The 57,671-nt window shown below is 36.0% G+C and carries 47 protein-coding genes (2 of these 47 only partly in view); 14 read left to right on the top strand and 33 right to left on the bottom strand.

What is annotated here, in order from left to right; all coding sequences use genetic code 11:
• Positions 1-515, bottom strand: the 5' portion of a protein-coding gene (locus BLS98_RS17010) for an MBL fold metallo-hydrolase (protein WP_089737853.1). The gene continues 124 nt to the left of window position 1, outside the view; the window shows 515 of its 639 coding nt (coding positions 1-515); its start codon is at positions 513-515; its stop codon lies off the left edge, out of view.
• A 70-nt stretch (positions 516-585) separates the two neighbouring features.
• Between BLS98_RS17010 and BLS98_RS17005 the strand changes: the two genes are divergently transcribed.
• Positions 586-1,800, top strand: coding sequence for a type IX secretion system plug protein (locus BLS98_RS17005; RefSeq protein WP_089737704.1), 1,215 nt, complete (start codon positions 586-588; stop codon positions 1,798-1,800).
• 324 nt (positions 1,801-2,124) lie between these two features.
• Positions 2,125-4,083: a M4 family metallopeptidase gene (locus BLS98_RS17000; RefSeq protein ID WP_089737703.1), complete on the top strand. Its 1,959-nt coding sequence runs from the start codon at positions 2,125-2,127 to the stop codon at positions 4,081-4,083.
• Between the two features lie 74 nt (positions 4,084-4,157).
• Here the strand turns inward: BLS98_RS17000 and hemH are convergent, their stop codons facing one another.
• The 3 genes from hemH to BLS98_RS16985 are packed head-to-tail and all read right to left on the bottom strand — an operon-like array spanning position 4,158 to position 6,623.
• Complete coding sequence (gene hemH, locus BLS98_RS16995; RefSeq protein ID WP_089737702.1) at positions 4,158-5,192, bottom strand: ferrochelatase; 1,035 nt, start codon at positions 5,190-5,192, stop codon at positions 4,158-4,160.
• A 5-nt stretch (positions 5,193-5,197) separates the two neighbouring features.
• Positions 5,198-5,734: an NADPH-dependent FMN reductase gene (locus BLS98_RS16990; protein ID WP_089737701.1), complete on the bottom strand. Its 537-nt coding sequence runs from the start codon at positions 5,732-5,734 to the stop codon at positions 5,198-5,200.
• 10 nt (positions 5,735-5,744) lie between these two features.
• Positions 5,745-6,623 carry a NifU family protein gene (locus BLS98_RS16985; RefSeq protein WP_089737700.1) on the bottom strand — a complete coding sequence of 293 codons (879 nt, stop codon included), beginning with the start codon at positions 6,621-6,623 and terminating at the stop codon, positions 5,745-5,747.
• 167 nt (positions 6,624-6,790) lie between these two features.
• On the opposite strand from BLS98_RS16985, the gene BLS98_RS16980 reads away from it, so the two are divergent.
• A complete protein-coding gene (locus tag BLS98_RS16980) occupies positions 6,791-7,327 on the top strand; it encodes a gamma carbonic anhydrase family protein (protein ID WP_065395062.1) in 537 nt (178 codons plus the stop codon).
• 205 nt (positions 7,328-7,532) lie between these two features.
• On the opposite strand, the gene BLS98_RS16975 is transcribed toward BLS98_RS16980, so the two are convergent.
• Positions 7,533-7,985, bottom strand: coding sequence for a hypothetical protein (locus BLS98_RS16975; RefSeq protein WP_089737699.1), 453 nt, complete (start codon positions 7,983-7,985; stop codon positions 7,533-7,535).
• A gap of 82 nt (positions 7,986-8,067) precedes the next feature.
• Here BLS98_RS16975 and BLS98_RS16970 point away from each other — a divergent pair, with 82 nt between their 5' ends.
• Entirely contained in the window at positions 8,068-10,194 is a 2,127-nt protein-coding gene (locus BLS98_RS16970) for a helix-turn-helix domain-containing protein (protein ID WP_089737698.1), read from the top strand.
• A gap of 40 nt (positions 10,195-10,234) precedes the next feature.
• Here BLS98_RS16970 and BLS98_RS16965 read toward each other — a convergent pair whose 3' ends face one another.
• Positions 10,235-11,083, bottom strand: coding sequence for a M12 family metallopeptidase (locus BLS98_RS16965; protein WP_089737697.1), 849 nt, complete (start codon positions 11,081-11,083; stop codon positions 10,235-10,237).
• Positions 11,084-11,289: 206 nt separating this feature from the next.
• On the opposite strand from BLS98_RS16965, the gene BLS98_RS16960 reads away from it, so the two are divergent.
• The 5 genes from BLS98_RS16960 (at position 11,290) to BLS98_RS16940 (ending at position 16,152) form a co-directional block, all read left to right on the top strand.
• Positions 11,290-12,249 carry a hypothetical protein gene (locus BLS98_RS16960; protein WP_089737696.1) on the top strand — a complete coding sequence of 320 codons (960 nt, stop codon included), beginning with the start codon at positions 11,290-11,292 and terminating at the stop codon, positions 12,247-12,249.
• 70 nt (positions 12,250-12,319) lie between these two features.
• Positions 12,320-13,075 carry a hypothetical protein gene (locus tag BLS98_RS16955; RefSeq protein ID WP_089737695.1) on the top strand — a complete coding sequence of 252 codons (756 nt, stop codon included), beginning with the start codon at positions 12,320-12,322 and terminating at the stop codon, positions 13,073-13,075.
• A 198-nt stretch (positions 13,076-13,273) separates the two neighbouring features.
• Positions 13,274-14,278 (top strand): LLM class flavin-dependent oxidoreductase, encoded by a 1,005-nt coding sequence (locus tag BLS98_RS16950; protein WP_089737694.1) that lies wholly within the window; start codon positions 13,274-13,276, stop codon positions 14,276-14,278.
• A 69-nt stretch (positions 14,279-14,347) separates the two neighbouring features.
• A complete protein-coding gene (ribB, locus tag BLS98_RS16945) occupies positions 14,348-15,469 on the top strand; it encodes a 3,4-dihydroxy-2-butanone-4-phosphate synthase (protein WP_089737693.1) in 1,122 nt (373 codons plus the stop codon).
• Between the two features lie 101 nt (positions 15,470-15,570).
• Positions 15,571-16,152 carry a Crp/Fnr family transcriptional regulator gene (locus BLS98_RS16940; protein WP_089737692.1) on the top strand — a complete coding sequence of 194 codons (582 nt, stop codon included), beginning with the start codon at positions 15,571-15,573 and terminating at the stop codon, positions 16,150-16,152.
• Between the two features lie 108 nt (positions 16,153-16,260).
• Here the strand turns inward: BLS98_RS16940 and fmt are convergent, their stop codons facing one another.
• The 6 genes from fmt to folK all read right to left on the bottom strand — a co-directional run bounded on the left by fmt (position 16,261) and on the right by folK (position 24,067).
• Complete coding sequence (gene fmt, locus BLS98_RS16935) at positions 16,261-17,205, bottom strand: methionyl-tRNA formyltransferase (RefSeq protein WP_089737691.1); 945 nt, start codon at positions 17,203-17,205, stop codon at positions 16,261-16,263.
• A 142-nt stretch (positions 17,206-17,347) separates the two neighbouring features.
• On the bottom strand, positions 17,348-19,255 hold the full coding sequence (locus BLS98_RS16930; RefSeq protein WP_089737690.1) for a RecQ family ATP-dependent DNA helicase: 1,908 nt from the start codon (positions 19,253-19,255) through the stop codon (positions 17,348-17,350).
• A gap of 78 nt (positions 19,256-19,333) precedes the next feature.
• A complete protein-coding gene (locus BLS98_RS16925) occupies positions 19,334-20,770 on the bottom strand; it encodes an OmpA family protein (RefSeq protein ID WP_089737689.1) in 1,437 nt (478 codons plus the stop codon).
• A gap of 211 nt (positions 20,771-20,981) precedes the next feature.
• A complete protein-coding gene (locus tag BLS98_RS16920) occupies positions 20,982-22,505 on the bottom strand; it encodes an OmpA family protein (RefSeq protein WP_089737688.1) in 1,524 nt (507 codons plus the stop codon).
• Positions 22,506-22,547: 42 nt separating this feature from the next.
• A complete protein-coding gene (locus BLS98_RS16915; RefSeq protein WP_089737687.1) occupies positions 22,548-23,633 on the bottom strand; it encodes a flagellar motor protein MotB in 1,086 nt (361 codons plus the stop codon).
• A gap of 17 nt (positions 23,634-23,650) precedes the next feature.
• Positions 23,651-24,067: a 2-amino-4-hydroxy-6-hydroxymethyldihydropteridine diphosphokinase gene (folK, locus tag BLS98_RS16910; RefSeq protein WP_089737686.1), complete on the bottom strand. Its 417-nt coding sequence runs from the start codon at positions 24,065-24,067 to the stop codon at positions 23,651-23,653.
• Between the two features lie 20 nt (positions 24,068-24,087).
• Here folK and sppA point away from each other — a divergent pair, with 20 nt between their 5' ends.
• The gene (gene sppA, locus BLS98_RS16905) at positions 24,088-25,845 is read left to right on the top strand and encodes a signal peptide peptidase SppA (RefSeq protein WP_089737685.1); all 1,758 of its coding nucleotides are present in this window, start codon (positions 24,088-24,090) and stop codon (positions 25,843-25,845) included.
• Positions 25,846-25,916: 71 nt separating this feature from the next.
• Here sppA and BLS98_RS16900 read toward each other — a convergent pair whose 3' ends face one another.
• From BLS98_RS16900 to rpmB, 6 genes are all read right to left on the bottom strand, one after another.
• Complete coding sequence (locus BLS98_RS16900; RefSeq protein ID WP_089737684.1) at positions 25,917-26,177, bottom strand: GlsB/YeaQ/YmgE family stress response membrane protein; 261 nt, start codon at positions 26,175-26,177, stop codon at positions 25,917-25,919.
• Positions 26,178-26,248: 71 nt separating this feature from the next.
• On the bottom strand, positions 26,249-27,202 hold the full coding sequence (gene ftsY, locus BLS98_RS16895) for a signal recognition particle-docking protein FtsY (RefSeq protein WP_089737683.1): 954 nt from the start codon (positions 27,200-27,202) through the stop codon (positions 26,249-26,251).
• Positions 27,203-27,217: 15 nt separating this feature from the next.
• On the bottom strand, positions 27,218-27,688 hold the full coding sequence (locus BLS98_RS16890) for a RidA family protein (protein WP_089737682.1): 471 nt from the start codon (positions 27,686-27,688) through the stop codon (positions 27,218-27,220).
• 89 nt (positions 27,689-27,777) lie between these two features.
• Positions 27,778-27,927 (bottom strand): DUF4295 family protein, encoded by a 150-nt coding sequence (locus BLS98_RS16885; RefSeq protein ID WP_065395045.1) that lies wholly within the window; start codon positions 27,925-27,927, stop codon positions 27,778-27,780.
• A 19-nt stretch (positions 27,928-27,946) separates the two neighbouring features.
• Complete coding sequence (gene rpmG, locus BLS98_RS16880; protein ID WP_027373683.1) at positions 27,947-28,129, bottom strand: 50S ribosomal protein L33; 183 nt, start codon at positions 28,127-28,129, stop codon at positions 27,947-27,949.
• A gap of 6 nt (positions 28,130-28,135) precedes the next feature.
• A complete protein-coding gene (rpmB, locus tag BLS98_RS16875) occupies positions 28,136-28,378 on the bottom strand; it encodes a 50S ribosomal protein L28 (RefSeq protein ID WP_002976757.1) in 243 nt (80 codons plus the stop codon).
• 240 nt (positions 28,379-28,618) lie between these two features.
• Between rpmB and BLS98_RS16870 the strand changes: the two genes are divergently transcribed.
• On the top strand, positions 28,619-30,331 hold the full coding sequence (locus tag BLS98_RS16870) for a T9SS type A sorting domain-containing protein (protein ID WP_228425369.1): 1,713 nt from the start codon (positions 28,619-28,621) through the stop codon (positions 30,329-30,331).
• 373 nt (positions 30,332-30,704) lie between these two features.
• Here BLS98_RS16870 and lnt read toward each other — a convergent pair whose 3' ends face one another.
• The gene (gene lnt, locus BLS98_RS16865) at positions 30,705-32,339 is read right to left on the bottom strand and encodes an apolipoprotein N-acyltransferase (RefSeq protein WP_089737681.1); all 1,635 of its coding nucleotides are present in this window, start codon (positions 32,337-32,339) and stop codon (positions 30,705-30,707) included.
• A 55-nt stretch (positions 32,340-32,394) separates the two neighbouring features.
• Here lnt and BLS98_RS16860 point away from each other — a divergent pair, with 55 nt between their 5' ends.
• Positions 32,395-32,808: a VanZ family protein gene (locus BLS98_RS16860; RefSeq protein ID WP_089737680.1), complete on the top strand. Its 414-nt coding sequence runs from the start codon at positions 32,395-32,397 to the stop codon at positions 32,806-32,808.
• On the opposite strand, the gene proC is transcribed toward BLS98_RS16860, so the two are convergent.
• The 9 genes from proC to BLS98_RS16815 all read right to left on the bottom strand — a co-directional run bounded on the left by proC (position 32,798) and on the right by BLS98_RS16815 (position 45,555).
• The gene (gene proC / locus BLS98_RS16855) at positions 32,798-33,601 is read right to left on the bottom strand and encodes a pyrroline-5-carboxylate reductase (RefSeq protein ID WP_089737679.1); all 804 of its coding nucleotides are present in this window, start codon (positions 33,599-33,601) and stop codon (positions 32,798-32,800) included. The two genes, BLS98_RS16860 and proC, sit on opposite strands and share 11 nt — an antisense overlap.
• A gap of 124 nt (positions 33,602-33,725) precedes the next feature.
• Complete coding sequence (locus BLS98_RS16850) at positions 33,726-35,675, bottom strand: hypothetical protein (RefSeq protein ID WP_089737678.1); 1,950 nt, start codon at positions 35,673-35,675, stop codon at positions 33,726-33,728.
• Between the two features lie 308 nt (positions 35,676-35,983).
• On the bottom strand, positions 35,984-37,132 hold the full coding sequence (locus BLS98_RS16845; protein ID WP_089737677.1) for a cytochrome-c peroxidase: 1,149 nt from the start codon (positions 37,130-37,132) through the stop codon (positions 35,984-35,986).
• Positions 37,133-37,134: 2 nt separating this feature from the next.
• Positions 37,135-38,667 (bottom strand): DUF6850 family outer membrane beta-barrel protein, encoded by a 1,533-nt coding sequence (locus BLS98_RS16840; RefSeq protein ID WP_089737676.1) that lies wholly within the window; start codon positions 38,665-38,667, stop codon positions 37,135-37,137.
• Positions 38,668-38,688: 21 nt separating this feature from the next.
• Entirely contained in the window at positions 38,689-39,930 is a 1,242-nt protein-coding gene (locus tag BLS98_RS16835; RefSeq protein WP_089737675.1) for a DUF4876 domain-containing protein, read from the bottom strand.
• Positions 39,931-39,949: 19 nt separating this feature from the next.
• Positions 39,950-42,703 carry a TonB-dependent receptor gene (locus BLS98_RS16830; RefSeq protein WP_089737674.1) on the bottom strand — a complete coding sequence of 918 codons (2,754 nt, stop codon included), beginning with the start codon at positions 42,701-42,703 and terminating at the stop codon, positions 39,950-39,952.
• A gap of 139 nt (positions 42,704-42,842) precedes the next feature.
• The gene (gene murB, locus BLS98_RS16825; RefSeq protein ID WP_089737673.1) at positions 42,843-43,856 is read right to left on the bottom strand and encodes a UDP-N-acetylmuramate dehydrogenase; all 1,014 of its coding nucleotides are present in this window, start codon (positions 43,854-43,856) and stop codon (positions 42,843-42,845) included.
• A 3-nt stretch (positions 43,857-43,859) separates the two neighbouring features.
• On the bottom strand, positions 43,860-44,339 hold the full coding sequence (locus BLS98_RS16820; RefSeq protein WP_089737672.1) for a hypothetical protein: 480 nt from the start codon (positions 44,337-44,339) through the stop codon (positions 43,860-43,862).
• 10 nt (positions 44,340-44,349) lie between these two features.
• Positions 44,350-45,555, bottom strand: coding sequence for a pyridoxal phosphate-dependent aminotransferase (locus BLS98_RS16815; RefSeq protein WP_089737671.1), 1,206 nt, complete (start codon positions 45,553-45,555; stop codon positions 44,350-44,352).
• Positions 45,556-45,768: 213 nt separating this feature from the next.
• On the opposite strand from BLS98_RS16815, the gene BLS98_RS16810 reads away from it, so the two are divergent.
• Both BLS98_RS16810 and BLS98_RS16805 read left to right on the top strand, forming a co-directional pair.
• Positions 45,769-47,556: a T9SS type A sorting domain-containing protein gene (locus BLS98_RS16810; protein WP_089737670.1), complete on the top strand. Its 1,788-nt coding sequence runs from the start codon at positions 45,769-45,771 to the stop codon at positions 47,554-47,556.
• Positions 47,557-47,785: 229 nt separating this feature from the next.
• Complete coding sequence (locus BLS98_RS16805) at positions 47,786-48,241, top strand: DUF1801 domain-containing protein (protein WP_089737669.1); 456 nt, start codon at positions 47,786-47,788, stop codon at positions 48,239-48,241.
• Positions 48,242-48,622: 381 nt separating this feature from the next.
• On the opposite strand, the gene BLS98_RS16800 is transcribed toward BLS98_RS16805, so the two are convergent.
• The 5 genes from BLS98_RS16800 to BLS98_RS16780 all read right to left on the bottom strand — a co-directional run.
• Positions 48,623-49,906: a TolC family protein gene (locus BLS98_RS16800; RefSeq protein WP_089737668.1), complete on the bottom strand. Its 1,284-nt coding sequence runs from the start codon at positions 49,904-49,906 to the stop codon at positions 48,623-48,625.
• Positions 49,890-52,991, bottom strand: a complete 3,102-nt coding sequence (locus tag BLS98_RS16795) for an efflux RND transporter permease subunit (protein WP_089737667.1) — start codon at positions 52,989-52,991, stop codon at positions 49,890-49,892. The genes BLS98_RS16800 and BLS98_RS16795 overlap by 17 nt, the downstream gene beginning before the upstream one ends.
• A gap of 71 nt (positions 52,992-53,062) precedes the next feature.
• On the bottom strand, positions 53,063-54,166 hold the full coding sequence (locus BLS98_RS16790) for an efflux RND transporter periplasmic adaptor subunit (RefSeq protein WP_089737666.1): 1,104 nt from the start codon (positions 54,164-54,166) through the stop codon (positions 53,063-53,065).
• A 192-nt stretch (positions 54,167-54,358) separates the two neighbouring features.
• Complete coding sequence (gene mgtA / locus BLS98_RS16785) at positions 54,359-57,031, bottom strand: magnesium-translocating P-type ATPase (protein WP_089737665.1); 2,673 nt, start codon at positions 57,029-57,031, stop codon at positions 54,359-54,361.
• An 11-nt stretch (positions 57,032-57,042) separates the two neighbouring features.
• Positions 57,043-57,671, bottom strand: the 3' portion of a protein-coding gene (locus BLS98_RS16780) for an MgtC/SapB family protein (protein WP_089737664.1). It continues 70 nt past the right edge of the window; only the last 629 of its 699 coding nucleotides appear in the window; its start codon lies off the right edge, out of view — the gene reads right to left on this strand; it ends in the stop codon at positions 57,043-57,045.

Here is a 57,671-nt window from a genome sequence, read left to right as displayed (position 1 = left end):
TCGTAATTTCCTTTGTAAAGATCTGTTCTTCCAATACTGCCTTCAAAAAGCACATCTCCTGAGATCATAAACTTTTGATTTTCGTTGTGGTACACTACACTTCCTGGAGAATGTCCCGGAACGTGATAGATGTTGAATTTCTCTCCATCCAGATCAAGTTCTTCTCCCTCGTTTACGTATACAATATCTACTTTTACAGGATCAACAGGGAATCCGAATCGCATTCCACTTGCTTGAAGCATATCGAGAACTTCCTGATCTTCTTTATGCATATTTACCGGAACTTTGAACGTGTCAAATGCCCATTGAAGCCCCAAAACATGGTCAATATGAGCATGGGTTAAAAGAATTTTCTGGATGTTCAGTTCTTTTTCTTTAATAAAGTTATCAATGGCTCTGGTTTCCTGTTCATTCATATTTCCCGGATCTATTAACCAGGCATTTTTGTTTTCATTATAAAGAATGTAGGTGTTCTCACTTGCAAAGTTGCATACGAATCCTTGAATCTGAAGCATAGTCTGAATATTTTTATTCAAAAATACGATATTATTAAGAAAATGGCTATTTTTCGTTATCTTCGTCATAATGAAAACTTTGCGAATACTCTTACTTTCACTGGGTGGGCTGATGTATGGACAAAATATCCAAAGCATCCAGTTGTTTAACCCTCAGACGAATGATGAAACGCCGGTCATTAAGTTCGGTGAACAATTGGTATTGAGTTTTGACGATCTTACTAATGGCAGTGAGATCTATCGATATACCATCAAACATTATGACAGAAACTGGAATGATGATAATCTCTTCTTTACAGAAATTGCCACAGGCAGTATGAATGGATTATTAGATAAATTTCAGTATTCATTCAATACTTTACAGGCGTATACTCATTATAAACTGACTTTTCCCAATGATAAAATACAACCAAAGATATCAGGAAACTTTGAGTTGATTGTTTATAAGGATTCTGCGGACAAGCCCCTATTCAAAAGACGTTTTTATCTGGTAGAAGATGGTGCTTCCCTTGGTGTTAATGTTTCAAGGATTGCAGATGCCAAGAATCCCAATATCAATCAAAGAGTAGAAATAAAGGCTTTACCAAAAGTGGGAGATCTTTCCTCCAATGTCAACTCCATGAGTTTGAACGTGATGCAGAATAACAATCCGAATATGGTAATTTCTGATCTGAAGCCAAGTACTGTTTTGGGGAACCAATTGCTTTTCCAGCAGATGAACCTTGTTTTCCCTGGAGACAATGAATTTTACTATTTTGATAATAAAAATATGACGATCGCTGCAGATATGGTTCGTGCGGTAGAAGTAAAAGATGATGGCAATCATACGTATTTACATCCGGTTTGGGCATTTCCTTTAAATTATCAGTATCAGCCTGATGTAAATGGGGCATGGTATTACAGAAGAAATGATTTGGGAAGAGAAAGAGATGCTGAAAGAGAAGCTGATTATTCATGGGTGTATTTTTCTCTTGAATCTGATCCGGTAGATAAAGACATTTATATTTTGGGAGGATTCAATAATTTTAAACCCAGTAAAGAAAACCAGATGCAATATGATGCCGCTACAAAGCAATATGTTGCCAAGTTATTCCTGAAACAAGGGTTTTATAACTATGTTCTTGCAACAAAACAAGGTGATGCTCCTTTAAATTTTGGAGAAGTGAATGGTAACTTCTGGCAGACAGAAAACCTTTATCAGGCATTTCTTTACTATGCTCCTTTCGGAAGAAATTATGATGGGTTGATAGGGTATGGAGAATTCAGGACTCCTGTTAGAAAATAAAAACAAACTTTTTAAAAATATTCAAAGGCTGTCTCTCTGGAGATAGCCTTATTTTTTTAATAGATATTTAGAATCAAAAGAATTTTATTCAATAAAATGTTTTGCATAACGAAAATAATAATTCACAAAATATTGATTTTTGTGAATTTAATTCATGTAAAATTTTCAAAATAATAAAATTATTTTTAATTATTTCGTTTTGTTTTAAAATCATTATTATGGTTTGTGTAATGATTTATATTTTCTATTGAATTTTTTACAATATGTATGTCATTTTATTGTGAAAAATTTTTACCTTCGTTTTACACTTAACAAATATTATTTATGAAAACAAAATTTATCCTGACAGTAAGCGTTGCAGCCTGCTCATTCGTTTTTGGACAAAACACACCATCAAAAGTAATTCCTGGTAAAAGTGGATTACATGCAGAATTCCTAAGATTTGATAAAAATGGACCTACTTTTCAAGGGAGTCCGGTTTTACTTGATGAAAGATCTGAAAAACTTTCACCGGGACAAGCCCGCAAATTAGGACTTGAAACCGATAAACTAGGTTTTGAAACCCATAGATTTCAACAGACAGTAAATGATATTCCTGTTGAATATGGAATGATGGCTGTACAGACTAAAAACGGTAAAATTGTAGGTCAGTCCGGAAAATGGGTGCTTAAAGTTCCATCAGGAGTAGAGAAGAAATCTAATATTTCTGAAGAAATTGCTTTACAAAATGCTCTAAATTTTGTGGGAGCAGAACAGTATAAATGGCAAAATAAAGAAGAGGAAGATTTTATTAAAAAAGAAACCAAAGATGATAATGCAAGTTTTGCTCCTAAGGGCGAGATTGTCTATTATTCGGATCCAACTGATGAAACACTTAAAGACCTGAAGTTAGCTTATAAATTTGATATTTATGCAGAGAAACCTCTAAGCAGACAATATGTATTTGTTGATGCCAAAAATGGAAAAGTTTTGGGAATGGATGCTATCATTCACGATGTAAATACCCCTGGAACTGCCACTACAGGTTACAGTGGGAACAGAAATATTGTAACAGATTCTTATAATGGAAGCTACAGGCTTAGAGAGACGGGTAGAAATGGCGGAACTTCTGTAGAAACCTATAATTTGAAAAAAGGAACCAGCTATGCTTCAGCAGTAGATTTTACAGATACAGATAATGTATGGAACAATGTAAATACCAATAAGGATCAGTATGCTACCGATGCCCATTGGGGTGCAGAAATGACAGTGGATTATCTGTTTACAAAATTCGGAAGAAAGAGTATTGATAACAATCATTTTGCTATAAAATCCTATGTTCATTATTCTACCAATTATTTCAATGCGTTTTGGGATGGTTCGAGAATGACTTATGGTGACGGAAGTTCTAGTACAAATGGTGGAAAACCTCTAACAGCTATTGATGTTTGTGGACACGAAATTACACACGGAATGACATCTAAAACAGCTAATCTTGTGTATCAAAGAGAACCGGGAGCATTGAATGAAGGCTTCTCTGATATTTTTGGAAACTCAATTGAGCGCTGGGCAAGACCTACTCAGGCTAGCTGGACGTTAGGAGAAGATTTCAGTTATGTGATCAGAGATATGGCTAATCCTAATGCCTACAGCCAGCCAGATACCTATTTGGGTACTTATTGGAAGACCGCAACTACTTCAGGTTGTGCAAGTCCTAGTCAGGCTAATGATTATTGTGGGGTTCATACCAATTCAGGAGTTTTAAATTTCTGGTATTATTTACTGGTAACAGGTGGATCAGGAACCAATGATAACGGTTTTGCTTATAATGTTTCAGGAATAGGATTAGATAAGGCAGCAGCTATTGCTTACAGAACACTTACTACTTATCTTATTTCTACTTCCACTTATGCAAATGCTAGAACATATTCTTTACAGGCTGCAACAGATTTATATGGTGCAGGAAGTAATGAAGTAACACAGGTTACCAATGCTTGGAATGCAGTAGGTGTTGGAGGAGGAACTTCTCCGGCAGGACTTATTGCAACAGCTGCAACTAATGAGTCCCCGTATGCCATCAGTCCAAATCCAGCAACAGATAGATTTAGTGTTGTATTTAATGGAAAAGCAGGGAAAGGAACTGTAGAGGTAATGAATTTAACCGGAAGAAAAGAACTTTCTGAAAAAGTTAATCTTACCGATGGTGCGAATAGACTGGATATACAGTTACCATCCAATATGCTTCCTGGAGTTTATATCGTAACAGTGAACGGACAAAAAGCCGGAAACCTGATCAAAAAATAAACTACTTTAATATATTTCAAGAGAAAGGCCGCGGAAATTTTCTGCGGCCTTTTTTATATTTTGACTTAATTATTTTATACCAAATAAAAATCATTCAGTTTCTCTTCACAAAGTGTTTTTACCACTTCAATCCATCGGTCTTCATCATTCAGACAAGGAATATAGTGGAAATTTTCACCACCACCATGCATGAATTGCTCTTTTCCTTCCTCTGAAATTTCTTCAAGGGTTTCAAGACAGTCTGAAACGAAAGCCGGACAAACCACTGCAAGGTTTTTAACTCCTTTTTTAGGAATAGTTTCCAGAGTTTCATCCGTATAAGGTTCAATCCATTTGTCTTTTCCTAATCTGGATTGGAAGGATACAATTGTTTTTTCCTTTGGCAGTCCCATTTTAGCAATAACAGCTTCAGTTGTTTTATAACATTGGTGTCTGTAACAATATGCATTATGAGTATCTACCTGGCTGTTGATACAGTTGGCATCATCAATTTTACACGTGTTAGAAGGATCTGTTTTGTACAAATGTCTTTCCGGAACTCCATGATAAGAAAACTGAAGGGCATCAAAATTTTCCGGAAGTTTTTCCTTGATACTTTCTGCAAGACAATTGATATAAATATCCCTGTTGTAGAAAGGTTGAATATAATTGATTTTTACTTTTGGAAATTTCTTCTTTCTTACTTCTTCCGCTTTTTCAATAACGGTTTCTGTAGTACTCATTGCATATTGTGGATACAATGGGAAAAGAACGATTTCGGAAATCCCCTGATCTACCAGTTTCTGAATTCCGGTTTCAATGCTTGGTTCTGCATATCTCATCCCGATTTCCACTGGTACATCTACCAGCTTTTGAAGTTTTTTCTGAATTTTTTCAGTAATGACGATTAATGGTGAACCTTCATCTGTCCAAACCGTTTTATAGGCTTCTGCAGATTTAGCAGGTCTTGTTTTCAGGATAACCCCTTGAACAAGCAGTGCTCGAAAGATCCAACGGTAATCAATTACCCTTTCGTCCATCAAAAATTCATCAAGATATTCCTTTACATCATTTACAGCCGTAGATCTTGGCGATCCAAGGTTGACCAGTAAAATTCCTTTTTTATTCAATTTTTTTATTTTAATGATGAAACAGATTGTTCAAAATCTGTTACCAATTCTAATACTTTAGCAAAGGTATTATTTTCAACTGAGCCATCAGACTCAATCTTTCCCTTTATCGCCTTGATTAAAAGCTGATGTTTATCATCAATGATAGCACCAAGGGTTTTTAAAATCAATAATAATTCTTCATGACCTTTCTCTCCACTGGCAGATCCTGTAATGAATGCAACGGGTTTATTCAGAAAAACATTCGTAGAAACACACCATTCCAACAAATTTTTTAATCTGCTCGGAATACTGAAAATATATTCCGGAGTAGAAATAATAACGCCTGCCGAATCATTAATGTATTCTCTGATCTTTACAATTTCCTCAGGAGTATTATCATCAGTTAATGAAGTGTCAAAATGAGGAAGAACAGAAAGATCATCATACATTTGAAAACGAATATCGGAGTTCTTTTCCAATACCTGTTCCATCAGTTTCTGATTACTGGAATTCTTAGTAGCACTTCCAATAATGATGAGGATCTTTTTTGAAGAGGCCATGAAATATTGATTATCCGTTTACAGCTTCCACTTTTTCTACAAGATCCGGAACAAATTGTTTTAAAATATTTTCAATTCCGTTCTTCAAAGTAGCCGTAGAACTTGGACATCCTGAACAGGCTCCCTGTAAAAGCATTTTAGCTGTTTTGGTAGATTCATCATATTCCATTAGAGAAATTTTTCCACCATCATTTTCTACAGCCGGAGCTACATATTCATTGAGAATGTCAGATATTTTCTGCTCATCGTCTGTATAATCTCTGTTGATGATTTTTTCTACAGGATTCTCATGTTTCTGAGGTTCAATTTTAGAAATTTCACCACCATTCTGAAGATAATCTGCAATAAGAGCACGAACAGTGATCATTACCTCATGCCATTCTACAGAATGATCTTTGGTAACAGCTACAAAGTTATCAGAAATAAAAATCTCTTTTGCAAAATCAAACTCATTGAAGATCGCTGCTGCCAAAGGAACTTCTTCTGCTGCTTCTTTTGATTTTACTTCTACAAATCCTTCCATAAGCAGTTTGCTGGAAACAAACTTCATTACATTAGGGTTTGGAGTCATTTCAGAATAAATCTGATACATTTCTTTTTTCTTCTGAAGATAAATTCTTGGATTGGCCAATAATTCGTCTTCAATTACATTTTTCAGGCTTTCAGCTACATGTTCCCATTCAATAGTATCCTGTTTTGCTACTGCTACAAAATTAGCTGTAATGAAAATTCTTTCTACAAACGGATAATTGAAAAGCTCCTGTGCTAAAGGAATTTCTGAAACATCTGAAGTTCTGTCCAATTCCAAAGACCCCGGAATCAAGTTGTAATCTGCAACAAATTTCATCACTTTCGGGTTTTCGGTAGGTTCTATAAGTACGGTACGCATTTTTTCGTTAAATTTGAGATACAAAAATACGCATTAGAAGTTAGAAGCTGGAAATTGAGAGTTAGATTTTTGCTATCACTGTAATTTAGAAGTTAGATACTAAAAATCAGAAGGTAGGAAATGATGATTTTCAAATGAGCTTATTTTCAAATTTTCAAATTAAAACTATGGCACTTATAAAAGAACTTTTAGGAAAAATACCACAGATCGGAGAGAATACATTCTTAGCTGAAACAGCTACTATCATTGGAGATGTTACTATGGGAAAAGACTGTAGCGTTTGGTATAATGCTGTAATCAGAGGTGATGTTCATTATATTAAAATGGGTGATAAGGTAAACGTTCAGGATAATGCAATGTTACACTGTACTTATCAGAAACACCCTTTGAATATCGGAAATAATGTTTCCATTGGCCACAACGCCATTGTTCATGGATGTACGATTAAAGATAATGTACTGATTGGAATGGGAGCTATTGTGATGGATGATTGTCTGGTTGAAGAAAATTCAATTGTAGGAGCAGGATCTGTAGTCACTCAGGGAACGCATATTAAATCCGGAGAAGTCTGGGGCGGAGTTCCTGCTAAAAAGATTAAGGATATCAACGCTCAGTTATTGGAAGGTGAAGTGAACAGAATTGCGGATAACTATGTGAAATATTCCTCCTGGTACAAGGAGAATGTGAAAGATTACGAATTATAGTTCGGGAAGCGCAGTACGTGTTTTCGGGATACGTGGTACGATCTTCTTGTTTAAAGTTTTTAGATGAGGAGGTTGTCTCTTATCTCCAATCTTTAAATCTTGAGTCTTATTTCCAAGAATATAAAATACAAAAGCTCTGTCTTCCGACGGAGCTTTGTATATCAAGTCTTCGTATCGATTTGATATAGAACCTTTGCTTTATTTTTTATTTTGAGTCTGGTGTAATCAGTCTTGCCTCTCCTTTGATGCATTTAACATATGAAGGAGGTGTAAGCATAACACAATCAGACATGATATTATATTTTTCGTTAAAAACTCTTACTTTATCCGTATACTCATTGATTCTTGGAAGAATTGATGTCTCAATTTTTTTAGGATAAGCGATGTATTGCTGAGGTCCACCACAGGATTTTATGCCCATGGGAGCAAACGTCCAGTCACTGCCATTCGTGCATTCTTCCCCTTTAGCTTGAGATTCAATGGAAGCTTTTAGTCTATCCAGCTGTGCTTGCTCATACTTTTGACTGTCTTCATCAGCAGGGCGGTTGGCAATATCTATAGGTAGATTGGTATCAAGGTTTTTGGTTGAATTACAGGAAACCAGAGTTAATGTAGTACATAATACTATTGCCGGGATACAGAGGGAAATTTTTTTCACGATAGACTTTTTTCTTTTTAAGAATTTTCAAAACTTATGCCAAGGTAAGAAAATCAAATTCATTTCCGTATTTTTGACAACGATGAACAATCATTTTTTTGACTTAATAGAGTACACCAACAGAAGTGTTTTTCTGACGGGGAAAGCCGGAACGGGAAAAACCACGTTTCTTAATGATTTTGTAAGACGAACAAAGAAAAAGCATATTGTTATTGCACCTACAGGGATTGCAGCAATTAATGCAGGTGGTGTGACCATCCATTCTATGTTTGGATTACCCTTGCGAACTTTTCTGCCTACAACGGAAAGGATAGATACCAGTTTGGCTAATAATATTGCCGATCTGATGCCGCATTTCAAATACCGTAAAGATAAGCTCAAGCTTTTAAGAGAGGTTGAGATTATTATTATTGATGAGGTTTCCATGTTGAGAGCGGATGTTCTGGACATGATGGATTTTTCATTAAGATTTATCAGAAGAAATAATCAACGGTTTGGTGGCGTTCAGATGCTATTTATCGGAGATTTATTCCAGCTGCCACCAGTGGTAAGAGATGAACATATTCTGAAAATGTATTATGATTCTCCTTTCTTTTTCGACAGTCATGCGATTAAAGATATTCCGATTGTGACCATTGAACTTACAAAAGTTTACAGACAGTCTGATCAGGAATTTCTGGAAATATTGAATGCAATTCGTGATGGTGATGTAGCGAATATTGATTTCGATCATTTGAACAAAAGATATGATCCGGATTTTGATATGGGCAAAGAATCTTACGTTTATCTGTGTTCTCACAACAAGATGGCAGATGAGATTAATCAGGAAAAACTGAAGGAAATAAAAGTAGATCCCAAAACCTACGAGGCAAAATTAGTCGGGGATTTTAAAGAAAATCAATTTCCTAATGAGCAGTTTTTAGAACTGAAGATAGGAGCTCAGATCATGTTTATCAGAAACGATATTTCCGGAGAGAAGAAATATTTCAACGGAAAACTAGGAGAGATCATTGGATTAGATGAAGATGAAATTCGTGTTGTTCTGGATGAAAGCGAAAGAGAGATTACCGTAAAAAAAGAAACCTGGGAGCAGAAAAAATATTTTCTGGATACGGATAAAACAATCAAAGAAGAAGTATTGGGAAGTTTTGAACAGTTTCCTATTAAATTAGCCTGGGCAGTTACAATTCATAAAAGTCAGGGGCTTACCTTTGATAAAGTGATTATTGATGCAGGGAAAAGTTTTACGGCAGGTCAGGTATATGTTGCATTATCCCGTTGCAGAACATTGGAAGGTATTGTTTTGAAATCAAAAATTACTCCTGAAGTTATTTTTAAAGACAACAGAATCCTAAGTTTCCATAGCAATACGGTTGCAAACGATCATGTGGAAGCTATTCTGAACCAGGAAAAATATGATTACAGCATCAGGAAAGTACTTCGTACAGTTGACTGTATATGGTTTTTAAATGAAGTAGAAGAGTGGAATAAGCTCTCTGCTGTAACTAAAAATATAGACCGTGCTAAAGTTAATCAGCTTTATCTTCAGTTAAAACATGAAGCCACCAATCTTGGAAGAATATTTGAAAAGCTGGAACGTGTTATCTTTCAAAAAGTGAATAATTTCATTGAACAGAAAGAGCAATGGTCTGAAATTGAAAGCAAGTCAAAAGGAGCTGTTAATTTCTTCTTTACGGAAACCAGAAATAAAATTTTCGATCCGTTGAAAGAGTTTTATGCTGAAATTAAAGGAGCGAAAGGGCTGAAACAGTATAATGAAGAAGTTAAAAGCTGGCTGGAGGATATTGAAGAATATCTAAATAGTTTAAAAGATATTCACCTGCTTGAAATAAGACTTCTGGATGAAAAGAATGACAAAGAAGTCAGTATGAGGATTGCTAAAGTCCCGTCACAGGTTCTGACGTTCCAACTTTTTGAACAGGGGAAAACCATTGGAGAAATTGCATTAGAAAGAGGGTTGGTAAAAGAAACGGTCATTGGTCATCTTGCCAAGTTTGCAGAACAGGGATTGCTGGATATTGCAAGAGTTATTACTTCAGATAAAATCAAAGCATTTGAAGATGAGTTTTATAAAAATCCACACGAGACCTTAACGGAGTGGAAGAATGCTTTACCCAATCATTTTGAATTTAACGAAATCAGAATTCTGATTAATCATTATAACTATAAAAAAGAAAAGAATTCATAACGAATTCTTTTCTTTTTAGTATTGAATAGGAACTTAAAATTTATGGATACATCGTATTAATAGTATTGATGTCTCCGGTTGTAAATCCTGTCCTGTTGTAAGTGAAATTGGTATTGTTTGCTCTCTTTATCGTAGGTTGACCATTTTTAGAATAAGAGTTTGGCCAATACATCATGACAGAATTAATATTAAAAGGCCCAATATCTGTTCCTGAAGTATATTTATTAAAATTATAAGCCTGTCCGTCTTGAATATTGTTCCATTGGATGCTTACATACTGATCTCTGTCTTGGCGGGCATGTTCGTGATAAAGCCCTACGGTATGACCCATTTCATGAATCACTGATCCCACAGAAATATACTGATCTAAGGAAATAGTTTGTTTTCCACCTTGATATCCAATATGCGCCCACCCATCTGATCCGTTTGAACTACCGAAAATAAATTCTACATAATTGGATTGATTCGTACGCGGAATCCATTGAGTATTGGTTTTGTTGTTATACTCACTAACGGCAGTATTAATTTTATTAACGTTGATAGAACCCATATTGCCGGCAATTGTGTAATATATTTTGCCACTTGGCCATTTGTATAAGCTGGCGCCACCTTTATTGGCTGTACCACCTTCTGCCAGTTGTTGATCGGAAAGAACAATATCTCCCTGGAAAAAATTTAGTCCATCTTTTTTTTCATAGGTGATTTCCTGTCCACCCAATTGTCCTTTTTTAAGGTTGGCGGCATTCATTCCATTGGTTTGGGTTTCTGCTGCAATTTCATCGTTGTTTTTATTACAAGAGGTAAGTGTAACAACGACAATACAGCTCATAAAGAAAGTTCTTCCTTTCCAAATTTTCTGGAAAAACAAGTTGTTGATTTTTTTGTTCATAATAAATATTTGTTCAAATTGGTATACGAATATAATGATATTTCTCTTTATAATGAATTATTTTGAGTTAAAACTTAGCAAAATGTGAAATGTGTTTTTCCTGTTGTTTTAAATTTATGAATTCAAAATTTCAATGGTAAAAATGCCACAAAAGGGTTATAGGATAAGACAGCATTAGTTTTTAATTTTATTATAAACTAATTCTTATGAAAACAATACTAATCTCAGTTTGTTCTTTTGTGTACGGATTATGTTCTGCACAAGAGAGGTCCTCAGATGATTTTCAGTTTGGGGCTACGTTAAAAGCTAGTATTAATTTTACAAGTAAAGAAAACAAGGATAGATTAAAAAATGAACCGGTTTTATTTTTTAAGATATCTACTTCATTTGGGGTTGCAAATACTTGGCTGAGTAAAAGTTTTTATCCGTCCGTAAATACAGAAATACATCTCTATAATGGCGGCTTTGGAAGTGATAATACAAGGAACTCTCCTACGAACCGTATTTTTTTAGATGCCATTTTTGCTTTAACACTTACTTCAGGATTTGATTATAATCCAGATACTCAAAATCCTTTGAAATATTTCGCAGACTTTGCTGTTCCTGCCTTAAACAATCCATATTCTGTATCCGGATCGCTAGGAACCAACATAATTTTCACAACAGATAAAAAGAGAGAAACCCAAAGAGTAGGTTTTGTGGGTGCAAATGTTAAAGGAGTTCAGGCTTTTACCTATAATGATGGAAGTTTTCTTGCCAAAATGTTTCTAGGTGACGGTGAAGATCGTTATTATACAGGTGGGGGTGGATTGTCTTATACTGCGAGTTGGAGAAATGCTGAAGATATAAGAGAAGCATCACTGGAGCTGTCTTATCATAAATTTACAGGATATACAGATGAGACATTTCAATTAAGTTATGATATTGGAGCTTCTATGGTTACTTATAAAGATGAAAACCAATATAAGTATAATAAGAGTCTGTGGAAACTTAGTGCGAGGTATACAGCAAATAATGTTGGCTACGGAGTTAATGTTAATCAATATAATTCTGCAAAAAGGGATGCGCAGCATCTGATCCATTGGCTGACTTACTGCCCTTATCATTTTGTTCCGTATAATAAGTTTTATTCTGTTGAACCATTTCTTTATATAAAAAAACAATAATGCAATGAAAACAAAAGTAATACTGTGCTTGATAGTGGTGTGTTCGCTAGTAAGCTGTAAATTTTATGTCATGTATAAAGAAACTGCTGAGCCTGGATTTGTATGTGGCAAAGAGGATGATCAATTCATAACAGTTTATGAAAAAGATAAGAAAGAATATGAAGTATATGTAAGGTATAATCAGTCTAAATATTTATACTTTAACAATACTCAGAGAGTAAATCAACCAGATTATGATTCCAAAAAATATAGAACAGAAATTCAGTATATTATTGTAAATACAACTACTAATAATATGTTCTATGTATCAACAACCCCTTCCCGATATATCATGAATAAAGACAAGAATACCTACCTCATTGGAAATAAAGGGAACAGCTATTTCTTTAATAGTTATTTTATCGGTAAAATGAACAATGATAATATGATATTTAAAAACAGTAAAGAAAAGATGACCTGGAAATTTAGAAGGATTAATGATACTTTGGATATTAATATTGTCATCATGCATAATATTAGAGCAAATAGAGAAATTCATTCTTCCACCCGGTTAATATCAGAGGTTTTGGGTGATGATTTTAAATTTGTAAAGCTTAAAGATTTTGAAAATTTCACCTACCTGAAACCAGGTGTATTTAATAATAAAGATTCTATAGGAATAGTAGAGGCAGGAAATAAAATCTCATTGAATAGAATAAGATATATTGCATGTGGAAATCAAGCTGTAAAAGTTTTGCTTAATTATGATAATGCAATTGATGATCATAATGAGTTTAAAAATATCTTCTATAAAAAAGGGCGTATTCGATATATCAATGATCGCTAATCAGGTTGTAGGTATTCTGAATTAAAAAAATATAATAGAAAATAGAAATTTTCTAATAGCTTTTCCCTGAACTCATCAATAGATCCTATTAATTACAAAAAGTAACTAATGCAGTTCAGATGTTTTAAATTTGTATGGTTTTTAATACCATTTAGAAAAAGGAGATTCTTATCACCTTTATAAAATTAACATCTCAATATGAAAAATTTTGAAATTTCTGTTTTAGACCTTGCACCGGTAAAGCAAGGGAAAAGCATTCATGATACTTTTCAGGACAGTTTGTCCTTAGCCAATCATGCAGAAGGGTTAGACTATAAAAGATTCTGGCTGGCGGAACACCACAATATGGAAAGTATCGCCAGCTCTGCAACCTCTGTTTTAATAGGTTTTATCGCTAATGGAACGAAAAAGATAAGAGTGGGTTCAGGAGGTATTATGCTTCCCAATCACAGCTCTCTGATTATTGCAGAACAATTCGGAACACTGGAATCTCTTTTCCCCGGAAGAATTGATTTGGGATTAGGTAGAGCACCCGGAACAGATGGTTTAACAGCTCAGGCTTTGGGAAGAAACCCTGCCATTATCAATGAACAGTTTCCTAGACAGATTCTGGAACTTCAAAGGTATTTTTCCAAAGAAAATTCAGACGCAATGGTTCGTGCTATTCCGGGAGAAGGATTGGATATTCCACTTTATATTTTAGGTTCAAGTACAGATAGCGCGTGGCTGGCTGCCGAACTTGGATTGCCATATGCTTTTGCAGGACATTTTGCTCCGGAACAGATGGAAATGGCTTTTAAAATTTACAGAGAACGTTTTCAGCCTTCAGAATATGCCGATAAGCCCTATATCATTGCTTGCGTAAATGGTGTAGCAGCGGAAACAACTGAAGAAGCTCATAAAATTTCCACCACTTTATTTCAGGCATTCATCAATATTGTAAGAAACGACAGAAAGCCATTTGCTCCGCCGGTAGATGATATGGATGATATCTGGTCACCTATGGAAAAATCGATGGTTTTACAGAAACTGAGATATACATTTATTGGGGATCAGGCTGAAATTCAGGAGAAGCTTAAAGACTTCCAGGAAAGGTTCCATGTAGATGAGCTGATGATTAATTCACATATTTACGATCACCAGAAAAGATTAAGATCTTACGAGATTATCAGAGAAGCGGTGAACTCCTTATCCAACGCGTAATAAACCATTCATATAAATTGGCAGATGCTTATTTTTATGAGTATCTTTGCACACAAATAAAAAGTAAAAATGTCTGATATTAAATTAAATACTATTCCGGAGGCTATTGAAGACCTTAGAAATGGGAAAATAATCATAGTAGTAGATGATGAAGACAGAGAGAATGAAGGAGATTTTCTTTGCGCAGCAGAACTAACAACACCAGAAATTATCAACTTCATGGCACTTCACGGAAGAGGGCTTATCTGTATGCCGCTTCCTGAAAAAAGATGTGATGAACTAGGTCTTGAAGTAATGGTAAGCAGAAGCAGTGATCCTAAAGAGACTGCTTTTACCGTATCTGTTGACCTTTTAGGAAACGGAACTTCTACAGGGATTTCTGCAGGAGACAGAGCAAAAACAATTTTAGCTTTGATGGATGAGAAATCCAAACCTACAGACTTCATGAGACCAGGACACATTTTCCCGCTTCGCGCTAGAAAAGGTGGTGTATTGAAAAGAGCAGGACACACTGAAGCTGCCATTGATCTTACGCACTTAGCAGGATTGAAAGAAGGAGGTGTTATCTGTGAAATTATGAACGAAGACGGAACAATGTCCCGTTTACCTGAACTTCATGCATTTGCTCAAAAGCATGATATGAAGATTGTTTCCATTGAAGATTTAATCCACTATCAGCTTAAGAAAGGAAATCTTGTTGAAAGACTGGAAGAGAAGAAAGTGAAAACACACTACGGAGAGTTTGACTTTTATGCATTCAGAGAGACTTCTAACGATCAGATCCACTTTGCATTAACAAAAGGAGCATGGACAGTAGATGAACCTGTTTTGGTAAGAGTACAGTCTTCTGATTCTTATTTTGATGTATTAACAAGATTAAACAATGGTGAAAAACCTTTATTGGAAAAAGTAACCAATATGGTGAACGAAGCGGGGAAAGGTGCAATCATTTTCATCAATAACGTTTCCAATTCTGAAAATACATTAAGAAAACTTCAGCAGTTCCTGAACTATCAGGACGGGCAGGAGCAACATCCTACTTTAGCGTACAACTACAGAGATTATGGTATTGGAACGCAGATTTTAAAGAATTTAGGAATCAATAAGTTTAAAGTAATCACTCAAAACCCTAGCATCAAACCTCAGGTTGGAGGATATGATGTAGAAGTTACTGAGTTGGTACAACTATAATAGTGAAAGGCTTGAAGTGAAATTTTTTCATTTTAAATGACTTTTTGCAAATTGAATTAAAAGGTTTAGGATTTTTCTAAACCTTTTTTTATTTTTAAACCATGACCGAGTCTTTACAAAAACATATCAGGGAGTATGTTGATATTTCAGATGAAAAGCTGGAAAAATATTGTAGTGCCTTTACCCATCGAAAAATAAAGAAGAAAGAAATTTTGTTAGAGGAAGGAAGTATCTGTGATTTTGAAGGATTTGTAGTGAATGGCTGCTTTAAGGTTTTTCATACGGATAGAAATGCTGCTGAACAAATTTTATATTTTGCCATAGAAAACTGGTGGATCTCCGATATAGACAGCTTTATCAACAGAATACCTTCCAAACTTACCATTCAGGCTCTCGAAAACAGTGAAATTCTTTTGATTTCAAAAAAGGATAAAGAACAATTGTATCTGGAAATGCCGGAAGTGGAAAGACTGATGAGACTCAAGTTTCAGAGTTCAATTATTGCATTACAACGTAGAGTTATTGATAACTTAAGCCAATCTTCAGAAGAACGTTATATTGAATTCTTAAAGAAATATCCCCAGATTGCTCATCGTCTTACCAATATTCAGATTGCAGCTTATTTGGGAGTAACTCCGGAGTCTCTGAGCAGAGTTCGTAAGAAAATTGTGAAGAAAGCTTAATGGATAGAGTAGTTTCCTGCTTAAAAAACAGCTTGATAAAAGAAATAAAAAAGTCACAACAAAATATCTGTTGTGACTTTTATTTATGATTACAATTTAGCTGTAAGGTTACAGTGTTATTTCGTCAAAGTTTCTGAAGCCATTAAGGAAATCCTTTACAGTCATTCTTTTTTTACCCTCTAACTGAAGTTCCTGTGGGAAATAAGCTCCATCCTGAGTGTAAATTTTAAACTCATTTTTTGAAATATCCAACGTTCCGGCAGGTTTACCATGGTTAGAAATCTCAAATTTTCCACCAAATATTTTTAATCCTTTTTCTTCTGTTCCAACTTTCAAAGTAGTGAAAGCTGCAGGATAAGGTGACATTCCCAGAATGAACTGGTGGACTGTTTTAGATAATGCTATCCAATTAATTCTAGTGTCTTCTTTAAAGATTTTATAGGCATTTTTTGGATGCTCAACCTGTGGCTGAGGTTTTTCTTCAATAGCATTTTCAGCTAATCCGTCCAATGTTTTGACTACTAATTTAGAGCCCATTTCCATCAGTCTGTCATGAAGACCACCTGCATTTTCATCAGTTAAGATGCCAAGTTCCTCCTGAAGAAGAATATTTCCTTCATCAATTTTTTCATTAATAAAGAAAGTAGTGGCTCCTGTTTTTTCCTCACCATTAATAACTGCGTAGTTGATTGGAGCAGCTCCTCTATAATCAGGAAGAAGAGATGCATGAAGGTTGAAGGTTCCCATTTTCGGCATCTCAAAAAGAATTTTTGGCATCATTCTGAATGCTACCACTACAAAAACATCAGCATCCAGTTTTCTAAGTTCTTCTAAAAATTCAGGGTTTCTTAGTTTTTCAGGTTGAAAAACAGGAATATTATTTTCCGAAGCATATACTTTTACAGGGGACTGGTTGATTTTTTGGCCACGCCCGCTTGCTTTATCTGCAACGGTTACTACACCTACCACCTGATGATGAGATTGATGAATAGCCTCCAAAGAAGTTTTTGCAAACTCAGGAGTACCTAAAAAAACGACTTTCAATGATTTCATACTGCAAAGATAAGTTTTTGATCCGAGAGTCTGAAAGTGTTTAAGTTTGGGGATAGGAGAGTTTTTAGAGATAGGATGAGTAGATAATGATTACATCATAGACTATGTTTATTGTTACTCATTACCCATTGCCAATTACTCATTATCCATGGTTAAGTGCGTACGTTCTGAAATTCAGCATTTTTACTTTTCCGGAATCTAATAGGAAAATTAAGTTTTCCAGAATGCTTTCCTTGGAATGATAACTTAGCTGTACGGAAAGTTCTTCAATGGTAGCTGATTTTTTTGACAATAAATTGATGATTTGCTGGGAAATATTTTTTCCGAAAATAGATTGCTTGTTCTTTTCACATACAGAACAGTGGCCACAGTTTTTAGAATTTTTTTCACCGAAATAAGCCAGAATAAGTTTTATTTTACAATAATCCTTATCCTCTACATAAAATTTCATTTCTTCCCATTTCTGAATCTTGTTTCGCTGAATATGTTCAAAAAGTTTCCAATAAGCACTACTAATAGCTCTTTCATCACGGGGTTTAAGGAATTTAATACTAGATAAAGCTCCATCTATGTATTCAAGATAATTCTTCTGTTGAAGTTCTTTTAAACGTTCTTTAATTAAAGGAACGCTTACTTGAATTTTATTGCTGACCTGTTGTTCACTGAACATTACCTTGTGTGTGGTAATTCCAGACATGGTACGAAGGAGAAGCTCTATGAAATAAGCATCTTTTTGGGGCAGCTGATCTATTTCATCAGATTTAATAGAAAGCTCCAAAGAGGACAGGCTTTTATTCTCATTGTAATAAATGATTTCCTGATTATGCAGAAAGTTGAGAACATTATTGATCTTGGCTTTTGATAATCTTGTGAAATTTTGTATCCCAATTGTATTCAACTGGAATGTTTTCTCAGGTAACTCAAATTCTGCTACCTGAAAAATAGAGTAGAGGTAGCTGATAATCTTTAAAAACTCAGCCTTATTGGGAATCTGGTTTTTGAGGATCTGATCGAAGTTCAGAAGCTCCTGTTTATTCCATAGCATAAATGCAAAACTTTCCTTACCATCTCTTCCTGCTCTTCCTATTTCCTGATAATAATTTTCAAGCGAAGCAGCAGGCGAGTAGTGGAGTACAAAACGTACATTATCCTTGTCAATACCCATTCCAAAGGCATTGGTTGAAATCAGGACCTGATTGTCACTGTTGTTCCAGGTATTTTGCCTTGTATTTTTTTCTTTTGTGGTTAAACCAGCGTGAAAATAATCTACATTTTTCAGTTGATTTTTCTTTAAGAATTCTGAAAGCAGTTCAGCTTCTTTTCGGGTCCTTACATATACAATCCCAGAATCTGTATTGTATTTTAAAATATCCAGAACACGTTGGAATTTATCGGAAACTTCTTCTGTAAAGATTTTGATATTATCCCTTTTAAAACTTTTCTGAAATACAGCAGGATTTCTTAATTCAAGCTTATTCTTGATCTCTTTCAGAACCTTTGGAGTTGCTGTTGCCGTTAATGCCAGACACGGGATTTCAGGATTGTTAGTTCTGAACCCTTTGATATTCTGATAACTTGGACGAAAATCTTGTCCCCATTCAGAAATACAGTGAGCCTCATCTACAGCAATGAATGAAAGTTCAATTTCTTCGATATTCTGAAGAAACTGGGTATTGGTTAATCTTTCCGGAGATATGTAAAGCAGCTTGGTAAGTCCTTCTTTACAACGGTTGTAAATGGTTTCAGCATCATATTCATCTAATTCGGATGACAGGTATTCTGCTTCTATACCGCGGAATTTAAGCTGATTTACCTGATCTTTCATTAAAGCCAGCAATGGCGAAATTACCAGACAGGTTCCTTCTTTCAATAAGGCAGGAAGCTGATAGCATAATGATTTTCCGGCACCTGTAGGAAGCAGCACCAGCGTATCTTTTTCATTGATAACAGCATTGATAATTTCTTCCTGAGAATCTCTGAAGCCGGTGTAGCCCCAGAAATACTTAAGAGTATCATATTTTAGCTTTTGAAAATCCTGTGGAGAAATCATGATGTAAAAATAAGGAAAGTATTAGGACAAAAAAAGCCACGCAATGCGTGACTTTTATATAATAAATTAATAAGTTTATTATTTAGCTTCGAAGTATACTCTTCTGTTGGCTCTGTTTTTCCACTCAGGGCACTTCGTTGCTGGTTCGCACTCAGGATATTTAAGGTCTTTTTCACCTTTACCTACAGCGTTTAATTTACCAGACTGAACTCCGTTTTTGATTAGATAACTCTTAACGTTGTTGGCTCTTCTTTGAGATAATTTTTGGTTGTAAGCATCAGTACCTCTTGTATCAGTAGCACCTACAACATTGTAAGCACCATTTGAAGAATTGATGTAGTTTACAGCGTTATTTAGGATAGGAGTATTTGAAGGTAAAATTCTATCAGAATTTAAGTCAAACTCAATTCCCTCTAATTTAGTTTCTGTTTCTATTACCGGTCCTGTAGTGGTAGTAGGACAACCGTTGTTTTCAACAGGTCCAGGAACTGTTACACACTTATCGTAAAGATCAATAACCCCATCAAGGTCTGTATCAAGAGCAACACCTGCGCCATCCACTCTAGCTCCTGCAGGAGTGTCAAGTTGTCTGTCCCAATCATCACATACTCCGTCGTTATCAGCATCTCCTTTTTTACATACTTCGATATCCTGGTTTTTATTAGCCAAAACATCAAGTTTGTAATAGATTTCCTGAAGCGGGTCATGCCACATTAAGTGAGATTCGTGTTTTCCTAATTTTACAGAAAGACCTAAAGTAGCATTGAAGAAGTTATCAGAAACCTGTTCTGAACGTCTGTTGATATCACTATATGCCATACCTCCACCGTCAAATTCATCATCACCGGTAACAACATACATTAATCTACCTTCCAGATCTATTCTTCTGTTTATTTTGAATTTAAGACCTGCACCAGCCTGCATAAACATTGAACCTAATTGGAAAGGTTTAACTTCAGTGGCTAATGTTTGTCCTTTACTTGTTTTCTGATACGCTCTGTAAGCAATAGTACCGATACCTGCGTATCCGTGAAGAGCCCATCTGTAAGGAGAATGATTGTCAACTCTTCTCAAAAGGTTAGAGAAGTTGATATCTCCTAAAAGGGAGATGGCATCATACTGAGTTCTACCTGCTACTGCACCAGCATCGGGGGCAGCATCTTTAGTATTGAACCATCCTTGTCTGGTTTCACCTCTGTCATATTGTAAATTGATCCCGAATGCATGGGTAATCGCTTTATCAATACTTACATAAGCTGAGTATCCAAAAAGGTTTTTACCATTACCATTTTTGATGGATGTTAAATCTGCTGATTGAAGTAATGGAACTCCAACCCCCGCAGAAATGGACCAGTCATTAAATCTTTTGGATTGATTGGTAAATGGGGAAACGTTGGCAGACCCAGACGAGAACGTATTGGGATACTCTCCTTTTGAAACTGCCGTTGAGTCTTGTGCATAGCTGGCTGTAGGAATCGCCAATGCTAAAGCAGCAATTGCTAAACTTAATTTCATAGTGTTATTTTTTTAGTTAAGTTATTTTAAATGATTTTTTTACGTTAAAAAGTTACTTTTGTGATGTTTTTTTCAAAACAATAATGAAAATATCTTAATGATTCTGCATTTATCGCCCGGAAAATGATATAAAGGTATGTAAAAAAAGTCGTAGTTGAAAAAAAAAAACCGAAAAGAGCAATTCTTTTCGGTTTATGTATTGTATAAGAAATTATTTTTTCTTTTTCTTAGCCGGAGCTTTTTTTACCGGTTTTTTTACAGGAGCATCTTCATAGTCTTTCTTTTTAATAGAATTCCATTCTGAGCTTTCTATAAATCTTACCGTAACTTTTCTGTCTGCTAATCTTTCAGCATCTGAAGCTGAAGCTCGGATTGTAGCTTCTGCAGAACCTACTCCTTTTGATTTCAGCACAGTGTCACTAACACCTCTGTTTTCCAGAGCACCTACTACAGCAGCAGCTCTTTCTTTAGATAATCTTAGGTTGTATGCTGCATTTCCTTTAATATCAGTATGTCCTGTTAGTAAGTAGTTTCCTCCGTTCTCTTTGATAATTGAAGCAGCAAGGTCTAATTTACTATTAGATTCTGGTCTGATGGTAGCTTTGTTAAAATTAAAGTAGATATCCTTAAGGGTTTTTTCTACTTCTACAGCAGTTTGATTATTGTCTTTTTTCACAGGACAACCGTTGTTTTCCACAGGTCCAGGAACTGTTACACACTTATCATAAAGGTCAATAACCCCATCAAGGTCTGTATCAAGAGCAACACCAGCACCATCCACTCTAGCTCCTGCAGGAGTGTCAAGTTGTCTGTCCCAATCATCACATACTCCGTCGTTATCAGCATCTCCTTTTTTACATACTTCAATATCCTGGTTTTTATTAGCCAAAACATCAAGCTTGTAATAGATTTCCTGAAGTGGGTCATGCCACATTAAGTGAGATTCGTGTTTTCCTAGTTTGAAAGAAAGGCCTAAAGTAGCGTTGAAGAAGTTATCAGAAACCTGTTCTGAACGTCTGTTGATATCACTATATGCCATACCTCCACCGTCAAATTCATCATCACCGGTAACAACATACATTAATCTACCTTCCAGATCTATTCTTCTGTTTATTTTGAATTTAAGACCTGCACCAGCCTGCATAAACATTGAACCTAATTGAAAAGGTTTAACTTCAGTGGCTAATGTTTGTCCTTTACTTGTTTTCTGATAAGCTCTGTAAGCAATAGTACCGATACCTGCGTATCCGTGAAGAGCCCATCTGTAAGGAGAATGATTGTCAACTCTTCTCAAAAGGTTAGAGAAGTTGATATCTCCTAAAAGGGAGATGGCATCATACTGAGTTCTACCTGCTACTGCACCAGCATCAGGGGCAGCATCTTTAGTATTGAACCATCCTTGTCTGGTTTCACCTCTGTCATATTGTAAATTGATCCCGAATGCATGGGTAATTGCTTTATCAATACTTACATAAGCTGAGTATCCAAAAAGGTTTTTACCATTACCATTTTTGATAGAAGTTAAATCCGCTGATTGAAGTAGCGGAACTCCAGCTCCTACTGAAATGGACCAATCGTTAAATCTTTTTGACTGATTGGTAAATGGGGAAACGTTGGCAGAACCGGAAGAAAAAGTATTAGGATACTTTCCATCTGTAGCTGCTGATGAATCTTGTGCATAGCTGGCTGTAGGGATTGCCAATGCTAAAGCAACGATTGCTAAACTTAATTTCATCGTGTATTATTTATTTTGATTTTTTGAAAAACAGTTTCTGTATTATTTGATTGGACAACCATTATTTTCAACAGGTCCCGGAACAGTTACGCATTTATCATAAAGGTCGATAACGCCATCAAGATCCATGTCTAAAGCAACACCAGCACCATCTACTCTTGCTCCTGCAGGAGTATCAAGTTGTCTGTCCCAATCGTCACATACTCCGTCATTATCAGCATCTCCTTTTTCACAGACTACAAGATCTGTAGTTGCATTTTCTAAAACGCTGGTTTTATAGTATGCTTCCTGAAGTGGGTCATGCCAAGCTAAATGAGATAGGTGTTTTCCTAATTTGAAAGATACCCCTAAACTTACAGTCCATGCATTATCAGATTTTCTATCATTAAGCATGTTATACTGTGTGTAAGCAGGACCTCCGCCATCAAATTCGTCATCACCACTAATGATGTACATGGTTCTTGCTTCAACATCAATAAGTTTTGAAACATTATATTTAAGTCCTAAACCTCCCTGATAATAAACAGAACCAATACCCAGAGGTTCTCTTACAAATGAAGGAATTCTTTTTGGATTATCATTCCATCGGTTTTCATTATTGTCATGTAATGAAGTTCTGAATGCCTGAAGTCCAATACCCATGTATCCGTGGAAAGCCCATCTGTAAGGAGAATGGTTATCAACTCTTCTTAATAGATTAGAGAAGTTAATGTCTCCCATTAAAGCTAACTGGTCAAATTGGGTTGTTGCTGTAGCAACTCCTGCAGCTGCACCCGCAGCACCAGATAGTTGTCCCGTCTGTTTAGTTTCTCCTTTAGTATAGATTAAGCTTAAACCAAAAGTGTGTGTGATTTGTTTGTCAATACTTACATAAGCATTGTAACCCCAATTGGTTTTATCTTTACGAAGAGATTTAAGGTCAGAGTGAACCATAAATGCTGCACCTCCTCCCACTGAAATAGACCAATCTCTGAAGCGTCTTGCTTTGTTGTCAAAAGGTTGTACGTTAGCGGAGCCTGAAGAGAATGTATTAGGATACTCAGTAGAAGAGTTTACTGTAGTACTGCTGCTTTGTGCGAAAGCAGCAATTGGCAAGGTTGTAGCCAATAATAATAAACCTAATTTCATACAATATGTTTTATGTTTTAAATAAAATCTTTTAATAATATTCTTGAAAAATCCCTTTCAAAAAGATGTTTTTTATGAGGGATTTCTAATCTTTCTGATGTAAAATTTAATTCATTATACTTAATGATATCAATATCTATTACCCTGTCTGTGTAACCACCTGATACTTTTGAATCATTAATTCTTCCCATTTCAACTTCAATTTTTTTAATACAATCAAGCAGTTGAATTGGTGAAAGATGCGTGAATATTATTGCTGCAATATTACAAAAAATATTGGAACTGACAAATTCTACGGGATCTGACATCAAAAATTCGCTTACCTGTGAAATTTGATTTCCGGCATCATTTATTTTCTGTAAAGCGAGTTCTATATTTTTTTTTTGATCTCCAAGGTTACTTCCTAGTAACAAAACTACCTTTTGTTGCGACATATTGGAAAATTGATTGATTTATGAGAAGTTTCTTTAAAAATGTTTTGGCAAATATAGTAGCAATAATCATACTTTGCGCTGTGTTTTTCGTCTTTTTTATTATGATGCTTGTGTTTAGTTCTATGGGAAGCGACAAGTCTGTGGTGGTGAAAAAGAATTCGGTTCTTACGATTAATTTAAAGACGAATATAATAGATAGTCCTACTGAAGAACAAATGGATCTGTTCGGTTTAGGCAGCCAGAATAAAAACGTCCTTCTGTATGATGTACTTGAGGCGATTAATAAAGCTAAAACCGATGATAATATTAAAGGGATCAGTATTGAGACAGATGGCCTGAATGCAGGGCTTACTCAAATTGATGATCTTAGAAATGCTATTGAAGATTTTAAGAAAAGTGGAAAGTTTGTATATGCTTACGGAAACGGAGTTTCTCAATCTGCTTACTATCTGGGATCGGTAGCAGATCAGTATTATCTTCATCCTGCAGGAGGTATAGAATTGAAAGGACTTTCTACAGAGGTTACATTCTTTAAGGATTTTGCAGATAAATATGGTATTGGAATAGAAGTAATCCGTCATGGTAAATTTAAATCTGCGGTAGAGCCTTTCCTAAGAAATGATATTTCTCCTGAAAACAAAGAACAGTTAAGCACTCTGTTAAATGATCTTTGGAAAAATACATCCTATAAAATGGCAGCGTCCAGAAAAATTGATACTGCTCAATTCAGAACAATTGTTGACAGCCTATACGGAATGATACCTGAGCAGGGATTAAAATATAAACTGGCAGATAAGCTTATTCAAAAATCAGAATATGAAGATATCCTTAAAACAAAGTTGAATGTAAAGGATAAAGAAAAACTGAATAAGGTTTCTTTAACTAATTATATAAGCTCTTTCAATGATGATGATAAGTCGGGAGAAAAGGTGGCAATATTATATGCATCAGGATCTATTAACAACGGAGACGAGTATAATGACATTCACTCTGATAAGTATGTGAAATACATTAAAAAGCTTCAGGAAGATGATAAAGTAAAAGCGGTTGTATTGAGAATTAACTCTCCCGGAGGTAGTGCGAATGCTTCTGATGAAATTTTATTTGAATTGCAGCAACTGAAAAAGAAAAAGCCATTGGTGGTATCTTTTGGTGATTATGCAGCCTCTGGTGGTTATTATGTAGCAATGGCTGCGGATAAGATTTATTCTGAGCCTAATACGCTTACCGGTTCTATCGGAGTATTCGGAGTAATGCCTTATTATAAAGATATTGCAAATAAGAATGGTATTCGTGCAGATGTTGTGGCTACCAATGCGAATTCAATGTATTATTCAGGATTAAATGGAGTAACACCGTATGGGGTAAATATGATGACGAGAAGTGTAGAAGGTACTTATAAAAGATTTGTACATTTTGTTACCCAAAACAGAAAGAAAACATTTGAGCAGATTGATAATGTAGGTGGTGGTAGAGTATGGAGTGGTGTTCGTGCCAAAGAAATTGGTTTGGTAGACGAACTGGGAACACTTAATGATGCAGTGAAATTTGCAGCTCAGAAAGCAGGAGTGAAGTCTTACTATGTAGAAGCTTATCCTAAGAAAATGACTCCATTTGAGCAGATCTTTAAAGATCTTAACGAAGAGGATATTTCTGCAAGAATTATCAAAAATAAAATAGGGAAGTCCAACTATGAAATCTTACAGCAGATTACAGACAAGAAATTACAGTCTGAAGTAAAAATGGAAATGCCTTACCAGATTAGAATCAACAACTAACTAAATTATATTGTACGAAAATCCCGGATCTAAATTTTAGATCCGGGATTTTATTTTTTATCAACGTTACATTAGCTTTTCTTCGTGGCCATTCCGTAAATCCAGAGAATAATTAAAGCTCCTCCAATGGCAAGAATCCAGCTTCTTGGATTCCAGAATGAGGTAACATCTCCCCAATGTAGAACGTAAACTCCTATAGCCCCTCCTATAAATGCTCCTAGAATTCCAAGGATAATGGTAATTAACCAACCTCCTCCCTGAGTTCCTGGCATGATCATTTTAGCGATAGCACCTGCAATAAGACCGAATAAGATCCATGTTATAATTCCCATAGTTGCAAATTTTTTAATGATTAATATTTAAAATTGATTTGTTTCTAATATAAGGGAAAACATGATATAAATCATCTTTTCTTGAAGAATGAGTCTACAAATTCCGTACCATTGAAAAGTTGCAGATCCTGCATTTTTTCACCTACCCCTATATATTTCACCGGAATTTGGAACTGATCTGAAATGCCAATTACAACACCTCCTTTTGCTGTTCCGTCTAGTTTTGTTACGGCCAAAGCATTCACTTCTGTTGCAGCAGTAAACTGTTTAGCTTGTTCAAATGCATTTTGTCCTGTAGAACCGTCAAGTACCAATAAGATTTCATGAGGAGCATCAGGAATTACCTTTTGCATCACTCTTTTAATCTTAGAAAGTTCGTTCATCAGGTTGATTTTGTTATGAAGTCTTCCTGCAGTATCAATGATAACAACGTCTGCATTTTGAGCTACAGCACTTTGTACGGTGTCAAAAGCTACAGAGGCAGGATCGGACCCCATTTCCTGTTTTACGATAGGAACGCCCACTCTTTCACTCCAGATAACAAGCTGGTCAACTGCAGCAGCTCTGAAGGTATCCGCAGCTCCAAGAACCACTTTCTTACCTTCTGATTTGAACTGGTGAGCTAGTTTTCCAATAGTTGTTGTTTTTCCAACCCCATTTACCCCAACTACCATAATAACGTAAGGTTTTTTTGAAGTATCGATATTTCCTGTTCCTGCATGAGGGTTTTCAAGCAATAATCCTGAAATTTCCTCACGAAGAATACTATCCAGTTCGTTTACCCCAACATATTTGTCGCGGGCAACACGCTCTTCAATTCTTTCTATGATTTTGATGGTAGTGGAAGCGCCTACGTCAGATGCAATCAGTACTTCTTCCAGATCATCCAGAACTTCATCATCTACTTTGCTTTTACCGACTACGGCCTTCGTCATCTTTTCAAAGAATCCCTGGCTGGATTTTTCTAATCCTTTATCCAGAGTTTCTTTTTCTTCCTTTTTGAAAATATTTTTAAACCAACTCATAGTTTTAGTTTATTCTTATCTTTTGTTTTTAATTACTGCTGTGGCTTCCACTTCTATCAGTACATCATTCCTGAATAGTTTACTCACCTCTATAAGGCTGCTTACAGGAGGATTCTGAAGATTGATATATTCATCCCTGACTTTTCTGAAATCCGGGGTTTTTGATATATCTGTGATGAAGATTCCGAGCTTGACAATGTCTTTGCCTGTACCTCCATACTCCTTCAGAATATTTTCAACGTTTTTAAAAATCTGATGCGTCTGTTCTTCTACATCTTTTCCCACCAGGTTTCCCTTCGAATCTAAAGGAACCTGACCAGATAATAGAATCATTCTGGAAGTACCGCAATCAATGCTTACTGATTGTGATAATCCAGGGATGCTGAAAACTTTTGGTGAACTTTTGTATTCTATGGGATCCATTGTTTTCTGGCTGAATGAAAATTGAAAAATAACTGTACCTATTAGAACAAGAATCTTCTTCATATTTCACTGATTAATAATCTGGTGAACAAAGATAACAAAAAAACTACCCAAAATATGAGTAGTTTTTTATATTGTAATTAAAGTATTGATTATTTTTTCAAAAAACCATCTACTTCATCAGCATTCATTACTTTTTCTTCGAAAACGTAAGCTCCTGATTTAGAAGACTTCACCATTTTCACCACTTTAGTCATTTTTTTTGACCCGGTTTGTAGGGTTGCTACTACTTTCTTTGCCATTGTAAATTATATTTATAAATTACTTGATTTCTTTGTGAAGGGTAGATCTCTTAAGAACAGGATTGTATTTTTTCAATTCCAATCTCTCTGTAGTGTTCTTTTTATTTTTTGTAGAAATGTATCTAGACATTCCTGGCATACCGCTTTCTTTGTGCTCTGTACATTCAAGGATTACTTGAACTCTGTTTCCTTTTTTTGCCATGATTTATTAATTCTTTTTAATCAATCCGTTTCTAGTAGCTCTTTCAATAGCTTCTTCGATTCCAATCTTGTTAATCACTCTCAATCCATGAGCTGATACTTTCAGTGTAACGTGCTTATCTTGCTCTGGAAGGTAAAACTTCTTCTCTAATAAGTTAATTTCAAAACGACGCTTCGTTTTGTTATTAGCGTGAGAAACGTTGTTACCAACCATTGCACGCTTTCCTGTTATTTGGCAAATTCTTGACATATCTCGATGTTCTTATTTGTATAATATTTGAGAGTGCAAAATAACGAAGAATTTTTTAGATAGACAAATCTTTTGGAAAATATTTGTAAATAAGTAACTGATTATAAATATTGATTTTTTAAAATATCCGAATTTCCGGGATATAGCGGGAAATCAGTGCTGATATATTTCATGCAGGCTTTTTTCCAAAGAGAAAAATTAATATTCTATCTTTGTTTTTAATTAATCTAAATAAAAATTATGAAGAAGATTTATATTTTATTGTCTATGCTGCCTGTTGGTTTATGTGCTCAAAATTTTACAGAGATACAGACCGGAATGAATAATTTTTATTTCTCAGCGGCAGATATTGCTGATGTAGATAATAACGGGACCCTGGATATTGTAGTTAATGGTGCCATAGATTCGGATGGAGACGGAAGTCCTGATGCTACCTATAACGAAGTATACAGGAATAACGGAACAACTTTACAGCCCTATACCGATCTGGGCGGAGATGTAACCCATTTGGGAGATATAAGATTTATCGATTTTAATAATGATGGTTTGATGGATATCATTTCCACCGGATTAAGTTATATGGATATTGTCAACTATAAGCATTATCGATTTAAAAATACAGGAGTTGGCTTTGTAAGAGAAGATGAACTTCCCGGAAAAATATATGGCTCACTGGAAGTCTTTGATTTTAATCATGACGGAAAGCAGGACTATGCCATCAATGGAACTCAGTTTGCCCATGGAGGAGGTTTTAGAAATACTGTAGACTTTTATCAAAATACAGGACCAGGTTTTACTATGACTGAAAACTGGGTTGACGGAACTCAAAACGGAAGCTTTAAAGTAGTAGATCTTAATAACGATCATCTTCTGGATCTAGTTATTATAGGTTCTGATATAAATGGAGATCCGGTATCCAAAGTGTATATCAATAAAAATGGGACATTGGTTCATACACAAGCTCTGGACTCTCTCATATCAGGAAAGCTGGAAGTGGCAGATTTTAATGCAGACGGCTTCCAGGATATTGTAGTAATGGGTAAGGATGCTAATGACGATCCTTATCTTGCGGTTCTGATGAATGATGGAACAGGAAACTTGGTCGTTCAGCAGATGCCATCAGAAATCTCTGATGCGTCCATAAGTGTAGGAGATTTAAATAATGATGGATATTATGATTTTATTGTTTCCGGTGATGTAAATTATAATGCAGTGGTGAAAACTTATTTATACAATACATCCACTCAGAAATTTACGGAAGGAACAACTACAGGTTTACACAGCCTGGGAGGTCCGGGAATGATACAATTGTTTGATTTTAATAATGATAATCATCTGGATGTTTTATTAGGTGGATTTGATTGGGCTAACCCGGACATTCCATCTTTAACGAAGGTTTTTAAAAATAATTCTACAGACCAGAATGCAAAACCAACAGCCCCAACCCATTTGAACATGACTAAAAACGGAAACCGATTTAATTTCACATGGAGTGGTGCTACAGATGATAAAACTCCAGCCAATGCATTACGTTATGAAATTAAAGTAGGATCTACACCAAACTCTCAGGATATTGCCAAGTATATTGTAACTACGCCTTCTTGGTTCCTGGATCTTGATCCATCCATTCAGAATGTATATTGGAGTGTGAGATCAATTGATGCTTCAAAAGTATATTCTGAAGCTTCTACACAAGGGTCGTTATCAACCAGAGAGAATACAGTCAATCACGAAAAAGAACTTGTGATTTATCCAAATCCAACTTCTGATAAAGTATATATCAAAGGAGAGAAGGTTTCAGAAGCTGAAATCTATTCAATGGAAGGTAGAAAGCTGAATGTAACGTTAAAAGCAGATCAATCTATTGATGTTTCTCATCTTCCTAAAGGAGTATATCTATTAAAACTGAAGATAAAGAACGAAATAACCACCAAAAAACTTAGTATTAAGTAACTTCACTGAATCATTTATTCTATCTTGAGAGAAGTCAGACGTCCAGCTGGCTTCTCTTTTTTTTGTTCTGAAAATCTGTTGTTAGTATTATAGAATATATTCTCGCAGATTTTACAGATTATGCAGATGTTTGTGGTTATTTGGGGAATACTAGTGTTGTTACTAGCTTAATCAGCAAGAGTTTTTATTTCCTACAGATCTCACGGATTTACACAGATGTTTGTGGTTATTTGTGTGAAGATTAGTGTTATTTGTGTTAAAAAAAAATCTGCGTCATCAGCTCAATCAGCGAGAGTTTAATAGCTCTCAGATCTTGCAGATAACGCAGATTATATTGTATGAGTATAAGATCAGTGTGGCTAATGCTTAAACACTATGCTTTCTTTGTTTTCGCCTGAAACCATTTAATCAGGTAATAAAATAATAAAAATCCTAAAGCGAATATTGAAAATCTCGAAAGAAGATCTCCTGCTCTTGAATAGAATGTCATTCCTTCATAAAGGTTGATTTTCGAGAATAATGCAGTTTGATCTCCATAGAAAGTATCCGCAACAATTTCCCCTTTAGCATTAATGTGTGCTGAAATTCCACTGTTAGCAGCACGGGCAATTTCTCTTCTGGTTTCAATAGCTCTTAATTTTGCGTAAGATAAAAGCTGTTTGTGTCCTTCTGTAACACCCCACCAGGAGTCATTGGTCATAATACCCAAAAAGTTGGCTCCTTTTTTCACATAATCTGTGACAAACTCACCATAAATACTTTCGTAACAGATAATCGGGGCCATTTTTCCTTTGTTGTAAGGATTGGAAAAGGCCATTCTTTCCTTATCTGTACCTAAAGAAGCAACAGTTCCACCCAAATTCAACATGGCATCTCCTAAAATAGGTTTTAAAACGTTCATATAAGGGAAGATCTCAACCCCAGGAACCAGTTTTCCTTTGTGATAAATCTGAGTTTTTTGTTGTGGAGCCAGTTGAATAGCGGTGTTGTAACTTGCTCCCCAAACTCCTTGATTAACTTCATACGCTTCTTTTGGTAAGGTTTTAGGATCAAAAAATAAACGATGGGAAGAGATTCCTGTTGCAAAAACAGATCCTGGGTGCTTAGATAAGAAATCCTTTACATTATTTAAAAGTAAGCTCTTCTCAATCCCAGTTTCAGAAATGGAACCTCTGCCGGGTAGAGCCGTTTCCGGAGCAATATAGTAATCTATTTTTGTTGTTGAATTTTTTTCAGCCAAAGCCAAAAGATCCTGCTCAATGGTTAAGCTGTCTTTAGAATATTTTTCAGCATAAGGATCAAGATCAGGCTGCAGCATCAGTACATTAACCTGTCCGGATGGTTTTTCATTAAAACTGTTGTACTTGATGATAGAAATAATCATCGGAATAGCAATTAAAGCAGCTATAATAGATGAATTTCTAATCAAGTCTTTTTTCTTTCTTCCTGCTTCCCATGTTCTTACCGTATAGAAAATAAGAACGTTGGTTAATAAGATCCAGAAGCTTCCGCCGGTTGCACCTAAGGTATCATACCACTGAATCAGTTTTGGATAATCTGAAAATACGTTTCCCAAATTCAGCCATGGCCAGGTAAGTTCCCATCCTAAGTGAAATTTTTCAAAACTCATCCAGATCGCAATAAAGAATCCTAATCCCCAATAGGTTCCCTGGGCATTTTTATACCAATGATAGCATTGGAAAACCAAAGAATATAAAAGGGAATTAACAAGCACCGGGAATACAACTGCCATCATAGAATGGCTTCCGTCCGGGTTTTTAGAGCCATACAGCCATCCTGTAGTGACAATATTCCAAATGATAAAACAAAGATAGGATAGTCCGAAGATGATCCAGCCTTTTCTTTTATAGTTAGAAAATTTTGAAATTCCATGTTCCATCATCAGAAGAGGAACGAGGGCGAAAAATATAAAAAAAGGGACTCCATAAGTAGGCCAAGAGACCGACAGCAGCATTGCTGAAATAAGTGTTAGTAGAACGTATTTCATTAAATTATTTTAATATACAAATTTAATGTTTTTGAAATGAATATATTAGCATCCGATGTTAAAGAAATTATATAAAATTGTTATTGTTCCTTATACTCTATTTTTGCTTTACCTGATGTTTCTCGGAATGGGCAGATTTCAGTATGATGATAACCTTATTACAGTAGAACCGGTATTTTCCACCATTAAATTTATTCAGGGTGCGAAGTCATGGCAGGATATTGTTACTATTGTGGTTGGAAATATTATCATGTTTGTTCCCTTTGGTTTTCTGGGATGGATTTTTCCAAAACTGTCAGATCTGAAAGCTTTACTATTTACTTTCATACCAGCCATTACCATTGTAGAAGGACTTCAGTATTTTACAAGGATGGGAATATTTGAGGTAGATGATATCCTCCTGAATACAGTTGGGGTGTATTTAGGATGGTTATGTTGCAGATGTATTGAAAAAAGATTTATCTATTAAGTTCTTTTGCCCTCTTCTCGGCATTTAAAATTCCCTCTTTTAAAATTTCTTTAAAACTATTTTCTTCAAAGGTTTTCAAAGCTGCTTCTGTTGTTCCGCCTTTGGAAGCAACGTCTTTAATAAGCTCCTCAAGGTTCTTTTCAGAATTATTAATGAGATGATAAGCTCCCAGCATAGTTTGCTTTACAAACAGTTTGGATAGGTTTTCTTCAATTCCCATTTCTACTCCTGCTTTAATCATAGCATCAATAATATAGTAGAAATAAGCAGGTCCGCTTCCGGAAAGAGCGGTAACGCCATCCAAAAGATTTTCATCTTCCAAGTAAACAGATCTTCCGGTACTATTTAGTAGTCTTTCAATATTGATAAGCTGGCTGAAAGAAATCCCATCTGCTGCAGTATAGCCGGTAATTCCCATTCCCAGAAGGGTAGGAGAATTAGGCATTGCTCTTACAACCAGTGGATGGTTCAGTGATTTTTGAATTTTCTCAATATTTATTCCGGCCATAATGGAGAGAACCATCTGGTTTTCTTTTAAAATAAATTTGAAGTTCTGAGCAACCGTTTGGAAATCCTGTGGTTTTACGGCAATAATAATCAGATCGGCATCCAGTTCTGTGACTTCTTCAAAGGTGGAAATTTTTGATTTGGGAAATTCTTCCGCTATTTTGGAGATTTTTGTCTGGCTTCGGGTAATCAGGTGAAGGTTTTCCGGCTTAATCAGTTCGTATTTCAAAAATGATTTTGAAAATGATAATCCCATATTTCCGGCTCCTAAAATAGCTATTTTCATATCACGTGTTTTTTATGAATATTGTTACGCTAAAATATCGTTTTTTTATTAGAAAACAGAATGTTTTTCAATGAAAAAGCAGCTGTTTCCGACAGCTGCTTTATGATGATTGTATAGATTGTATTTATTTTTTAATAACTTTTCCTGTCTGTACAGAACCGTCATTAAATACAACTTTGTAAATATATATTCCAGGGAGATACTGTGCTGGAAATGTACAGATCTGTGTAGTATTATGATCTTTAAGATCTGTCTGCATTACTTTTACAGGCTGCCCACCCGATACATTGACAAGATAGATATCGGCTTTTGTACCATTGTAATTTTTAAAGTTGAAATAAATATCATTATTATTTGTTGCTGCAGTTACTGCTTTCTTATTGTCAACTTTATCTGATAAGAAAGCTTTTGAGGTCTTTTTTCCTTGAATAATGCCATCGTCGGGAGAGAATATTAAAGTATTGGATTTATTCCATACACCATCAGAAATTGCATATCTGGTATAGTGATATTCGCTGCTTGTTAATGGGATGCTGTTTTCATATTCTGACATTTTTGTATCTGTAGCAGAAGATACTCCCCAAAAAATAAACTCTCCTATTGAATCATCAGGATGAAGATCTACGGCCCATATATAAGAATAATCTCCTGTGCCTCCTGTAGGAATTGTACCTAAGATATGGTCTGTGTTTGATGGATCAAAAGATATTGTATTATTTTCAATCGGTGGTTGTTCTGAAACCACAAATGTTATAATATTACTTTCACTGTCCGGAAGGTATTGAGACTGTATGTATCTTTTATATTGTATAGTTTGTGTTAGCGGAGTATTGATGATATAGATTGCATTTGTTGCTCCGGGAATGTTTGTCCAGTTTCCGCCTTCAGTTTTACTCTGCCATTGAATAGAAATTGGATATCCTGTAGCACTTTTCAAATTTGCAGGAAGTTGTGTAGCCAGTCTGGAGAATTTAGGGACTTTACCATTCTGAACTTTTTCACTTCCTATATTGTAATTATTATATCCTTCTGCTGCAATTAAGTTACCAAGTATTTTTAATTCATCAATTTTGATTTCATTGCTGTAGTTTTGGGGAACAGCATTTGATCTTGCAATACGTCTGAAAAACTTTGCTGAAGATAATTCAGGGATTTGATAGTTACTGTTTTGAGCACCAGATATATCATCCCAGTTATATACGCCATCTGTACTTTCCTGCCATTGATAGGTGTAGGAATTGGTGCCACCTATCGGGGTGCTTCCCACAAGAGTTCTTGTTATATTGGTACCATTGTCGGTTACACTTTGAACAATATTATTTTCACTAATGTTTATTCTAACATCTACCTCATTGCTGTAACTTGTTTCCAACCCTTGTTTTGTTGGCTCTACGGCACGTCTTAATTTGTAATTGTATCTGTTTTCAGAAGCAGGTGGAGTATAGTCTCTTGTGTTAACGGTTCCGTAATTGAGATTATACCAATTTCCGCCTGGATTTTTTCTTTGCCAATAATACGTGTAACCTCCAAATGGTATTTTGGGCTCACTACCTGTAATCGTTGGGGCGGGTTTTTGATAATCCGTGAGCACTACACCAGATATTGTATTGTTTGAAATGGCGGGTTGTACAAAATTGATAGGGAAAGCTTTCGATTGAACATTTGTAAATCCATAGCTATAGACCATGAATAGTTTTCCTGAATTATTAGATTCAATGAGTGCTGAAGTATTAGGGATAACTGCAGTGTATTCGAATGTTTCCCCTGTTCCGGAAATAAAAGGGAATAGTCGACTGTCCACAAAGATTTGATAGGGTGTTCCAGCAGCCATTTTAGCGAACAATTTGACGTTGAGGCCAGTTTGTTCATAACTCGGTGTATTTTTGGAGATACTATACGTTACTTTAATAAGTGTATTTATTTCTCCTTTATTAAGAGTGATTGTAGAAGAATTGGTGTAGGTGTTACCGTTTATTTCAATCTTTTGTATACGGACTTCATCTTGAGCATGCATAAAGGATGCCTGTAGTAAAACTATTACAAAAAAGAATAGTTTTAATAATTTGTAGTTCATTGGGTTTGAATTTTTATGATCATTAGGAGACAGTAGATTTTCTGCTGCCTATAATATCATGCAAAATTCATAATAATGGATAGAAAGACTGTTACATTATTTTGATGTTAATTCACCAATAAAGCTTATAAAAATGTAATTATTTTTATTTAGAATAAATATATTTTATAGTAATGAGAATTCAAAAACGATGATATTATGAGAAAGTAATTCATAATGTTTTTCTATTGTAATAGCAATGATAGAATTTTGAAATCTAATAAAAAAAGCCTGGGATAACCCCAGACTTTTGCATTTGTTTAAACCATTTATTCCACAGGAAATTCCGGTCTTCTCATTTTATATTTTGTTCCGGAAAGAGCTTCCAGAAAAGAAATCAAAGCCTGTTTCTCTTCTTTGGTGAGTTTTAAAGGCTTTAATAGTGGATCTGTTACCGGATACAATGGATCTTTCAGTTTGGTTTCAGCAGATGGATCTATCATGTGCATTCCGCTGTTGTACATATTGACAACGCCCTCCAGATCACCGAATAATCCATTATGCATCCATGGTTGGGTAAGCATCAGATCTCTTAGCTGTGGTGTTTTGAATTTTCCTACATCTTCCGCTTTCTGGGTGATGGTATATAGCCCCAGATCTTCATATTTTCTTTTATAGTAGGTTAATCCAATATTATGGAAAGATTCGTCTGTAAGATATTGCCCGCTATGGCAGTTCATGCAGCGGGCTTTTGTTCTGAAAACATGCATTCCATAGATTTCCTCATCAGATAAAGCATTGTATTTCCCCTCCAGAAATTTATCAAAACGGCTGGGTTGGCTTTTAATGGTTTTTTGAAAATCGGCTATTGCTTTTACAATTCTGTCATAGGTAACTTTCTCATCACCATAAGCATTTTTGAAAAGAGGTTTATATCCCTTCAATGCCTGGATTTTTGCAGGTAATGTTTTTACATCCATTGCCATCTCATGATGGGCTCCCAATGGACCGGCTGCTTGTTCTTCAAGGGTTTTTGCCCTTCCGTCCCAGAAGAATAAATTTCTTTCTGCAATATTATAAAGAGATATTGTATTTCTGTTTCCCTGAAGATGATTATTTCCTAATGCAACGTGTCTTCGGTCTGACCAGCCCATTTCAGGGTCATGGCATGAACTGCATGAGATCTGATTAGACTGGGATAATTTGGGGTCAAAGAATAACATTTTCCCCAGGATAACGTTAGGCTTGTCCTGTTCTGTAAAATAGGCAGAATCTGTTTTAATAGGGGAGAACTCCTGCCATTTCACTCCATAGTCAATATTGGGTTTAGGCCATTCTGAGATGGCTTTTTTATAACTTTTAACAATATCTTCAATGGTGGGATCCTGAAGGTCCAGTAAATCCTGATTTACTTTTGGTGTAAAGCTTAATAAGGCCATAGTAACTCCTCCTAATCCCCAATATATTAGTTTTTTCATTCTTAAAACGTTATCCCAATGCTTGCACCAGTAAAATTATTATTTTTTTTCTGAATTTTCTGTGATTGATACTGTACTTCTACAAAGAAAGCAGGAAGTTTTTTCAGCTTAAAATCATATCGTGCAGAGGTTCCGAAAGTTGTTATATCACTAGTCTGGAAAATATGATCTTCAAGAAGCCAGGCATCTACAGTGGAATATCCAGAAGGTATTAATGCATTTACAGTTTTTCCTACCGTTCTTTTGGAGAAATAAGGTTGTAAAGTAAGGGTTTGATTTTCTTTGATCTGCTGCTTATAATCTGCATTGATCCCAAAATAAGAATACGTAAACTTTTGCCCGGCAGAAGGGTATAGTCTCATTTCTTTGATTTCTTCGTAGGCGAAAAATGGAGTTGCCGTAATAGAAAAGGTTTCCTGATTATACTGGTAAAATCCTTTTACAGCCGTGGTGTAATCTTCCTTACGATAAGATTTCCTTTTATAGATCTGTTGTAAACTTGCCATATTCAGTGAGTATCCATTTTCATAACCTGTTTTTACAGAAGAGGTGAAGCTGGCTAAAAATCCGAACCTGTTTTTCTCATTGCTATTGAAAAATTTAGCTCCTTCTACCTCAAATGTTTTATTTTCAAGATCGGAAAGATCATAAAATAAGTTGGAAGATGGGCTATTGACATAACTTTTAATATTATTAGATTTTCCTAAAACAGCCTGAAGGTAAAAATCTTTTCCTTGTTTGTTCATGATCTGTAAACCTCCTTTATAGGCAAATTCTTCAAAAGTAACATTGGGATTGGCACTTCCGTTAAAAAGATAATTTGAAAATCCAAAGCCGGTCATCTGATATACAAAAGGTCTTCCCAACAAACTTTGGAAAGTAAGAGAACTGTTTTGAGTATATTTACTGAATTCTCCCAATACACCTACTTCATATTCCCTGAATATTCTGTAGTTCACTCCTGCTTTGATATTGAGATCGGAAGTTGTACTTTTCAGTCGTGGATCCTTAGCACGAAATCCCATTTGAGCAATATAGCTTATCTGAGCGGCAATACTCCATTTGTTCCAATTCTGTAAATATCCTCCGGTAAACTGATAACGCTCCATATTTAGCTTCCCCCCTGCGGAGTCTACAGTGGTATAAGGAGCTACACGATCATAATCCAATGATTCATTCCATCTTACAAGTCCTGTTTTCAGGTTCTGATAGCTTGCGCTTCCCCAAACGTAGCGGTTGGATTTTAGCTTTTGAAATGATTGGGTCTTAACAGTTAAACCTTTGTCTCCATTTCCCAATTGTTGACGGTAAACTTTTTTATCATGGTTATGATATCCAACACTGAATTCTGAAAATGAATCAGGGCTGTACCCAGACATTGAAGCCGGATTGTTGTAAAGATTATTTCTAAAACTTCTTTCCGTATCATATTGGGTGTTGATTGTCTTAAAAAGACCGAGACTGTCCTGTGCTTTCACGCAAAGAAAACACAGGTTGGTCAGTAACAGAAAGAAAGTTGTTTTTTTATTGAGCATAATGCATTGAAAAGAGTAATATTATTTTGGATGAACAATACCATTTTTTAAACTTGCTTCAGAATCTCTGACGAAATCATTGGAAGAGTTGTTGGTATCCATATACAGGTTGCTATTTACTCCCATTGTACCAATTATCTTACGTCTTACGGATTTTCCGAAACGGTTCGGGTCACTGTCTATCGTACCGGCAGAAGTCCATCCTGCATCAATACTAGGTGAAGTTAATAAATGGACAAACTTTGTTGGAACACTATTGTTAACTCCATCTATAATCCATGAATTTGGAATTGAATAAGCATTTCTTTTCATAACAGTTCCTGCTGAAGAGATATAACTGTAGTCATATTTGTGCTTTTGCAGGAAGGTGTCTTTTGTCTCACCAGTTGGGAAACGGGCAATCACAAAGCTTTCAAATCCTCTGTTATGAATAGTGAACATATTATTTGCAGCGGTATAAGCTAAATCTGCATTGGGTACAGCCGGATTATCCACCTGTCCCAATGCCGGAACTGATGAAGGGAATTCAAAGTCAGCATTATGTAGATCGAAGGCTGTACTTGTCTGTGCTTTGTGATTGATGGCATTATCTGCCACTACAATAAAGTCACCCGGCTTTACAGGATATTTTTTAGTTTTTCCTTCCGGATCGGTAGGCAGGACTAGAACTCCTTTTACCGGAAAATACTGGTTAACGTCGTATGGAGTAGGGTTATCATCTTCGGTGGTCATAAACCTGGAATTGGCAATAATCAGATTATCCGCATACAGAACCTTGTTTGTATTGTTTACAATTTTAAAATAACGGCTTGAATTATAATTTTTGCCATCCGTAGTTTTTATTCCTGTAAAAAATATTTCTTCAATGATAAAGTCTTCATGAAAGGTTTTGAAGAATAAAGGAATCGTAACATTATTGGCTAAAGTGACGATATCAGCATTCGCCGTTCCTGCAACATCAATGATTTCAAGCTTATTGTTAACTACCTTACCGTTCACTGTAATTTTATAAGAACCATGAGGCAGTTCTATGGAAACAACATTTGCTTTTTCACTTCTTTTTCTGGTAATGGCTCCGGTATTTACTTCTATAGCTTCAATATCTAGTGTTTCATAAATGGAAATGTTTTCACCGCTAAAAGCTAGGGTAAGTACCCCATTTTGTGTGGTCTGTACTCCGAATTCATCACTAGTACATGAGGTTACTGTAAATGCAGTTCCTATCATGGCTACAAAACCTAATAGTAGAAATCTTTTTTTCATGTTATTTACTTTTTATATTTTAAAAATTGTAGTTTAATTCCATTCCGAAATAAGGAGTATTCATCCTTTTTCTGTACACCTTTACATTGTTGAATGTATAAGGAGCATTATAGTTGAAAAGCCTGTTTACAAATAGGGAGGCACGAAGGGCTTTGTAGATACTTTTGGTAATCTTTATATTTCCTGTCATAGTAAAAGTGTAGAGCCTGTCGAGATTATCAGAGACAGAAACATTTCTTATCAGCCACTGTTTGTAAGTATCAGTCTTATCGGCTTCAGTGAAAGGGTGTATTACACCATCCATTCCATAATAGGAAATAGGTTCTGCAATTCTTCTGTCATTTCTGCTATGATCGTACAGACTTCCCTGTACTGAAGCTGAAACAATAAGATCCAGGCTAGGAAGATAAGTGTCAATAAGCAGGTTATAATTTATATTCGAATTAACGTATCCGTTATCATTCTTGTAGATTCCGTAATAGGGAAATATTTCTGAACCAATAGTTGCTGTAGGCTTAAAAATAATAGGTGTAGAGTTTCTGTATTGAGATTTAAACCATGCTCCGGTAAAGGTAAATCTTGTATTGATTGATTTGATTCTTGGAGATGTATAACCGAATTCAATACCTTGCTTCAGCGTTTCACTTCCGTTTTCTGTAGTAGAATAGGCGGCAAAAATATTTTTAACTTCATAAGGAACATTTGTTAAATCCGGTCCGTTAGGGGTCCATTGGGTAATATCTACCTTTGTGGCATCATATTGTTTATAATTGTGAATGGCTGTTTGGTCCATACTACGGAATCCGTTAGTCATCCTTTCTTTAAAGTAAGTCATAAAGAACTCATGATTTCTGTAGGCAAGGTCTAAACGAATTTCTTTCTTTATACTCTTGGCAGCTTGCAGTTCTTTATTTTCCTTTGACTGTACATACGTCATGAAATTTACATATCGGTATTGTGTATCATTGTGGTAATAATTCAGCTGGGTATAATCCCAATATTCTTTGTTCGGATAGAGCATCAACAAAGTAGGCTGCTTATAAAAAAGACCATATCCCAAAGTAACATCAGTTTTTAAAGGATAATCATTAATCATGAGATGAGGCAGGCTGTATTGGAAATTTAATCTGGGCTCAGCAAAAACTTTTTTGCTGACAGCATAAGAGTTGTCGATTCCCAGATTTTTTGATAATCTTAAACCTGCATATAAGGTAAATTTATGCTGATTGATGGCATAGCTCATCTGGTCACCTACAAAAGCAGCCAGCAGGCTTGAGGCCGGGATAGCATTGTATGGTCTTGGTCTTGCAATTCCTGTATTGGCAGAGGGAGGCGTCTTCATATCATATTGAAGCCCTCGGCCATTATTTTTTGAATATTTCCAGTCAAGCCCAACTTCATATTGATGGGTAATTCCAAAAGTTTTCTTTGTACCATTTGCCTGGAAAAAAGCTGTGATATCCAAAGGTTTTCCTTCTGTAGAAAATTCTGTGATATAGCGAAGATCCGGATAATAGCCCACATTTTCGCCCTGTTCTGTAGCAAGGGAAAAAGATCGTGGTCCTGATAATTGAACGAGTTTTACCTGTTCTATTTTTTCAAACCCTTGACGAATAGCTGTGTTTAACGTTAACTTGTTGAAAAATGAATTTTTATCCAGCTGATAAATAAAATTATTCGTTAAGCTTATTCTTTTATTATTCGATTCATATTTGTCGGTTGGAGGATATCCGTTGTCCGGATCATATTTTTTATTGTCAATATTGGTGGAAAAATCAATAGTAGATCTCCATTCTAAAGGCCTTGACCATAGTGTTGAAATTTTCTTTGAACGGATAGATGCCGTAATACGCTGATAGGTTTCAAAATCATCTGTTGGATTTGATTTTGAATCCAGAAAATCTGCACTGGCACTCATTTGCCATTTATCATTGATTTTAAATCCCTTGCTCAGATAGTATTGCTTACTGAATCCGTCAGCTTTGAATCTGGCCTGCAGTGGAGCGGCTTTTATTCTGCGTTCAATTTTGATTAATCCTGAAGTCAGATCTCCATAAGCTGCTGATGGAATACCACGGATTACTTCAACTTTTTCAATGTCATTGGTAGAAATCGTTCTCATATCAACTCCCGAAGTAGCTGTTTCTCTATATCTCGGACCTTCAGAGAACTGTCTGTTGTCTACTGAAACCTGCATGTCTGCGTTGGAATTAATGATATTATCATCAACCATGAACTGAACTCCCAGCGATGAGGTATTGTATTTGTCACCAATGTATTCCCCGATATTTTCACGGAGTGTAGCTTTATTGGTTAAGTTTAAAACTGGTTCCTTTGAAAGTCCACCAGGAAGAAGTTCCATTAAGTCGGTAAAACTGGAAGGCTGCAAATGCTGCATAGCCTGTCTGTCAATCACTGATTTTGTTGTTAAACCTTTACTCTCCTTAGAAAATACAACTACTTCTTCCAGCTTATTAATGGGCTGAAGTTTAATAATAACATTGTGAAGAGAAGTAAGGGTGATATTCAGTTCTTTTTCCTGAAAATCAGGATGAAGAACTTTTACGTGATATTTACCATTTGGAATAGAAACATCCGTATGGCCGTTTTTATCAGTAGTTAAAGAAGTTTGATTGATGGTTACAGAGGCACCTTCTAATTCTTTGTTGTTTTCGTCAAATACAGTAATGTTCAATTGAGATTTTTCATGTTGTGCCTGTACAAAATGTACACAGAAAATGAAAAAGAAAACAAAAAGTAAAGATCTAGTCATTTTTATTTATTCTAAATAAGCAGACTGCAAAACTATAAAATATAATAATGCTAGACAATGATTATTTAGAATAAATTAAAATAAGAAAGCGAAATTCCGGAAAATTCCCGGAATTCTGTTATATAATCTAAAGCGAATGTTATATAATATTCACTTCTCTTTCAAGTTCTATCCCGAATTTTTCCTGTACAGAATTGATAATCTCCGTAGAAAAATCAAAAATTTCCTTTCCTGTTGCTTCTCCTGTTGCATTGATAATAACCAGTGACTGAAGTTTGTGTGAAGCTACATTCCCAATCTGTTTACCTTTCCAACCACACTGTTCAATCAGCCATCCTGCAGGAACTTTTACCATATTGCCATTAGGATACCCTTGGATATTTTCGAACTTCTTCTTTAACTCTTCAAACTGAGCTAAAGGAATCGTTGGGTTTTTGAAAAAGCTTCCGGCATTTCCAATTACTTTAGGATCTGGTAATTTACTTTGTCTGATGTTAATCACAGCTGTGGAAACATCCTGAATTGAAGGATGCTCAATTCCAAGGTTTTTAAGCTCCGATGTAATAGCTCCATACTCTGTTTTAATAGGGTGATCTTTTTTAGTAAGTGTAAAGGTAACTTCTAAAATAATATATCTTCCTTTTCCTTCTTGTTTGAAGATAGAATCCCTATATCCAAATCTGCATTCTTCAAGATTGAAAGTTCTAAGCTCAAGATTTTCCAAATCCAATACAAGACAGTTGACAAATGTATCCTTAATTTCTGTTCCATAAGCGCCGATATTCTGCATAGGAGAAGTTCCTACATTGCCTGGAATTAAAGAAAGGTTTTCTAGTCCACCGTAATTTTTACTTAGACAGTACATCACGAATTCATGCCAGTTTTCCCCTGCTTTTGCGGTAATCAGAATTTCATTTTCACTGATATCTTTCTCGGAAATCCCTTTTAAATTAAGTTTAATAGCAAGGCCGTCAAAATCTTTTGTCAATAGAATATTACTTCCACCTCCCAAAAATAAAAGAGGAAGAGTATTTTCTTTTGAAAAAATAAGAGCGTTTTTTAATTCTTCAATGTTATTTATTTCAACAAAGTATTTTGCTTGGGCATCAACACCAAATGTATTGTAAGGCTTTAATGAAAAATTTTCTTGCATGTTTTATTTGTATTCTTTTGGAAGAATGTTGTCTAGTTGTTCTTTAAACTGCTGAAGCTGTTTGTAATGTTCCGGGTCGGCAAAAGAGTTGACATAGAAATGAGCTTTCTTAGAAGTGCGTATCTGAAAAGTTTCATCAATACCATCTACAGACTGTTGACTGGGTGAACTTTTTATCTTGTCAAGATCTTTAATATTAATAGAGGAAATAAGCTGTTTCCATGTATCAATATTGATTGGTGAAGCCCATTCCTTGTGCAATTTATTAGCAGTGGCCCCTTTTTCTGCAAAGACAGAATCTTTGGTCACTTTTATAATCCTGTATTCACCCATAGTTCCGCCAATATGAGATAGCCTGATAAAGGTTATTTCATTGGTAGAAGCCACAGGGTGTTTTGATTTTTTAGAATCACAGGAAAAAAATGCCGACAGCAAAAAGATCGGAAATATGAGTTTCAGATATACATTTTTTGTTGTCGGCATCTTATATAATTTATAGGCTGAATTCTTCTCTATACTGCTTTAAAGCATCTTTCAGAATTTCAACACTTCTTTTAAGATCTTCTTCTTTCAGTACGTAAGCAATTCTTACCTGTTTTTTACCTAATTCAGGATCACTGTAGAAACCTCCGGCAGGAGCTACCATGATGGTTTCCTTATTGTTAGAATATGATTCAAGCAACCATTGTGCAAATTTCTCAGTATCGTCTACAGGAAGTTCTGCAACACAGTAGAAAGCACCTCTTGGCTTAGGGCAGATAACACCCGGAATAGCATTTAAAAGGTCTACTAAAACATTTCTTCTGTGGGTATATTCTTCTCTTACCGCTCTGATATAAGCACCATCATTCTGGTGAGCTGCTGTTGCTGCAATCTGTCCCAAAAGAACAGGGCTTAATCTTGCCTGTGCAAAAAGGATCGCCGCATTGCGGATTTTTTGAGAACGGGTAACCATACATCCGATTCTTACTCCACACATAGAATAACGCTTGGATTCTGAATCAATAACGATGCAGTTTTCTTTTAATTCAGGGAAATCAAGAATAGATATCTGCTGTTTTCCATCGTATACATATTCTCTGTATACTTCATCAGAGATGATTACGATGTCATATTTTAAAGCAATCTCAGCGAGTTGCTGAAGTTCCTCACGTGTGTAAAGGTATCCTGTTGGGTTACCTGGGTTACAAATGATGATTGCTCTTGTTTTTTCTGTGATCTTTTTTTCAAATTCTTCAATTGGAGGCAGTGCAAAACCTGTATCAATTGTAGATGAAACCGCTACTACATTTACATCAAATGTACTGGTGAAACCATTATAGTTAGCATAGTAAGGTTCAGGGATAATTACTTCATCTCCATCGTCACACAAAGTTGAAATGGCAAAGTTCAGTGCTTCAGAACCCCCATTAGTAACAATAAAGTTATCCGGTGTCAAATCTGAAAAACCTAAAGAGTGGTAATATTCAGTAAGGGCATTTCTGTAGTCTAAATTACCTTCAGAAAGTGCATATTCCAGTACTTTAAGATCAATGTTCTTTAAAGCATTTAATGCTGTTTCCGGAGTTTCAATATCAGGCTGTCCGATATTAAGGTGATATACTTTTATTCCTTTTTGTTTTGCTTGTAACGCAAAGGGAACCAGTTTTCTTACCGGCGATGGCGGCATATGCAGTGCTCTGTTTGAAATATTCGGCATTGTTCAAAAATTTGTATGACAAAAATAGGATTTAATTTCCCAATAATAAAATTAAGAATAAGAAGAAACGGCTTATCATCTCCTTTCAGACTAGATAATTTTATGGTTTTAAATATCAATATTGGTTTTAATTTGGTTAATTATTGATTATTTGTTAAAAATATTATTTTTATATTGGTATTTTTCTTAATTTACCATCCAAATGTGAATAAAATGACAATAAATTTATTTTTTAGAGCTTTGCCTGCTATTGCTCTTCTTTCAGCCTCAGCAATGGTGGCTCAAAATTTTCAAAAAATGCCAATTACTTCCGGATTTACGGCAGATGTAATTGCCAATGGAGTAGGGTCTTCTTCAATATCTACTACAACAGACGTTGATGGAGTATCTTTTGCTTTTGTGGCAAGAGATTATAAACTTACTTCTACGAGCTCTGCTCTTACTTATGGAATTCCTGCGGATGGTATTATCAATTCGGTGGTAGCTTCCACACCTGGTTTGAGTTTTCAATTGGGAAATTTAAGTGGTAATAACTCTTTAAAACTATCTGCCACAGGAGATAATGGTACCCTTGTATTTACTAATCCATCAGCAGCCTTTAAACTGTATATGCTGGCAACGAGTGGTAGTGGAACTTCTATAGTGGGTGCAACGGTCAATTTTACAGATAATACAACTCAGACATTTTCTAATATTAATCTGTCAGATTGGTATGGAGGTACTAATTTTGCTATTCAGGGAATAGGAAGGATCAATAGAAATAATGACGTATTAGATCCCAGTAGTACTAACCCCAGACTGTATCAGGCTGTTTTGAATATTGATGCAGCCAATCAGACTAAACTAATACAGAGTGTTACTGTTACAAAAAGTTCAGGAGTAGGTATTCCTAATGTTTTTGCTTTCTCAGCAGATGCTTATACAGATTGTGCTGCACCTACTACAGATGCTGCAACCGGAATTACAGCAAATACTGCGCAGATTTCTTGGACGGTTCCCGCCAGTAATCAAACTACAAGTTATGATATTTATTATAGTACAAGCCCAACAGTACCTGCCAATAATGCAAATCCTAATCATTCCAATGTTACAGGAACCTCTTATACTCTCAACAACCTAGCTCCAAGCACAACACATTATTATTGGGTAAGAGCCAATTGCAGTACAGCAACTAGCAAAAGTGCTTGGTCACTCGTTAAATCATTTACTACACTATGTGGTACCATAGTTCCTTCATATACTAACAGTTTTAGTCCTTTTCCTGGTAATTGTTGGACAAGCGCCCTTTCAGGAGGAGATCCGGATACAGGACCTACAGGAACCAGTAATTATTGGTATGTTAATGATTTTTTAAATGGTTCACTTAATCCATCTGCTCGTATGAATTTGTATGGTTCTTCTAAAGCAGGATGGTTGAAAACTGTAGCTTTTAATCTTTCAGCAGGTGGATATAAAGTGAAGTTTAATTATGGAGTAACAGAATATTATGGTACTAATTCTTCAGGAATGGATAGTGATGATGTTGTTCATTTCCTGGTTTCCAATGATGGTGGAACTACATGGATGATTCTACAAACCTGGGATGCCAATAATGCTCCGTCTAATACCTCTAATGAATATACGTTCGATCTGGCTAACTTTGTTAGTGCGAATACTGTCTTTGCTTTTTATGGCAGTACAGGATCGCAGAATGAAGACTTGGATTATAATTTCTACGTAGATGATTTTACTGTTGAACCAGCTCAGCTAAGTACTTCAGAAGTGAATGCTCCGGTGAAAAAAGCAGTGGTTCATCCAAACCCGTTTAAGGATGTTCTTTACATATCAGATACAAGGGATATTAAGTCTGTAACAGTAACAGATACTTCAGGAAGAACAGTGAAAACAGTTGAAGGTTCTGTGAAAGAGCTTGATCTGAGCAGATTGAATTCAGGACTGTATTTTGTTACACTTTACTTTAAGGACGGCTCTCATTCTACTGTAAAAGCAATCAAGAAATAATTTTTTTAGTGTAAATAAAGTTGAGCGGTGGTGCATTTTTGTACCGCCGCTTTTTTATGAGGAAAGAAGTATAATGTTGTAAAAATGATAGGCGTCAATATAATTAGACTCTATTAATTTGTAATACTTTCAGTAAATATATTCTGAATAGAAATTTCCAGCCTCCAACCTGTTTCTCTATAAATAATCAATAATTTTTATTAATTTGAACCTCTAAAACTCACTGAAAATGCAAATTATATCAAACTCATTGGAAGACTATCTTTCCAAGATTCCGGAGGAAAGAAAAGAGCCGTTCAAAAAACTTTTTGATTTGATTAATGACAATCTGCCGAAAGGATTTGAAGAAATTTCCAATTACGGAATGTTAGGCTGGGTGGTTCCCTTGAAAACATACCCTGCGGGTTATCATTGTACACCGGGAACACCTTTACCCTTTATTAATCTGGCTTCACAAAAGAACTTTATTGCATTGTATCATATGGGATTATATTCCAGACCGGAGCTGTTGGATTGGTTTGTGGCAGAATACCCTAAGCATTCTAAGAAAAAGCTGGATATGGGAAAATCCTGCGTCCGTTTCAAAAAATCTGAAGATATTCCTTTTGAACTGATCGCAGAATTAAGTAAAAAAATGACAGTGAAGGATTGGATTGGAATTTACGAATCAAAGTATAAGAAGTAGCGGATGTTGGGAAGGCTGGAAGTTGGAAGTACTATTGTGCTACTAACTTCTTTCTGTTTTTTGAGGGAATATCCTTAAATTTTAAAATATTAGTTACTAGAAATCTCAGTTGGTAGTGTTATAAAATGATATATAATTACCATATTTTTATTTACGAAAGCCCTGAATCCTATAGATTTCAGGGCTTTTTGAATGAGGAAGACTGATGTCATTTGGTTTAGATTGATGAAGGTTGGAAGCTGGAAGAAGGAAGGTGAAAGTACTTGTCGCTTTACTTACCGCCATCAGTCTTTTGATGGAAAATACTCTCAGTTTTAAAAAGGTTAATTAATTGGAATTTCAGTTCTTTTCCAAACTGATCAACTTCCCGCTTCCATTCTTTTAAAAATTAATATCCCAGATTCCTGCTTTGCGTTCAAGTTCAATCAGTGCCGCTGCATTATCTGCAAGCGCTTCGTAATAATCTTTTCTTACCCCATTATAAGTTCTTTGGGCATTCAATACTTCAAGAATAGAACTTTCACCTCTTTTGTAACTGTAAGTGATGCCTTCCAATATACTTTTCGCTTCTGTAAGCATCCCATTATGAAATTGTTTTACCTGTTTCTGCGTGGCCATATACTGTTGATAAGCCTGCATGACTTCAGCTTGTATTCCTTGTTCTACCTGATGATATTCAAGTTCAGCCTGAGAATGGGCCATCTCTGCTATTTTTAACCCCGCATTTCTCTTGTTGGAAAATTTCAAAGGAATGCTAAGTCCTAATTTTACTGCATTTACCGTTGGTGAGGGTGCAATTTCATTGGTAGCTTCAGTGTGACGTTCTGCTCCGGCATTGATTCCAAGATCTATTTTTCGGTTTGCTTTTTCAAGACTGATTTGGCTTTTGGCAACTTGTGTATTCTGTTTTGCTGCCAGTAGGTCTGCTCTTGTATTTAATGCCTGGATAATAAGATCATCAATAGTAAAATCTCTGTTAAAAGCATTAAAGTCTCCAGTAACGTCTCTACCTGTTATTTTGCCATCACTGAGAAATACTGCCAGCCCAGTTAATGCTTGTTGTTCAGCACTCTCTGCCTGGTACACGTCATTGAGAAGAGAAGCGGCTTCCAGTTTACTCTGTTTTGAAGTGACCAGAGAAATTGTTCCTAAACGATACCGTATACTATCTGATTTGGCAAGCTGTAGAATGTTTTTATAAGAATCCTGCTGTACCTCAAGAATAGCTTTGGATTTTAGGGCTTCCACATAGCCTAAACTTGCATCAGCACGAAGGTTTCTGAAAAAATCCTGTAATTGAATTTTACTTAATTCAGATTGATCTTTAGCCAGGTTTATTCTTGCTTTTCTTTTGCCTCCCAATTCCAGGGTCCAGCCAACAGATGCGCCATATACATACCCCATGTTTTCCTTAATTCCATTATTGGTGGTTTCCATGTCCAACTGTGGGTCCGGAAACATACTTGCGGTCTGAATAGAAGCTTCAGCCATTCCTACGTTGTATCTTTGAGCAGCATACCCCAGGTTTTTCTTTCCCACAAGGCTTAGGTATTCTTCAAAATTCAGTACTTCTTTTTCCTGTGCCTTTACCTTATTGATTATGCTGAATAATAAGGTTATTACTATGATAAAATGAACGCTGATTTTCTTATGTAAGTGCTTCATCTGATTCTAAATTTTGTTTTTCGTTGCTGCGTTCTGCCATAAAATAGATAGCAGGAAGAACGAATAGTGTTAAAATTGTCGAGAACATTAATCCATAAACGATTACAGTCGCCAGAGGTCTTTGTACATCCGATCCGATTCCTGTTGCCAATGAAGCCGGGAATAATCCGATTACAGCAACCGTTGCAGTCATTAATACCGGTCTGAAACGATCTTTCGCCCCTTTTGTTACTGCCAGTTTCAGATCATATCCTTTCTTACGAAGGTCATTGATATGGGAAATCATAATGACCCCATTCTGAATGGCAACTCCGAAAAGAGCAATAAATCCTACGGCTGAAGATACGTTTAATGACATTCCGCGTATATTAAGAGCAAGCATTCCTCCAAATAAAGCCAGTGGAACAATAGACATTAGTACCAACGCCTGTTTGAAATCACCAAATGCACCATACAATAACAGGAACATAATTGCCAATGCCAAAGGAACGATGAATGCCAATCTGGAATACGCTCTGTTTTGATTCTCAAATTGACCGCCCCATTTGATCTGGTATTTTTCATGGTCATATTTGATATCTGTTTCAATCTTGTCCTGAGCTTTTTTCAGGAAAGAAGAAAGGTCAGTTCCTCTTAAATTTAATTTTACGGTAAGATGTCTCTTATTCATCTCTCTGGTGATGGTGCTTTCTCCAGTACTTAGCTTAACTTCTGCCACCTGCGACAATGGAATTTTAGCTCCTGAAGCTGAGGTGAGCATCAGATTTCCTATTTTATCAGGGGTATCACGGCTGTCTTCGGTGTAACGACAGGAGATATCATAAACTTTATTGCCGATAAAGATCTGTGAAATAGCTTTTCCTCCTAAAGCGACTTCAATAAGATCAGCCACATCTGCTACATTCAATCCATATTGAGCAATTTTATCTCTGTCAGCAATAATCTGCAGCTGAGGTAAGGGAGGTTCCTGGTCAATGGCAAGGTCTGCCGAACCCGGAATTTTATTTAAAGTAGACAGTACATTTTCAGCAATTCTTCTGGTTTCTTTGAAATCTTCCCCATATACTTTTACGACCAATTCACTATGCGCTCCGGAAATTTTATCCATTACCCCGTCAATCATTGGTTGTGAGAAGCCTACTGTAAAACCTGGCATTTCTTTATAATCTGCTGCGAGTTCCTTAATCAGATCCGCTTTGGTTTTTCCTGACGGCCATTGATCATAGGGCTTAATTCCAATAGAAACTTCAAAGTGAGAGGCAGTCCAAGGGTCAGTTCCGTCATCATTACGGCCAGCCTGAACCATCATATAAGTGATTTCTGAATGTTTTAAAGTTCTGGCACGTAAGGTATCACTCATTTCTTTTGCTTTGGACAGAGAAATCCCGGGGGGCAGCTGTACCTGCAGCCATATAGAACCTTCATCCAGTTCAGGAAGGAAATCTTTTCCTACCGTATAGGAAAGGATTCCGGCTGATAATAAAACAATGCTTACCGGGATCATTACCTTTTTAGGGGTTTGCATTATTTTTTCGATTCTTTCACCATATGCGGTACTTATTTTTTCCAGCCATTTATTGTGGTATATTTTTCTGGGCTTACGGTAGATTACATAAGCGAGGCCAGGAATCAAAAGAAGAGCTACAGCAAGAGCGCCCAGTAAGGCGTACCCTACAGTAAATGCCATTGGGGTAAATAATTTTTTCTCTACTCTTTCGAAAGCAAATAATGGAAGATAGGCTGTAATAATAATAATGGTAGAAAAGAAGATGGGTTTTGCTACTTCAATAACTCTTTGGGTAATGCTTTTCTCTTCTAACGGTTCTTCGGGATTTTCTTCTCTCTTTTTCAATACCGTTTCCAACATTACAATAGCTCCGTCTACAATAATCCCGAAATCGATTGCTCCCAGCGAAAGAAGGTTCGCAGGAATATTGGTGAAATGCATCAAAATAAACGCAAATAATAACGAAAGCGGAATGGTAATAGCTACCAATAAAGCGCCTCGCCAGCTTCCTAAGAATACAATCAGGACGATAATAACGAGTACAATTCCTTCGGTAAGCGTATGAGAAACCGTGTGAAGCGTAGTACTTACAAGGTCTGTTCTATCCAGGAAAGGATGGATTTTTACTCCCGGAGGAAGCGTTTCATTATTTAATTCATCAATGGCCTGATGAACACCTTCCAATACTTCCGAAGGATTTTGCCCTCTCAGCAACAGGACGATTCCTTCTACACTTTCAGGATAATTTCGCTTTCGGTCTGTATATCCCAGAATTCCTTTTCGCTCCAGGTTTCCATATTTCAACGTTCCTACATCATTCAGGAATACCGGAACGCCGTTTTCAGTCTTTACTACAATTTTTCCAAGGTCAGTTAAATCTTTTACAAGACCTATTCCCCGGATCACATAGGCTAAATTTCCCCGGGGAAGCATACTCCCTCCGGCGCTTACGTTATTTTTTGAAATGGTCTCGGTAACTTCAGATAATGAGAGTCCATATTGCTCAAGTTTGTGAGGATCTAATTCCACCTGAAACTGCGTGGTAATTCCACCGAAATTGGTCACATCTGCAATCCCGGAAACCTGCTTGATACGCGGAATGATTACAAATTTTTGTAAATCTGTCAGTTCCCGTAAACTATGATTATTACTTTCAATAATATAACGGTAGACTTCGCCGATAGGAGAGGTAAGGGGATCAAGCCCAGGCTGTGCTCCATAAGGAAGGGTAACATCCGTAAGTCTTTCCTGAATACGCTGTCTTGCCCAATAGTCATCTATCCCATCATCAAAAACCATGGTGATCATGGAAAGTCCGAAGGTACTTTTGCTTCGCATGACATGCATTCCCGGAAGGCCATTGAGGGCTCTTTCCAATGGAATGGTAATTTGTTGTTCTACTTCTTCAGCAGCCAGTCCCGGAACTTGGGTAACAACCTGTGAAGTTACATCAGCGATGTCAGGATAAGCTTCTACGGATAATTTGGTCCAGGAATAATAACCAAAGAATCCCAATAAAAGGAAGAGTGCCAACATCAGCCATCTCTTCTGTATAGAGATTGTCAAAAGTTTTTTCATGTTCTTAATAGGTATTTTGTACAGTACATGAAAGAATATGTATTGTACATTTTACATCAGTTCATTTTACATTATTTTGCATCCAGCATATAAATTCCACCCTCGGTCATAATTGTATCACCTGCTTTTAATCCGGAAGTAATCCTTACCATTTTCTGATCTGCTTCTCCGGTAGTTACTGAACGTTTGGCAAACTGATTCTTTCCTGTTTTTATCCACACATACTGAGAATTGTCCTGCTGCATTAATGCACTGATTGGAATCATTACTGTTTTTTCAGGAGTTGTAGAGAAATTAACGGTAGCATACATGCCTGGTTTTAATTTTCTATCAGGGTTATCACATTCGATAAGAACTTTTATACTTCGGGTGCTTTCATCTACCACTTCATTGATGTGATATACTTTTCCGGTAATACTTCTATCCGGATAAGCACTTACTTTTACAGAAACATGATCTCCAATATTGACAAAACGAATGTCTTTTTCTTTTACATCTCCGGAAATCCATACTTTGGATAATTCAGCAATGATGATGACAGGATCGGCATCACTTTTGAGAAACTGCCCATTGACAATTTTATTGGAAATAATTTCTCCATTGATTGGAGCTCTTACAATAAGAGGGCTTCCGATACCACCGCCTTTGCTATTGTATACTTTCAAAGCAGATGAAGCATTGGATAGTGATGTTTTTTTATTTTTGAAATCGGTCTCCGCTTCGTCAAGTTCTTTTTGAATACCAACTCCATGTTTTACAAGATCCTGTTGACGTCTGTAATTTTTCTCCGCAAGCTGTACATCATTCAGGGCATCTGTGTAATCTTTCTGAACCGAAAAATAATCAGAAGAAAGAATTTCAAAGAGTGGGCTGTTGGCTGAAACATTTTGCCCAAGCTGAATAAAAGATTTTGTAATTCTTCCGGAAAAAGGACTGGCAATTTCGGCATAATGATTGGGAATAGCCTGAATGGTGCCGGCAGAAACCACTCCGTCACTATGTTCCTGCTCAGAAACCACTTCTGTTTTTATTTTTTTGAATACAGGATTGCTTTCAGGAATGATTACATTGTCTCCTTTTACCAGGAGGTCCTGATCCTGAGAGTCTTCACTTTTGGGATTTTTACAAGAGGTAATAAATGTCAAAAGTACTATTGTGAATACAGCTTTTCTCATATAAGATGTTTATAACCACTAATTTAATTCTAATTTTCGTTTTATTCAATATAAGGTGACATTTGTTTGTAATGCCTTTTAATACTTGTTTTTTTGATGTTGCAAAAGTATTTCTATCCTTTCTGATAGCCGGTTAGAGAACCTTTAGAATGCTATTAGAAAATGATTAGAAAGGATGGTACTTTTGACACTTTATAGCCATTGTCCGAATTTCTTAATGAACCATTGTTTCACAAATTGAGTGAGAATACAATAGCCTGTAAGAATTCCTATCAGATAAGGGAAATAGGTTAAAGGTAAAGGCTGCATTTTCAGGTATGATGCCAATGGAGTGAAAGGAATCAGGATTCCGATCAACATGATTAAACTTGTCAATGCAACAACAGGTGCAGCGGCCCAGCTTTGGATGAACGGGATCTTTTTGGTTCTTATAATATGGACAATCAACGTTTGAGAAAGTAGTCCTTCTACAAACCAGCCCGTCTGAAATAGACTTTGATATTCGGGTGTATTGGCTTTAAAAATAAAAAACATTACAGCAAACGTCATATAGTCAAAAATGGAACTTAAAGGTCCTATATAAAGCATGAATTTTTTGATACTGTCAGCTTCCCATTTTTTAGGTTGTTCCAAAAAATCTTTGTCCATTGTATCCCAGGGAATGGAAGATTGTGAAATATCATATAGAAGATTCTGAGTCAAAATCTGGAGGGGAAGCATAGGCAGAAACGGAAGGAATGCGCTGGCCCCAATCATACTGAACATGTTTCCAAAATTACTACTAGCCGTCATTTTTATATATTTAATGATATTTCCAAATGTTCTTCGGCCATAAATAACACCGCTTCTAAGTACCATTAAGTCTTTTTCAAGCAAAATAATATCTGCACTTTCTTTGGCAATATCTGCTCCGGTATCTACGGAAATTCCAACATCAGCTTCTTTAATGGCAGCGGCATCATTAATTCCGTCTCCCATAAATCCGACCGTATGTCCTTTGGATCTTAGTATCTTTACAATACGCTGCTTCTGTAACGGACTTACCTTTGCAAAAACAGAGTATGAATCCATATCTTTACTCAGGTCTTCATCACTCATGTCTTCCATTTCGTCACCAAGCATGATCGTATTGATAGGAATTCCTACATCATGACATATTTTTTTAGCAACGATATCATTATCACCAGTAATTACTTTTACTTCAATTCCTAATTTATGTAAAGCCTTGATACTTGGTTCTGCAGAGGGTTTTGCAGGGTCAAGAAACCCTATAAAGCCAGTAAGGATGAGGTGATTTTCGTCTGCAACAGAATAATTGAGAGGATGATCTCCTTCAAATTCTCTGATGGCCACCAGTAAAACACGAAGTCCTTCTGCATTGAGCTTTTCAGACATTCTGATGATTTTTTCCTTCATAAGATCATCCAAAGGAATAATATTATCATTCTCAATATGAAGACTGTGGTCATCACCAGGATCTAAAGCATATTTACATAAAGAAAGCATTTCTTCTACTGCTCCTTTTGAAATCATAAGGTGTTTTCCTTTTGAGGTATTCAGAATGACGGACATTCTCCTTCTTTCAAAGTCGAAGGGTATCTCATCTACTTTCAGATAGAGTTCATCAGCTTTCATAAGATTATGAACTTCTGCATGATCCAAAACAGCCTGATCTAACAGGTTTTTAAGTCCGGTTTGATGAAAGCTGTTGAGGTAAGCCCATTTTAATACCTCATCATCTTCAAGGCCACGTACGTTGAGATGGGTTTCCAGAACGATTTTATCCAGGGTAAGCGTTCCGGTTTTATCAGTACAGAGAATATCCATAGCTCCGATATTCTGGATGGCATTCAATCTTTTAACAATGACTTTTTTCTTACTCATGTTAACGGCGCCTTTGGCCAGGTTGGCGGTCACAATCATCGGCAGCATTTCAGGAGTAAGGCCTACAGCTACTGCAATGGCAAATAATAAAGCCTGCATCCAATCTCCTTTTACCACTCCGTTGATAAGGAAAATAATGGGAGTCATTACCAGCATAAATCGGATCAGCAAAAAGCTTACTTTATTGACTCCTATGTCAAATGCCGTTTCAGGTCTCTTAGAAGCAAGGCTTCTGCTGATGCTTCCGAAATAAGTAAAAATACTGGTATTAGTCACTACAACAGTTGCAGATCCACTTACCACATTGGTTCCCATAAAACAGATGTTTTGAAGGGTGAGCGGATTTTTGCTTTTAGCATCACGGATTGGGAATGCATTTTTTTCAACAGGTAATGCTTCTCCTGTGAGAATAGATTCACTGATGAAAAGGTCTTTGCTTTTCAATATTCTGCAATCGGCAGGAACCATATCTCCGGCAGAAAGGATTACAATGTCTCCGGGAACTATTTCCGTGATTTCTATTTCTTCATTTTCTCTAAATTTTCTTTTGGTAAGACAGCTGGTTTTTACCATTTTTTTCAATGCTTCTGCTGCTTTATTACTTCTGAATTCCTGAATAAATCTTAAAACAGTACTGAAAAGAAGCATTACTGAAATAATAATACTCGTACTGAGGTCTTTTTCTCCTTCAGGAACGAGAATAACATCAATGAATAAAGAAATGACAGCAATGCAGGCCAGTATATAATTAAAAGGATTAAAGAAAGAATGGGCAAACTGCTTCAGCCATGAGGGCGCTTTTTGAGTAGCAATTTCATTTTTACCATAAATTTTTAAACGGTCTTTTACCGTATTTTCGCTAAGGCCTTCTTCTGAAGTTTCAAGCATAGCGTAAACCATTTTTTCGTTCTCTGAAGCGGCTTCTTTCAATTTGACAAGAGCGGCTGAATTGAGATTTTTGTTGGAAGATTTTTTTAACATGGCTTTAATTGTTATAAATCGTTTTCAGTACCTATAATTTCCCAGCTTACCTTGATGACTTTATCTTCAATGGTAAGCCGGCTTGCTGTTTTTTCCATAAAACTGTCCTGTGGAGTAGAAGCGTGAACTTCTGCTGTGATAATAGCATTTTCCGGAATGCCATTATCATCGCTGGTAAGAGATTTCAACAGGACTTTATCATTTCCACTCAATGATTGCATGAGTTGTACCCGGATATGATTTTCTACCTCGCTTTTACAATTAATGCTTAGCAAATATTCAGTATAATGACTTCTACTGCTGATATTGTTGCCGAGTTTTACTCCTAATGGACGGAGTATAAGATGGGTGAGAATAATAAAACCACTGGTAATAGCAGCTTCAAGAGGAAGTCCCAGGGCGGAGAGTGCTCCTACGGAGGCAGAACACCAGATGGTAGCAGCAGTGTTAAGACCTCTTACAGTAAGACCGTCTTTCATAATAACACCTCCTCCCAGAAAGCCAATACCACTAACGATATAAGAAGCTATTCTGCCGGTAGCATCACCTCCGATCCGGATAGAAAGAAGAACAAATGCTGCAGAGCCAAGGCAAACTAAGGTATTGGTTCGGAGACCGGCGCTTTTTTGACGCCATTGTC

The organism is Chryseobacterium jejuense (genome assembly GCF_900100075.1).
GTDB classification, from domain to species: Bacteria; Bacteroidota; Bacteroidia; order Flavobacteriales; family Weeksellaceae; genus Chryseobacterium; species Chryseobacterium jejuense.
The sequence above is the reverse complement of the archived record's forward strand: the minus strand, read 5'-3'. Positions and strand labels throughout refer to the sequence as shown.

What these genes read in the sequence shown, in the direction of transcription:
- fmt (WP_089737691.1), bottom strand. Translation starts at nt 17,205, where the DNA reads ATGAAATCATTGAAAGTCGTTTTTTTAGGTACTCCTGAGTTTGCAAAA.
- proC (WP_089737679.1), bottom strand. Translation starts at nt 33,601, where the DNA reads ATGAAAATAGCTATTTTAGGAGCCGGAAATATGGGATTATCATTTTCA.
- BLS98_RS16890 (WP_089737682.1), bottom strand. Translation starts at nt 27,688, where the DNA reads ATGAAGAAGATTCTTGTTCTAATAGGTACAGTTATTTTTCAATTTTCA.
- BLS98_RS16845 (WP_089737677.1), bottom strand. Translation starts at nt 37,132, where the DNA reads ATGAAAAAACTAATATATTGGGGATTAGGAGGAGTTACTATGGCCTTA.
- BLS98_RS16900 (WP_089737684.1), bottom strand. Translation starts at nt 26,177, where the DNA reads ATGGGAATTATAACATGGATCTTATTCGGTCTTATTGCAGGTGCTATC.
- BLS98_RS16940 (WP_089737692.1), top strand. Translation starts at nt 15,571, where the DNA reads ATGACCGAGTCTTTACAAAAACATATCAGGGAGTATGTTGATATTTCA.
- BLS98_RS16925 (WP_089737689.1), bottom strand. Translation starts at nt 20,770, where the DNA reads ATGAAATTAAGTTTAGCAATTGCTGCTTTAGCATTGGCGATTCCTACA.
- BLS98_RS16985 (WP_089737700.1), bottom strand. Translation starts at nt 6,623, where the DNA reads ATGCGTACCGTACTTATAGAACCTACCGAAAACCCGAAAGTGATGAAA.
- BLS98_RS16980 (WP_065395062.1), top strand. Translation starts at nt 6,791, where the DNA reads ATGGCACTTATAAAAGAACTTTTAGGAAAAATACCACAGATCGGAGAG.
- BLS98_RS16820 (WP_089737672.1), bottom strand. Translation starts at nt 44,339, where the DNA reads ATGCCGACAACAAAAAATGTATATCTGAAACTCATATTTCCGATCTTT.
- BLS98_RS16840 (WP_089737676.1), bottom strand. Translation starts at nt 38,667, where the DNA reads ATGCTCAATAAAAAAACAACTTTCTTTCTGTTACTGACCAACCTGTGT.
- BLS98_RS16835 (WP_089737675.1), bottom strand. Translation starts at nt 39,930, where the DNA reads ATGAAAAAAAGATTTCTACTATTAGGTTTTGTAGCCATGATAGGAACT.
- rpmB (WP_002976757.1), bottom strand. Translation starts at nt 28,378, where the DNA reads ATGTCAAGAATTTGCCAAATAACAGGAAAGCGTGCAATGGTTGGTAAC.
- BLS98_RS16960 (WP_089737696.1), top strand. Translation starts at nt 11,290, where the DNA reads ATGAAAACAATACTAATCTCAGTTTGTTCTTTTGTGTACGGATTATGT.
- mgtA (WP_089737665.1), bottom strand. Translation starts at nt 57,031, where the DNA reads ATGTTAAAAAAATCTTCCAACAAAAATCTCAATTCAGCCGCTCTTGTC.
- murB (WP_089737673.1), bottom strand. Translation starts at nt 43,856, where the DNA reads ATGCAAGAAAATTTTTCATTAAAGCCTTACAATACATTTGGTGTTGAT.
- BLS98_RS16850 (WP_089737678.1), bottom strand. Translation starts at nt 35,675, where the DNA reads ATGAACTACAAATTATTAAAACTATTCTTTTTTGTAATAGTTTTACTA.
- BLS98_RS17005 (WP_089737704.1), top strand. Translation starts at nt 586, where the DNA reads ATGAAAACTTTGCGAATACTCTTACTTTCACTGGGTGGGCTGATGTAT.
- BLS98_RS16885 (WP_065395045.1), bottom strand. Translation starts at nt 27,927, where the DNA reads ATGGCAAAGAAAGTAGTAGCAACCCTACAAACCGGGTCAAAAAAAATG.
- BLS98_RS16870 (WP_228425369.1), top strand. Translation starts at nt 28,619, where the DNA reads ATGAAGAAGATTTATATTTTATTGTCTATGCTGCCTGTTGGTTTATGT.
- BLS98_RS16970 (WP_089737698.1), top strand. Translation starts at nt 8,068, where the DNA reads ATGAACAATCATTTTTTTGACTTAATAGAGTACACCAACAGAAGTGTT.
- BLS98_RS16930 (WP_089737690.1), bottom strand. Translation starts at nt 19,255, where the DNA reads ATGATTTCTCCACAGGATTTTCAAAAGCTAAAATATGATACTCTTAAG.
- ftsY (WP_089737683.1), bottom strand. Translation starts at nt 27,202, where the DNA reads ATGAGTTGGTTTAAAAATATTTTCAAAAAGGAAGAAAAAGAAACTCTG.
- BLS98_RS16955 (WP_089737695.1), top strand. Translation starts at nt 12,320, where the DNA reads ATGTATAAAGAAACTGCTGAGCCTGGATTTGTATGTGGCAAAGAGGAT.
- folK (WP_089737686.1), bottom strand. Translation starts at nt 24,067, where the DNA reads ATGTCGCAACAAAAGGTAGTTTTGTTACTAGGAAGTAACCTTGGAGAT.
- BLS98_RS16830 (WP_089737674.1), bottom strand. Translation starts at nt 42,703, where the DNA reads ATGACTAGATCTTTACTTTTTGTTTTCTTTTTCATTTTCTGTGTACAT.
- BLS98_RS16795 (WP_089737667.1), bottom strand. Translation starts at nt 52,991, where the DNA reads ATGAAAAAACTTTTGACAATCTCTATACAGAAGAGATGGCTGATGTTG.
- BLS98_RS16990 (WP_089737701.1), bottom strand. Translation starts at nt 5,734, where the DNA reads ATGGCCTCTTCAAAAAAGATCCTCATCATTATTGGAAGTGCTACTAAG.
- BLS98_RS16815 (WP_089737671.1), bottom strand. Translation starts at nt 45,555, where the DNA reads ATGCCGAATATTTCAAACAGAGCACTGCATATGCCGCCATCGCCGGTA.
- BLS98_RS17000 (WP_089737703.1), top strand. Translation starts at nt 2,125, where the DNA reads ATGAAAACAAAATTTATCCTGACAGTAAGCGTTGCAGCCTGCTCATTC.
- BLS98_RS16805 (WP_089737669.1), top strand. Translation starts at nt 47,786, where the DNA reads ATGCAAATTATATCAAACTCATTGGAAGACTATCTTTCCAAGATTCCG.
- BLS98_RS16860 (WP_089737680.1), top strand. Translation starts at nt 32,395, where the DNA reads ATGTTAAAGAAATTATATAAAATTGTTATTGTTCCTTATACTCTATTT.
- BLS98_RS16920 (WP_089737688.1), bottom strand. Translation starts at nt 22,505, where the DNA reads ATGAAATTAAGTTTAGCAATCGTTGCTTTAGCATTGGCAATCCCTACA.
- BLS98_RS16810 (WP_089737670.1), top strand. Translation starts at nt 45,769, where the DNA reads ATGACAATAAATTTATTTTTTAGAGCTTTGCCTGCTATTGCTCTTCTT.
- BLS98_RS16950 (WP_089737694.1), top strand. Translation starts at nt 13,274, where the DNA reads ATGAAAAATTTTGAAATTTCTGTTTTAGACCTTGCACCGGTAAAGCAA.
- BLS98_RS16800 (WP_089737668.1), bottom strand. Translation starts at nt 49,906, where the DNA reads ATGAAGCACTTACATAAGAAAATCAGCGTTCATTTTATCATAGTAATA.
- BLS98_RS16915 (WP_089737687.1), bottom strand. Translation starts at nt 23,633, where the DNA reads ATGAAATTAGGTTTATTATTATTGGCTACAACCTTGCCAATTGCTGCT.
- rpmG (WP_027373683.1), bottom strand. Translation starts at nt 28,129, where the DNA reads ATGGCAAAAAAAGGAAACAGAGTTCAAGTAATCCTTGAATGTACAGAG.
- sppA (WP_089737685.1), top strand. Translation starts at nt 24,088, where the DNA reads ATGAGAAGTTTCTTTAAAAATGTTTTGGCAAATATAGTAGCAATAATC.
- BLS98_RS16965 (WP_089737697.1), bottom strand. Translation starts at nt 11,083, where the DNA reads ATGAACAAAAAAATCAACAACTTGTTTTTCCAGAAAATTTGGAAAGGA.
- lnt (WP_089737681.1), bottom strand. Translation starts at nt 32,339, where the DNA reads ATGAAATACGTTCTACTAACACTTATTTCAGCAATGCTGCTGTCGGTC.
- ribB (WP_089737693.1), top strand. Translation starts at nt 14,348, where the DNA reads ATGTCTGATATTAAATTAAATACTATTCCGGAGGCTATTGAAGACCTT.
- BLS98_RS16790 (WP_089737666.1), bottom strand. Translation starts at nt 54,166, where the DNA reads ATGAGAAAAGCTGTATTCACAATAGTACTTTTGACATTTATTACCTCT.